General features: G+C 52.6%; 51 protein-coding genes and 1 riboswitch (2 of these 52 cut by a window edge). Of the genes, 16 read left to right on the top strand and 35 right to left on the bottom strand.

The genetic code is table 11. The features are described 5' to 3' along the window. Positions 1 to 10, bottom strand: a riboswitch (TPP riboswitch); it reaches 94 nt to the left of the window's first position. Between the two features lie 222 nt (positions 11 to 232). Continuing rightward, positions 233 to 1,420 (top strand): multidrug effflux MFS transporter, encoded by a 1,188-nt coding sequence (locus J2Z18_RS22540; RefSeq protein ID WP_210095376.1) that lies wholly within the window; start codon positions 233 to 235, stop codon positions 1,418 to 1,420. A 253-nt stretch (positions 1,421 to 1,673) separates the two neighbouring features. On the opposite strand, the gene J2Z18_RS22535 is transcribed toward J2Z18_RS22540, so the two are convergent. Beyond that, complete coding sequence (locus J2Z18_RS22535; RefSeq protein WP_007131217.1) at positions 1,674 to 2,702, bottom strand: ABC transporter substrate-binding protein; 1,029 nt, start codon at positions 2,700 to 2,702, stop codon at positions 1,674 to 1,676. Positions 2,703 to 2,901: 199 nt separating this feature from the next. On the opposite strand from J2Z18_RS22535, the gene J2Z18_RS22530 reads away from it, so the two are divergent. The 4 genes from J2Z18_RS22530 to J2Z18_RS22515 all read left to right on the top strand — a co-directional run bounded on the left by J2Z18_RS22530 (position 2,902) and on the right by J2Z18_RS22515 (position 6,391). Further along, positions 2,902 to 3,885, top strand: a complete 984-nt coding sequence (locus tag J2Z18_RS22530; RefSeq protein WP_210095375.1) for a FecCD family ABC transporter permease — start codon at positions 2,902 to 2,904, stop codon at positions 3,883 to 3,885. Further along, positions 3,882 to 4,928 (top strand): FecCD family ABC transporter permease, encoded by a 1,047-nt coding sequence (locus J2Z18_RS22525; protein ID WP_210095374.1) that lies wholly within the window; start codon positions 3,882 to 3,884, stop codon positions 4,926 to 4,928. Before J2Z18_RS22530 ends, J2Z18_RS22525 begins: the two co-directional genes overlap by 4 nt. Positions 4,929 to 4,951: 23 nt before the next feature. After that, positions 4,952 to 5,803 (top strand): ABC transporter ATP-binding protein, encoded by an 852-nt coding sequence (locus J2Z18_RS22520; protein ID WP_050954056.1) that lies wholly within the window; start codon positions 4,952 to 4,954, stop codon positions 5,801 to 5,803. A 129-nt stretch (positions 5,804 to 5,932) separates the two neighbouring features. Continuing rightward, complete coding sequence (locus J2Z18_RS22515; protein WP_210095373.1) at positions 5,933 to 6,391, top strand: hypothetical protein; 459 nt, start codon at positions 5,933 to 5,935, stop codon at positions 6,389 to 6,391. Between the two features lie 58 nt (positions 6,392 to 6,449). Here J2Z18_RS22515 and J2Z18_RS22510 read toward each other — a convergent pair whose 3' ends face one another. From J2Z18_RS22510 to J2Z18_RS22440, 15 genes are all read right to left on the bottom strand, one after another. Continuing rightward, the gene (locus J2Z18_RS22510) at positions 6,450 to 7,028 is read right to left on the bottom strand and encodes an SEC-C metal-binding domain-containing protein (RefSeq protein WP_007131211.1); all 579 of its coding nucleotides are present in this window, start codon (positions 7,026 to 7,028) and stop codon (positions 6,450 to 6,452) included. A 368-nt stretch (positions 7,029 to 7,396) separates the two neighbouring features. Further along, a complete protein-coding gene (locus J2Z18_RS22505) occupies positions 7,397 to 8,707 on the bottom strand; it encodes an ABC transporter substrate-binding protein (RefSeq protein ID WP_210095372.1) in 1,311 nt (436 codons plus the stop codon). Positions 8,708 to 9,006: 299 nt separating this feature from the next. Next, positions 9,007 to 9,993, bottom strand: a complete 987-nt coding sequence (locus tag J2Z18_RS22500; RefSeq protein WP_210095371.1) for a glycoside hydrolase family 113 — start codon at positions 9,991 to 9,993, stop codon at positions 9,007 to 9,009. A gap of 357 nt (positions 9,994 to 10,350) precedes the next feature. Then, positions 10,351 to 11,181 (bottom strand): carbohydrate ABC transporter permease, encoded by an 831-nt coding sequence (locus J2Z18_RS22495; protein ID WP_007131208.1) that lies wholly within the window; start codon positions 11,179 to 11,181, stop codon positions 10,351 to 10,353. Next, entirely contained in the window at positions 11,178 to 12,062 is an 885-nt protein-coding gene (locus J2Z18_RS22490; protein WP_028405439.1) for a carbohydrate ABC transporter permease, read from the bottom strand. The genes J2Z18_RS22495 and J2Z18_RS22490 overlap by 4 nt, the downstream gene beginning before the upstream one ends. A 113-nt stretch (positions 12,063 to 12,175) precedes the next feature. Continuing rightward, on the bottom strand, positions 12,176 to 13,690 hold the full coding sequence (locus J2Z18_RS22485; RefSeq protein ID WP_210095370.1) for a response regulator: 1,515 nt from the start codon (positions 13,688 to 13,690) through the stop codon (positions 12,176 to 12,178). 2 nt (positions 13,691 to 13,692) lie between these two features. Further along, entirely contained in the window at positions 13,693 to 15,564 is a 1,872-nt protein-coding gene (locus J2Z18_RS22480) for a sensor histidine kinase (protein ID WP_244869172.1), read from the bottom strand. 1 nt (position 15,565) lies between these two features. Continuing rightward, a complete protein-coding gene (locus J2Z18_RS22475; RefSeq protein ID WP_028405442.1) occupies positions 15,566 to 16,621 on the bottom strand; it encodes a LacI family DNA-binding transcriptional regulator in 1,056 nt (351 codons plus the stop codon). A gap of 528 nt (positions 16,622 to 17,149) precedes the next feature. Beyond that, a complete protein-coding gene (locus J2Z18_RS22470) occupies positions 17,150 to 18,262 on the bottom strand; it encodes an SGNH/GDSL hydrolase family protein (protein WP_144868957.1) in 1,113 nt (370 codons plus the stop codon). A gap of 5 nt (positions 18,263 to 18,267) precedes the next feature. Then, complete coding sequence (locus tag J2Z18_RS22465; RefSeq protein ID WP_007131202.1) at positions 18,268 to 19,683, bottom strand: radical SAM protein; 1,416 nt, start codon at positions 19,681 to 19,683, stop codon at positions 18,268 to 18,270. Between the two features lie 23 nt (positions 19,684 to 19,706). Next, on the bottom strand, positions 19,707 to 20,495 hold the full coding sequence (locus J2Z18_RS22460; RefSeq protein ID WP_007131201.1) for a prolipoprotein diacylglyceryl transferase: 789 nt from the start codon (positions 20,493 to 20,495) through the stop codon (positions 19,707 to 19,709). Positions 20,496 to 20,540: 45 nt separating this feature from the next. Continuing rightward, a complete protein-coding gene (locus J2Z18_RS22455; RefSeq protein WP_028405444.1) occupies positions 20,541 to 20,804 on the bottom strand; it encodes a B-box zinc finger protein in 264 nt (87 codons plus the stop codon). Between the two features lie 241 nt (positions 20,805 to 21,045). Further along, positions 21,046 to 21,651 carry a DUF2087 domain-containing protein gene (locus J2Z18_RS22450; RefSeq protein WP_144868960.1) on the bottom strand — a complete coding sequence of 202 codons (606 nt, stop codon included), beginning with the start codon at positions 21,649 to 21,651 and terminating at the stop codon, positions 21,046 to 21,048. Positions 21,652 to 21,932: 281 nt separating this feature from the next. Then, positions 21,933 to 22,121, bottom strand: coding sequence for a hypothetical protein (locus tag J2Z18_RS22445; RefSeq protein ID WP_144868963.1), 189 nt, complete (start codon positions 22,119 to 22,121; stop codon positions 21,933 to 21,935). A gap of 410 nt (positions 22,122 to 22,531) precedes the next feature. Then, positions 22,532 to 22,777 carry a PepSY domain-containing protein gene (locus tag J2Z18_RS22440; RefSeq protein ID WP_144868966.1) on the bottom strand — a complete coding sequence of 82 codons (246 nt, stop codon included), beginning with the start codon at positions 22,775 to 22,777 and terminating at the stop codon, positions 22,532 to 22,534. 243 nt (positions 22,778 to 23,020) lie between these two features. Between J2Z18_RS22440 and J2Z18_RS22435 the strand changes: the two genes are divergently transcribed. After that, positions 23,021 to 23,752 carry a class I SAM-dependent DNA methyltransferase gene (locus J2Z18_RS22435; protein ID WP_210095369.1) on the top strand — a complete coding sequence of 244 codons (732 nt, stop codon included), beginning with the start codon at positions 23,021 to 23,023 and terminating at the stop codon, positions 23,750 to 23,752. Between the two features lie 389 nt (positions 23,753 to 24,141). Here the strand turns inward: J2Z18_RS22435 and J2Z18_RS22430 are convergent, their stop codons facing one another. From J2Z18_RS22430 to J2Z18_RS22420, 3 genes are all read right to left on the bottom strand, one after another. Next, positions 24,142 to 25,368 (bottom strand): RtcB family protein, encoded by a 1,227-nt coding sequence (locus tag J2Z18_RS22430; RefSeq protein WP_210095368.1) that lies wholly within the window; start codon positions 25,366 to 25,368, stop codon positions 24,142 to 24,144. A gap of 315 nt (positions 25,369 to 25,683) precedes the next feature. Further along, positions 25,684 to 27,288, bottom strand: coding sequence for a limonene hydroxylase (locus J2Z18_RS22425; protein ID WP_245256135.1), 1,605 nt, complete (start codon positions 27,286 to 27,288; stop codon positions 25,684 to 25,686). Then, entirely contained in the window at positions 27,263 to 28,081 is an 819-nt protein-coding gene (locus J2Z18_RS22420; protein ID WP_007131193.1) for a nucleotidyltransferase domain-containing protein, read from the bottom strand. Before J2Z18_RS22420 ends, J2Z18_RS22425 begins: the two co-directional genes overlap by 26 nt. 886 nt (positions 28,082 to 28,967) lie before the next feature. Here J2Z18_RS22420 and J2Z18_RS22415 point away from each other — a divergent pair. Both J2Z18_RS22415 and J2Z18_RS22410 read left to right on the top strand, forming a co-directional pair. Beyond that, positions 28,968 to 30,275: a WYL domain-containing protein gene (locus tag J2Z18_RS22415; RefSeq protein ID WP_007131192.1), complete on the top strand. Its 1,308-nt coding sequence runs from the start codon at positions 28,968 to 28,970 to the stop codon at positions 30,273 to 30,275. After that, complete coding sequence (locus tag J2Z18_RS22410; protein ID WP_007131191.1) at positions 30,262 to 31,092, top strand: WYL domain-containing protein; 831 nt, start codon at positions 30,262 to 30,264, stop codon at positions 31,090 to 31,092. Before J2Z18_RS22415 ends, J2Z18_RS22410 begins: the two co-directional genes overlap by 14 nt. Positions 31,093 to 31,525: 433 nt before the next feature. On the opposite strand, the gene J2Z18_RS22405 is transcribed toward J2Z18_RS22410, so the two are convergent. The 5 genes from J2Z18_RS22405 to J2Z18_RS22385 form a co-directional block, all read right to left on the bottom strand. Then, positions 31,526 to 32,281: a hypothetical protein gene (locus J2Z18_RS22405; protein ID WP_138919345.1), complete on the bottom strand. Its 756-nt coding sequence runs from the start codon at positions 32,279 to 32,281 to the stop codon at positions 31,526 to 31,528. A gap of 197 nt (positions 32,282 to 32,478) precedes the next feature. Continuing rightward, a complete protein-coding gene (locus J2Z18_RS22400) occupies positions 32,479 to 33,039 on the bottom strand; it encodes a sugar O-acetyltransferase (RefSeq protein ID WP_007131188.1) in 561 nt (186 codons plus the stop codon). 392 nt (positions 33,040 to 33,431) lie between these two features. Then, positions 33,432 to 33,980, bottom strand: coding sequence for a hypothetical protein (locus J2Z18_RS22395; RefSeq protein ID WP_007131186.1), 549 nt, complete (start codon positions 33,978 to 33,980; stop codon positions 33,432 to 33,434). A 49-nt stretch (positions 33,981 to 34,029) separates the two neighbouring features. After that, positions 34,030 to 34,704, bottom strand: a complete 675-nt coding sequence (locus J2Z18_RS22390; protein ID WP_007131185.1) for a uracil-DNA glycosylase — start codon at positions 34,702 to 34,704, stop codon at positions 34,030 to 34,032. Between the two features lie 549 nt (positions 34,705 to 35,253). Further along, on the bottom strand, positions 35,254 to 35,691 hold the full coding sequence (locus J2Z18_RS22385) for an NUDIX hydrolase (protein WP_007131183.1): 438 nt from the start codon (positions 35,689 to 35,691) through the stop codon (positions 35,254 to 35,256). 385 nt (positions 35,692 to 36,076) lie between these two features. Between J2Z18_RS22385 and J2Z18_RS22380 the strand changes: the two genes are divergently transcribed. Continuing rightward, positions 36,077 to 36,805, top strand: coding sequence for a hypothetical protein (locus J2Z18_RS22380; protein WP_007131182.1), 729 nt, complete (start codon positions 36,077 to 36,079; stop codon positions 36,803 to 36,805). A 464-nt stretch (positions 36,806 to 37,269) separates the two neighbouring features. On the opposite strand, the gene J2Z18_RS22375 is transcribed toward J2Z18_RS22380, so the two are convergent. Both J2Z18_RS22375 and J2Z18_RS22370 read right to left on the bottom strand, forming a co-directional pair. Further along, positions 37,270 to 38,742 (bottom strand): DEAD/DEAH box helicase, encoded by a 1,473-nt coding sequence (locus J2Z18_RS22375; RefSeq protein ID WP_007131180.1) that lies wholly within the window; start codon positions 38,740 to 38,742, stop codon positions 37,270 to 37,272. A gap of 156 nt (positions 38,743 to 38,898) precedes the next feature. Further along, a complete protein-coding gene (locus tag J2Z18_RS22370; RefSeq protein WP_007131179.1) occupies positions 38,899 to 39,654 on the bottom strand; it encodes a sugar phosphate isomerase/epimerase family protein in 756 nt (251 codons plus the stop codon). Between the two features lie 14 nt (positions 39,655 to 39,668). Between J2Z18_RS22370 and J2Z18_RS22365 the strand changes: the two genes are divergently transcribed. Then, the gene (locus tag J2Z18_RS22365) at positions 39,669 to 39,950 is read left to right on the top strand and encodes a hypothetical protein (protein ID WP_007131178.1); all 282 of its coding nucleotides are present in this window, start codon (positions 39,669 to 39,671) and stop codon (positions 39,948 to 39,950) included. Positions 39,951 to 39,988: 38 nt separating this feature from the next. On the opposite strand, the gene J2Z18_RS22360 is transcribed toward J2Z18_RS22365, so the two are convergent. From J2Z18_RS22360 to J2Z18_RS22345, 4 genes are all read right to left on the bottom strand, one after another. Beyond that, on the bottom strand, positions 39,989 to 40,864 hold the full coding sequence (locus J2Z18_RS22360; RefSeq protein ID WP_144870950.1) for a radical SAM/SPASM domain-containing protein: 876 nt from the start codon (positions 40,862 to 40,864) through the stop codon (positions 39,989 to 39,991). A 275-nt stretch (positions 40,865 to 41,139) separates the two neighbouring features. Then, the gene (locus J2Z18_RS22355) at positions 41,140 to 42,666 is read right to left on the bottom strand and encodes a M56 family metallopeptidase (RefSeq protein WP_312889669.1); all 1,527 of its coding nucleotides are present in this window, start codon (positions 42,664 to 42,666) and stop codon (positions 41,140 to 41,142) included. Between the two features lie 5 nt (positions 42,667 to 42,671). Beyond that, positions 42,672 to 43,046, bottom strand: coding sequence for a BlaI/MecI/CopY family transcriptional regulator (locus J2Z18_RS22350; protein ID WP_028406413.1), 375 nt, complete (start codon positions 43,044 to 43,046; stop codon positions 42,672 to 42,674). 301 nt (positions 43,047 to 43,347) lie between these two features. Then, positions 43,348 to 43,587: a hypothetical protein gene (locus J2Z18_RS22345; RefSeq protein ID WP_210095403.1), complete on the bottom strand. Its 240-nt coding sequence runs from the start codon at positions 43,585 to 43,587 to the stop codon at positions 43,348 to 43,350. A 246-nt stretch (positions 43,588 to 43,833) separates the two neighbouring features. Between J2Z18_RS22345 and J2Z18_RS22340 the strand changes: the two genes are divergently transcribed. The 5 genes from J2Z18_RS22340 to J2Z18_RS22320 all read left to right on the top strand — a co-directional run bounded on the left by J2Z18_RS22340 (position 43,834) and on the right by J2Z18_RS22320 (position 50,259). After that, entirely contained in the window at positions 43,834 to 44,856 is a 1,023-nt protein-coding gene (locus J2Z18_RS22340) for an ABC transporter substrate-binding protein (protein ID WP_077569570.1), read from the top strand. 22 nt (positions 44,857 to 44,878) lie between these two features. Then, a complete protein-coding gene (locus J2Z18_RS22335; protein WP_210095367.1) occupies positions 44,879 to 45,991 on the top strand; it encodes an ABC transporter ATP-binding protein in 1,113 nt (370 codons plus the stop codon). Then, entirely contained in the window at positions 45,988 to 47,643 is a 1,656-nt protein-coding gene (locus J2Z18_RS22330; protein WP_210095366.1) for an ABC transporter permease, read from the top strand. The genes J2Z18_RS22335 and J2Z18_RS22330 overlap by 4 nt, the downstream gene beginning before the upstream one ends. 134 nt (positions 47,644 to 47,777) lie before the next feature. Further along, positions 47,778 to 49,478, top strand: a complete 1,701-nt coding sequence (locus tag J2Z18_RS22325) for a sensor histidine kinase (RefSeq protein WP_210095365.1) — start codon at positions 47,778 to 47,780, stop codon at positions 49,476 to 49,478. Beyond that, positions 49,471 to 50,259 carry a response regulator transcription factor gene (locus J2Z18_RS22320; RefSeq protein ID WP_210095364.1) on the top strand — a complete coding sequence of 263 codons (789 nt, stop codon included), beginning with the start codon at positions 49,471 to 49,473 and terminating at the stop codon, positions 50,257 to 50,259. Before J2Z18_RS22325 ends, J2Z18_RS22320 begins: the two co-directional genes overlap by 8 nt. Before the next feature lie 51 nt (positions 50,260 to 50,310). Here J2Z18_RS22320 and J2Z18_RS22315 read toward each other — a convergent pair whose 3' ends face one another. The 3 genes from J2Z18_RS22315 to J2Z18_RS22305 form a co-directional block, all read right to left on the bottom strand. After that, on the bottom strand, positions 50,311 to 51,168 hold the full coding sequence (locus J2Z18_RS22315; protein ID WP_210095363.1) for a hypothetical protein: 858 nt from the start codon (positions 51,166 to 51,168) through the stop codon (positions 50,311 to 50,313). Between the two features lie 158 nt (positions 51,169 to 51,326). Then, positions 51,327 to 52,448, bottom strand: coding sequence for a beta-ketoacyl-ACP synthase III (locus tag J2Z18_RS22310; protein WP_007131167.1), 1,122 nt, complete (start codon positions 52,446 to 52,448; stop codon positions 51,327 to 51,329). 262 nt (positions 52,449 to 52,710) lie between these two features. Next, positions 52,711 to 53,304 (bottom strand): TetR/AcrR family transcriptional regulator, encoded by a 594-nt coding sequence (locus J2Z18_RS22305; protein ID WP_210095362.1) that lies wholly within the window; start codon positions 53,302 to 53,304, stop codon positions 52,711 to 52,713. A gap of 182 nt (positions 53,305 to 53,486) precedes the next feature. On the opposite strand from J2Z18_RS22305, the gene J2Z18_RS22300 reads away from it, so the two are divergent. After that, a complete protein-coding gene (locus tag J2Z18_RS22300; RefSeq protein WP_210095361.1) occupies positions 53,487 to 54,044 on the top strand; it encodes a hypothetical protein in 558 nt (185 codons plus the stop codon). A 264-nt stretch (positions 54,045 to 54,308) separates the two neighbouring features. Here J2Z18_RS22300 and J2Z18_RS22295 read toward each other — a convergent pair whose 3' ends face one another. Next, positions 54,309 to 56,399: a bacterio-opsin activator gene (locus J2Z18_RS22295; protein WP_210095360.1), complete on the bottom strand. Its 2,091-nt coding sequence runs from the start codon at positions 56,397 to 56,399 to the stop codon at positions 54,309 to 54,311. Positions 56,400 to 56,570: 171 nt separating this feature from the next. Continuing rightward, positions 56,571 to 57,671, bottom strand: partial view of an S-layer homology domain-containing protein gene (locus J2Z18_RS22290; RefSeq protein ID WP_210095359.1) — the 3' end only. Its footprint extends 2,253 nt past the window's final position; 1,101 of the gene's 3,354 nt are visible here — the last part of the coding sequence; its start codon lies off the right edge, out of view — the gene reads right to left on this strand; it ends in the stop codon at positions 56,571 to 56,573.

Below are 57,671 nucleotides of genomic sequence, written 5' to 3'. Positions count from 1 at the left end.
AGTGGACTTCCTATTCTATTGACTATTACTGTACATAGGTTTGGCGGTGGTGTCAAACGTTTCCGTGTTTGCTGCAATACTCGGTAGATATAACCCCCTAACCCCCTTATTCCAGAAAAAAAGGTGACCGTTCATGCTTTCATTCGCAAGACTAACGAAGTGCAAACCCCCGATCCCGTAATTTCTTTGCCAGCGAACTTGAGATTTTTGAATGATAAGGGGGATATTAGCTGTGCAAAGAAAAATCTCAACTCCTTCCATATGGTTGTTCATGATCCTGGTGGGTTTTCCACAGATCAGTGAAACGATATATACACCTTCATTACCGGACATTGCCCATCAATTGGGCGCTAGCAATAATGCGGTCCAGCTAACGCTCAGCATTTACTTTCTGGGTTTTGCGCTCGGCGTTTTTTGCTGGGGAAGGCTTTCCGACTCCATCGGACGGCGGCCGGCCATGCTGTGGGGCATCCTGGTTTATGGGATCGGCAGCTTGGGCTGTTATCTGTCAGGCTCAGTCGAATGGCTATTCGCGAGTCGATTCGTTCAGGCATTCGGTGCCAGCACCGGTTCTGTCGTCACGCAGACCATTTTGCGCGAGAGTATCGATGGAGCCAAGCGTCATGCGGTATTTGCCCAAATATCAGCAGTGCTTGCGTTTACGCCTGCCCTAGGGCCTCTTATTGGCGGATGGGTAGATCAATTGTTAGGTTTCAGAGGGGTATTCTTGACGCTCGTTCTGATGAGCGCAGCCATTTGGGCCTATACATGGACTTCTCTGCCTGAGACCAGAGTGACGGCTGCTTCCAAGATAAACACCCTATCCGTTGCCAAGCGTCTGCTCTTCGACCGTAACGTATGGGGATTCGGGTTTCTCATTGGAGCAACGAACGGCATATTATTCAGTTATTATGCGGAGGCCCCGTTTATTTTTATTGAGTTTTTTCAGATGAGTCCCGGCAGGTTTGGTTTCTTCGGCATCTTTGTTGCGCTCTCATCTATAATGGGTGCCATGCTGTCGAAAAGACTGCTGAAAAGGCTCCAGGCTGAGCAAATTATCGTGATTGGCACGCTCTTTACGATGGTGGGAGCTCTTGGTCTTACAGCACTTGCGGCTACCGGCATCAAGGTCTCCTTCTTTGATCTTGTGCTTATGGTAGCATGTATTTTCGTTCTTCTGCTCGGGATCGGAATGGCGATACCCAATTGCCTAAGTCTGGCGCTTACGTCTTATCCAGATGTGCTCGGCACTGCAGGAGCGATCTTCGGATTGGGTTATTACGTTGTCGTCAGCCTGATCACCACGGGCATGAGCGTTCTTCACAATGGTTCGTTAATGATGATGCCTTTGTATTTTCTAGGCCTGTCCATTGCCATGATCTTTGTGAGCAAAAGGCTTGCCGGAAATGAGCCGAGGTAGTAATCGGCATATACTGTAGTAATCTTTAAGAAAGTTATTAATAGAAGCTGTCCCTTTCGTTATCTAAGATGGGGCAGCTTCTTCTTTTTATTGAAATTGTACAGGCACAGAAATAAAATGTTATGCTGGATTCTGTCAAACACAGATAAACGGACATATGGACAAACGAAAGCAGCCTGTTGAGCGGACTCAACAGGCTGCTTTTACTAGTATCCCATCATACTCTCTATATAAAATGGGGGCAGGACACGATTTATTTCTCCAAGCCGTAAAATTCATACAGCTGATCAATCATCAGGTTTGCCGCCAGAATGCCACCTGCGGTGTTCCAAATCGCGTCATCGACCTTATGGGCTTGACCGTTCTTAACGACGTTCAGGTTTTTCCACAACGGATCGTTGACCCATTCCTGCTCGGTCTGGTTGGCGCCGCCGTCGCCGGTTTCGTACGTGAAGTAGAACAGTCTGTCGGCATCCACCTCAGGAAGCCGTTCCTTCGTAATCTCGTCCACGAAATTGTCCTTCGCGTTCTTCGTCATCTCATTACGTGCGATGCCGATCTGATCGAAAATAACCCCCGAGAAGGTGTTCGTATGGTAAACGCGCGTCTTTCCGGCCATGAAGCGCACCACAGAAACGGTCTCATCCAGCTTGCTTCCGGCTTTCTCCTTGAAATCCTGAATACGCTGGTCGTACGCCGCGAGAAGCTCTTCCCCTTCGCTTACCTTATTCACTGCCTGTGCGTAGAGCTTGAAGTTGTTCTGCCATTCTCCGCGAAGATCCTCCGCAAATACCGTCGGCGCGATCGCCTTCAGCTGCTCATACACTTTCTCCTGACGCATTTTGTTGCCGATGATCAGGTCAGGCTGCAGTCCGGCAATCAGTTCAATGTTAGGCTGGCTCTCCTCGCCGACCACGGTAACGCCTTCCATCTGGTCTTTAATATGCGGGTACCACGGATCGCCTGTCCAGGATTTAACGGCGCCCACCGGCTTCACGCCCAGTGCGAGCAAGGCTTCCGTTCCTTCGTTCGTAAGGACGACCACTTTTTGCGGCGTGCCCTTGATCGTTTCGGTTCCCATCGCATGCACCACTTCGTACGAATCGCCGGATGCACCGGAGCCGTTATTCGCAGGAGCCGTTCCGCTTTCTCCGTTCGATGGCTGGCTTGCATTATTCTGCGTCCCATTCGATCCGCAGCCTGCGAGTATGACAACCATAATAAGCGCCAGCAAGCTCCATTTCAGGCTTCGGCCCGGTTTCTTAGCTGTTCCTTGTCCCATTCCTATCGTAATCCCCCTCATATCATTTCCGCTTTATTGAAAATCATTATCACTTACCGATTCAAAACTATAACGGTTTCCAGCAAAAATATCAATATATTTTTTGAGAATGATTATCAAGTTCATTGACAGATCGGCTCCCTTTCACCTAAAATTCATATGAACTTAATAATCCATGAACTTAAGAAAGTGAGTATATATGCGCTTACTCGGACTATTGATATCGCTGCTGGCGCTTGCCGCCGCGATGATGGGCAGCATCGCGTTCGGCGTAACGAACATTCCGCTAACGGAAGTATGGAACTCGTTCGCTCACTATAATGGCGGCAACGAGCATCTCATCATCCTGACCGCAAGGGTTCCCCGGGCACTCATCGCAGCAGCCGTAGGGGCGAGCCTCGCAATCGCAGGCGCGTTGATGCAGGTCATCACCCGCAACCCTATTGCATCGCCCAGCACGCTAGGCGTGAATGCCGGTGCAGCCTTCTTCATTATTATGGCCGCAGGCTGGCTCGGGGTTGACGGGCTGCAAGCATTTACCTTGGTGGCCCTGATCGGCGCCGCTGTCAGCGGAGGCATCGTATTTATGCTCGGCAGCATCGGCCGTGACGGCATGACCCCGGTCAAGATTACGCTGGCAGGCGCCTCCATGGCCGCATTCTTCCACTCCTTGACCCAAGGACTGATGCTCTCCGACGGTAAAATGTTCGACCAGGTGCTGATCTGGCTCGTTGGATCAGTTGCCGGTCGGGACTTGAACCAATTGAACGCCGTCTGGCCTTACATGGCGGCAGGTATGCTGATCGCCCTCCTGCTCGGGCGGCATCTAAACGCGCTCTCCATGGGCGATGACATCGCGCAAAGCCTTGGACAGAAGACCGCGCTTATCAAGCTGCTTGCTGCGGCCGCCGTCATTCTGCTGGCTGGCGGATCCGTTGCCGCCGCCGGACCGATTGCATTCATTGGCATTATTATTCCGCATATCGTGCGCTATTTTATAGGAAATGATTACAGATGGATATTGCCCTACAGCGCGGTGCTCGGCGCCATCCTGCTGGTAACGGCCGATCTGGGCTCCAGGTACATCGCGATGCCGAAGGAAGTTCCTGTCGGCGTTATGACGGCAATCATCGGTGTGCCGTTCTTCGTGTACATTGCCAGGAAAGGAAGGCGAACATCATGAGCAAGCACCGCATCCTCCGTGGAGGAAAGGCCGGCATCTCATTCATGCTGGAGCGAAGAACCGTCTGGGTATCCCTCATCCTGCTTGCCGTATGCTTCATCGTCATTGTGGTTAGCACGGGCATGGGAAGCCAGCCCATATCGCCGCTGAACGTCATCAAAGCGCTGGCGGGCAAAGCCCCGCCGATGGAGCAGGTCATCGTCATGAAGCTCCGGCTGCCGCGGGTGATCATCGCCGTGCTGATCGGGGCGGCGCTGGCTGTAGCCGGCGCCATCCTGCAGGGCGTAATCCGCAATCCGCTCGCCTCTCCTGACGTGATCGGCATGACGGAAGGCGCATCGCTCGGCGCGGTGCTGTTCATCTTCCTGTTCACCGGAACCGTATCGATTCACTGGTTGCCGCTGTTCGCAATCCTCGGCGCCTTCCTCATTACCGGGCTGCTGTACGTGCTGGCCTGGAAAGGGGGCGTATCGCCGCTTCGTCTCGTGCTGATCGGCATCGGGGTGTCTGCGGCGGTCAAATCGATCTCGTATATGCTGATCATCTCCGGCCCGCTCCAGCTGGCCGATCGCTCTCTTACTTTTATGGCAGGCAGCATATATGGAATGTCCTGGGATAAGGACGTTATGACGCTGCTGCCATGGGTAGCGGTCCTTCTGCCGGTGACCTGGCTGCAGGCCCGCAATGTGAACATCCAGGCACTCGGGGACGATGTTGCCAGCAGCGCGGGCGCCCATGTGCAGAAGCAGCGCCTGCTGCTGATCGGCTTAAGCGTGGCGCTTGCCGGGGCGGCTGTCTCCATCGGAGGCGCGATCGCCTTCATCGGCTTGATGGCCCCGCATATGGCCCGCAGGCTGGTCGGACCTTCCTTCGGCAGCCTGCTGCCGGTAAGCGCCCTGATCGGCGCGATCGTGCTGCTTGCCGCCGATCTGGTGGCGCGGACGGCGTTTCTGCCGCGCGACGTTCCGGCCGGCGTATTCACCGCCGCCATCGGGGCGCCGTTCTTCCTCTATTTGCTGTACCGCAATCGGAATCGGTTTTAATATGAAAAAAAGGAGCTGACATGATGAGTGCACTCGAAGCGAAAGGATTGAGCCTCTCCTATGGGGGAGACTACATCTTTGAAAATTTGGATTTGACCGTGCCCGTAGGTAAAATCACCGTGTTCATCGGCAGCAACGGATGCGGCAAATCGACGCTGCTGCGCTCCATGGCCCGGCTGCTGAAGCCGCAGCGCGGCGCGGTCGTGCTCGACGGCGCCGACATTGCCGGCATGTCGACCAAGGATGTGGCCCGCAAGCTGGCCATCTTGCCCCAGGGTCCGACGGCACCGGAAGGGCTGACCGTCCTGCAGCTCGTCAAGCAGGGACGCTACCCTTACCAGAGCTGGCTTCGCCAATGGTCGCCTGAAGACGAGAAGGCCGTCATGGCAGCTCTTGAGTCGACCGGACTTACGGGCCTTGCCGATCGAACGGTGGATTCGCTATCCGGCGGGCAGCGTCAGCGGGCCTGGATCGCGATGACGCTTGCGCAGGAGACGCCGCTGATTCTGCTGGATGAGCCTACGACGTATTTGGACCTGACGCACCAGATCGAGGTGCTTGATCTGTTGTACGAACTGAACGTGCAGGAACAACGAACCATTGTCATGGTGCTGCATGACATCAATCTGGCCTGCCGTTACGCCGATCATATTGTCGCCATCCGGGACGGCAGCATCAAGGCGATGGGAAGACCGGAGGATATTATCTGCTCCGAGCTGATGCAGACGGTGTTCCAGCTGCCGTGCGAGATTATTCCCGACCCGCTGTACGGGACGCCGATGTGCGTTCCGCATGGAAAGGGCCTTCGCCGGACGCAAACCGCCTCGTCTGCTCCAGAGGAGACGGAACGGCTCCGAGAGCTGACAACCGCATAGCAACCGAAATGCACGGGGCTGTATTCCTCACCGAAGTCGTGAAGGTGAAGGGAAACAGCCCTTCTGTATGGAATTATCTGTATGGAATATCCGACACAAACCAGTTCAACAAACAGCAAGGTGGCGTATATGTTGAAAGAACCTATAATTACGCCGGCTCGAATGCTCGGCTCTGGCTTAGCTGCAGGCAGCCTTCTGGGGATATACCTTAAATTTATCGAGCATTTCACTTCATTCAACGTGTATACGCTGCTTCTGAACGTCGATTATATCCCCGGCCTAAATCGTCTGGAGCTGCCGGAATGGGTGGAGTTTCTGCTCCATCTTGCGATTTCCGTCCTGCTTAGCGCTGTGCTGGCTCAGATTCTGCGCATGCAGCTTTTGCCGCCTGCACGAGCCTTCACCTTTGTCGCAGCCGCCTGCACCGGTGTGGGCGTTCTGCTCTACCCGACAACGGCATTATCCGATCGGACGCCGGAGCTTACCGATCCGGTCTCTTTCCTGCTGTGGCTGTCCGGCCACTTGCTGTATGGGGTTGTATTGGGGAGGCTATTGGCGGGTGCACGGGCACGCACGCGCTTGGAGTAAACAACGCGAATAAGCCGCCCCGAAACGGGACGGCTTCTCTATATTTCCGTAAGACTGCTTAACGCCCTACAGACAAATCCTGATCCTCATGGCTTTCTTCTGCATCCTCGGAATCCAACTGGTCACCGGAGGCCGCTATGCCATCCATAAAATCTTGAATCTGTCCGCTATTGCGGGTCAGGGTTGCTACGGCAACCTCATGCTTCTTCGCAATGTCGGACTTCGTCACGGAGATGTTAAGCAGTGAAGTCGCAATATATTCTAATGCACTGGCGTATCCGCCTGGCTTGCGGTACTTCGGATTGGCTTCCCTGGAGAAGTTATTCCAGACGATCAGCAGGCTGAACACTTGAAACAGCTGCTCCTCGCTCTTAAGCTCGTAATCCCGGCAAATCTGCGGAAATAACGACTCGGCGAGCTCACGGTGCTCGTCCGCATTCCAGTCCATCCAATCCAGCTTATCGTGAATCATCTGGCGCAGCTGGTCAGCCTTTTGCTGTGGTACGGATGCAGCTCTGGTACCAGGGAACGGAATGACCTTACCTTGGATCGTGCGTTGATCCTTCTCAAGACAACATCTTTTGTACTTATTCCCGCTTCCGCAGTGACATAGATCGTTTCTTCCTAGCTTTTTCATTTCCTAGCTCCTATTTAGATGATTTCTTCTATTATACATGGAAAAGCTCGAAAAGCGCACCTCTACCTGTAAAATGCTCATGCATGCTTCCCGTTCCTCCCCTGATTCATCTCCTAAAGGGATAGTCCTTTACGCTCAGAGACGAATGGCCGGGGCGAATAGCAAAAAAAACGCGGGTTGCTTCGTGGAAAGCCGCGCTCTATTTTATTATTCTATAATATTTCATTTTATGCAAGTAAGAAGTAACAAATTTGTAAAAACTTATCCCTTCCCATGATTTACATACTTCATTTCGGAGCAAGCAGCCTTGGTTATGTAAGAAAACCGAAGCCAGCCCCCGTGATGGAGACAGCTTCGGCTTGATCTAATTAATAACCGAGCGCGGTTTTCGCTTCCTTCCACTTCGCGTTCAGCTTGTCGAACGCTGCCTGCAGATCCTCGGCCACGACATATTCCTGTACATAGTCGCCGGTTCCGATGCCGATCTGGGCTTTATTCGCAATCTCGTTAAACTTCGGATCGGTCGCCTCACTCTCGATGAGGGTCGGATTGAACGACTGGAATTCAGCCAGCTGCGGAATGGTGGACTCGGCCGTCTTGATAATCGGCATAAAGCCCGAATCTTCCACGTAGCCGGATTCTTTCACGAAAAATTCCACCCACGCGGTTGCCAGCTCCTTGTTCTCGCTGTCCTTGCTGACTGCAACGAAGTAGTCCGAGCCAAGCGGTGCGTTATACTTGCCGCTGTTGTCGTAAGGGAGCGGGAAGAACCCGATGTCCTCTGAAGCGGCGCCTGCGCCGATCACCTGGGGAATGACCCAGTTGCCAAGGAAATACATCCCGGCTTTGCCGGCAGCCATTTCCCCTTTCGAAATCTCCCAGTTATTCGTGTACAGATCCTTCTCTACCCACTCCTTCTGCACGAAGGTACGTGCAATCTGGGCCAGCGTGCCCCATGCATTATCAACCTGGAACGGAGCCTCTTCCGATACCAGCTTCGAGTGATATTGCGGATCGCCTGCCACATACCATGCCGAGTTATCGGCCCAGTTGCCCATCGTCCACTGAGCGCCGAAGTTCATGTAGAGCGGAATGATATCGGCTGCCTTCAGCTTCTCGGCCGCGGCATAGAGCTCATCCAGCGTCCCCGGAACCTTGTCGATCCCGGCAGCCTCGAACGCTTTTTTGTTATACACGATCCCTTGCGTATTCACGCCGGTCGAAATCCCGTAACGCTTGCCTTCGAACAGCGTGTTGTCCGCGAAATACACGTTCTCGAACATCGCATCCGGCAGCGGCTCAAAATATTTCGGATACTCCGAGGTTGCAAGGCCGGTCGGAATCATGAGCACGTCACCGGCTTCTCCGGTCGTCAAACGTACCTGGATATCCTGGGCGTAGTTCGTCAAGCCTTCGAATTCGATTTCGGCCTTCGGATACTTGGCTTTAAAAGCCTCCTCATACTTATCGAGCGTTCCGTCATTCACAAGATCCGTACGGTGCGTCAGCACCTTTAGCTTGCCGCCAAGCTCGGTCGCTCCCTCCGTGCCGGCCGTTTCGCTGCCCGTGCTCGCACCAGGCGTCGTGCCCGCATCATTCGCTTTGTTGCCTCCGCAGGCGGCCAATATGGATGATACGGTAAATAACAGAAGCAGCAGCATTGTCAGTCTGTTCTTCATTTGTCTCTTCCCCCTGTACTTTGTAATGATCCGGCGTCTCCCAAAAAGGGAATGCCGATATTGTTATCGCTTACAACTCAAATATTAATAGCTAACAAGAACAAAACAAATGAAGTACATTTGTTTTTATTGTCATAAATTATGCTAACCTATGATTATTTTGTTAGGCGGGGATTCTATCGATCATACCGACTCCCGACAGCGTGCCTCTTCCCAAGCAAATACCGCACCGCATGCGCCAGAAGCTGCATGCGATGCGGTTCACTTCACAAAGCAATAAACCTATTTAAACTTGCGTGTTATCGAGCATCGGAACTCTCACCGGCTTCCAATGCCAGGGAGCCGCTTGCGTAGAAGCGCCGCACCGTTCCGGCCGCGCGTTTGCCGTACATGCAATAATCGTCGTTCTCCGAAGCCTCCTGCGCGTCGTACAGCCGGGCCGGCCAGTCCCACAGCATATATCCCTGCATCCAGTCCCGCTGTGCGCATGCAGCGAACATCGCTTCATAGTACCGCTCCTGCTCCGCTTCGGACGGCCCGCCCGGCAGCGACCAGTCATTCGGCCGGGCCGCGGAGCCTTCGCGGCTCGGGCATCCGGCTTCCATGAAGAAGAAAGGCTTGTTCCACTTTTTGACCGTGTCTTCGATTCGGTCCAGCTGCGCTTCCCATTGATCGATCGGATAATAGCCGCTCGACGAGATGATATCGACCGCGTCCCACCAGGTCAGGCGATCCTCCTGGTACTTATCGCAATTATAGGTAATCAAGCCTCCATATACCGACCGGACATCCGCAATCAGGCACCGCCATTCGGCCTCGCGCTTATCGGCCTGTACCATCTCGCAGCCGATGCACAGCATTTCGCAGCCCTCTTCTTCGGCGATCACAGCATAGTGGCGGATGAACTCCCCGTAGGAACGGAACCATTCCGCCCAGCTTGGCTCGCCAGGCACCTCTTCATCGAAGAAGCTGATATGCGCCCGCCATGTGCCGTTGCCAACGTTGACGACCGGCTTCAGGCACACCTTCAGGCCAAGCTGCTTCGCCTTGCGGATCGCCCATCGGACCTCGTCATCCGTTACCGTCGGCTCCTCGCGAAACGGAATCTCCGTCGATTGCGGCGTTGCTTGCACGGCGGAAAGCGCGAGTGCTGTCCAGTTCACGTTCATCTCCGCCATTCGCTCCATGGAGAACTCCGCTTCAGGCCCGCTCCAGGTGCCCCGGATGCCGGTCCACCCCCATGTCATGCCGTTGACATACTCCGGCCATATCTTGTTTGTATTCATATTGGCACTCTCCCTCTCCGTTATGTCGTTTTTATCTCTTTTTTAGGCTCCGGCAAACCGGGTCTACGCTGTTCACAGCGGTATACAATTCATCATTTGGTTGGGTCCGGGAGGTTGGGGACTCGGCGTTAGCCTACGTCGAACTCTAGTGCGTCCATCCGTCACATCGAGCCCGTCGAACCCTAGTGCGTCCATATGTCACATCGCCCCGCCGAGCCCTATGCACCTATCCGCACCCCGGCTCGTCGAACCCTATGCAATCCATCCGTCACATTGGCTCGTCGAACCCTATGCACCTATCCGTCACATCGCTCCCACCGAGCCCTTTTTGATCCGTCACCGTCAGCCTTCCCCTAATTACTTGACCGCTCCGTTCGTCACGCCTGCAAAAATATACCGCTGCATGAACAAGAAAAGCACCACCGTCGGAATAAAGATAATCAGAATACCCGCTGAAATGACGTTCAGCTGCGCCGCGTTCGGACCGATGAAGGAATAAATCGCGGTGGATACCACCTTCAGATCCTGCTTCGGCATGTACAGATACGGCGTGTAGAAATCGTTATATATCGAAATGCTCTTCAGAATGATCAGCGTTGCCGTAGCCGGCGCAAGCAGCGGGAAGATGATGGAGCGATAGATTTTGAACAGGGATGCTCCCTCGATCATGGCACTCTCGTCAAGATCTTTAGGAATGCTGTTGACGAATTGGAGATAAATGACGATCTGGAGCACGTCCGCGCCCAAATAGAGCAGAATCGGCGCAAGCATCGTATTGTAGGCGCCCAGGCTTTGGATCACGCTGAACGTTGCGACCTGAGTCGTGACCATCGGGATAACCTGGGCTACAAGGTACATGCCCATGATCGCCTTTTTCAGCTTGAAATCAAAGCGTCCTACCGCATAGGCAACCATTGTTCCGAGCACGATGTTTCCCGCCACGGAAATGGCCAGAATGATCAGGATATTGCGGAAGCCGAGGCCCAGATCGCCAATGTCGATCACCCGCTTGAAGTTTTCCAGGTTGAAGAAATTGTCCGGCAGCGCAAGACCCGATTGATAATACTCCACCTGGGTCTTGAAGGCTCCCACCGCGATCGAGTAGATCGGGAAGAAGACAACGAACAGCGCAACCGCCAGCGTAAAATAATTAAAAATCGTCATTGCGATGGATCGTTCCCGCTTCATTCGCTTCTCCCCTCCCTAAACAACAGCTTCCGCTGAATGACGATAAACAGCAGCACCATGATGAGCAGCACGACCGCCATGGCCGAAGCCAGACCAAAGTTTTGATACTTAAACGCCGTATTCACCGTATGGATGACAAAGGTTGACGTATCGTTTGCGCCCAGCATCATGACAAACGGAATATCGAATGCCTCAAGCGCGCCCGTCAGGGTCAGGATGAGCATCAGCTCCAGTACGCCGCGGATGCTTGGCAGCGTAATATAGCGGAACTTCTGCCAGCCCGACGCGCCATCGATGGAAGCGGCCTCATAAAGATCGCCGGGGATGGACTGGAGCGCACCGATGAAGATCACCATGTTCAGCCCCATGTATTTCCACATGGAGATGAATGCCAGCGCGAAATTCACGATCCGCTTGTCGCCGAGCCAGCTCTGCTGCCAAGAATCCAGCCCGAGCGCGCCAAGGAGCGTGTTCAGCGAGCCGTATTCCATGTGGTACACGTTCTTGAACATGATCACCGTCGCGACGCTGTGCAGAACATACGGCAGAAACAGAGCTACGCGAAAGCCGTTTCTCCCCTTCAGCTTCCCGGTCAGAATGACCGCGAAATACAGGGCAAAGACGACCTGCACCAGACCGCCGCCCAAATAGTACAGATTGTTCTTCAATGTGCTGAACACTTCAGGCTTCGTAAATATTTCCACATAATTATCCAGTCCGATGAAATTCATATCCCAGCCGAGGCCGGTCCAATCCGTCAAGCTGTAATACAGCAGGGAAATCGCCGGATAATACGAGAAGGTCAGAGACAGGACAACAGGAATGGTGAGGAACCCGAACAGAATAAGATAGCGCTGTGTTTTATAACTGAAATTGAACAAGCTCCCTTCCTCGCTTTCTGCTTGAAGTGGTACCGATTTCATAATTATAAAAGACAGCATGCTGAAAAATAATAGATTCGGTTTCGTTTTATTGTCCTCATTTTAGATAACAATCACCTAACAAAGTCCCGGTATTCCTTCGGCGTTTTTCCCGTCATCTTCTTGAACACCTTCGTAAAATAAGCCGGGTCGGGGTACCCTACCCGTTCGCCGACCTTATACGTCTTCAGGCCGCGATCCTCTTTCAGCAGCCGCTTCGCCAGCGCGATCCGCTCGCTGATGATATAGTCCGTAATCGTCTCTCCCGTCTCGGTCTTGAACAGCTTGCTTAAATAGCTCGGCGTTAAGTAAACGAGATCGGCCAAATGCTGAAGCTCGAGCTCCTCGGTAAAATGCTGCTGGATATAAGCTTTGACCGTTTCAACGGCCCGGTGCTCAGTCTTTACCTGCTCCAGCAGACCTGCAAGCTTCTCTACCGCGCCCTTCAGCGCTGCGGCAAATGCACGCCAATCCTCGAACCGCCCCGGATCATGGGGCCATTCAACCTCATCCTTGGGAATCCCGCGGTGCACCAGCTCCTCCGAGCCATGGGCCGCAATCGCTGCGCACGCTTCTTTAAGCTCCGCCCACCCGGGTGCCAACGGTGCAACCTCATCCAGCCAGGCGCCGGCCAAATCCGGCAGTCGGGCATAATCGCCCCCGTGCAGAGCCGGAAACAGCTGCTTGTCCAGCAGCCGCACCAGGCGGTAGCGCTCCTCCGGCTGCCTCCGCGCCCCTTGCCCGTCCCCCTGGGCTCCGCATACCCGCCGTTCTCGGCTGTACCACGCCTGCTCCAACGAGCGCAGCGCTTCCTCGTAGGCCTGCGGTAGCCACTGGCTGCCGGAGAACACGCCGCTGATGCCCGCTTTGACTGCGGTTCCGGCAGGCAGCTGCTGCAGCAGCATCACCGAGCGTTCCCTGGCTATGCCGGCATGCTCGATGGGCCTCACCGGCAGGATCACGGCCCTTCGGCCGTCGATGCAGCCCACGATTCTGCGCTCCTCCCCCCACTCGGCGGTGAGATGCTCCAGTCCGGCCGGCGTCACCTCTGAGGAAGTCTGAAGCAGCAGGATGGCATAATAGCCCCGGAACAAGGGCTGGCGGTCCAGTCTTGCGCACACCTCTTCGAAGAGATGCTCCGGCACCCTGTTCTCACCCGGACCCAGCAGGAAGCTCACCAGATCATCCGATTCGAGTCTTCGTTCGCTTCGCTCCTTCTGCACCATCTCAAGCACGTTTGCAAGCAGCTGATGCAGCTCCTTGATGTTGACCGGCTTCAACAAATATTCCACGGCGCCCTGGCGCATGGCCGTCCGGGCGTACTCAAAATCGTTGTAGCCGCTCAGCACGGCGATTTTCGCGCCGCTCGCGAGCTCCCGCACGCGGGCCATCAGCTGTAGGCCGTCCATCTGCGGCATTTTGACATCGGTAATGACAAGGTCCGGCTGCAGCTCATGCATTCGGTCGAGCAGCTCCTGGCCGCTTGCGAACGTCCCGACGACACGGTAAGGCTCGCCCGCGTCCCGAATCAGCTTGCCCAGCCCCAGCCGAATTCGCTCCTCGTCATCCACCACAGCAATCGTAAGCATCCTCAACCAACTCCTGTTCTTAAATGCTGCTCTGTATCGTCACTTGGAATCGTAATCCGGACCGTCGTTCCGAGCCCCTCCTCGCTCTGAACGGCAAGCCCGTAAGCTCTGCCATATCGCAGCTGTAAGCGTTCATGAACGTTGCGCAGACCGATTCCCCGCCCTTCCGCTGCCTGCGGCTGCTCCTCCTCCAACGCTCGGCGCAGCCGCACTAGCGCTGCCGGCGGCATGCCCAGGCCGTCATCCGCTACGGTGAAGATATGATGATCCCCCTCGCGTTCATGGGTAATCGTCAGATGCAGGACGGCTTTCGTTTCATCGAAGCCATGATTCACGGCATTCTCAATGATGGGCTGGAACAGCAGCTTCATGACCCGGATGGAATGAACGGCTTCCTCTTCCGGCAGCGAGAGCACGAAACGATCTCCATATCGGTAATTCAGCAGCTCAATATAGGCTTTAATATGTGCCCACTCCTGCCTCGCTTCGACGATTTCGCTGCCGGCGTGAATGCTGTACCGCAGCTGCTGTCCCAGCAGCTGAACCATTTCTCCTACCTCGGCATCATCATGAAGCACGGCCGTCATCCGGATCGTCTCGAGCGTATTGTAAATAAAATGCGGGTTGATCTGGTGCTGCAGGCTCTCCAGCTGAGCTTCCTTCTTCCTCGCTTCCATCGCGTAGATATCGTCGATCAGCTGCTTGATCCGGGCCATCATGCGGTTGAAGGAAATCCCGATCAAACCCGCTTCATCCCGCCTGCGGACCGGAAATACGACATCCAGGTTGCCGGTCTGCACCTGCTTCATATGCTGGACAATGGATCTCAGCGGCCGCATCAGCGCATAGATAAGGACGAGCGAGATCATGAGCGCAAATCCGGTGACGCCTACGGCGGCGGCAATGGTGATCCGGCGGGTATCGAAGGCCTCCTTCATCAGCGGCTGCTCCGGTACCGTTATCAGGATCAGCCATCCCGTCTTCTCGGATTTCTTGTACACGACGAGCTGAGGCTCGCCCTCAATCGTCATGCGGAAGCTCCCCTCCCTTCCGGTAACCTGGGCCAGGGCCGCATGCTCGTTCATGCTGCGCGCCAAGTATTTTTTCTCGCTGTCGTAAATGACGGTTCCGTTATCATCCAAAATAAAGGTCTTTCCGCGGGTCGTATCCTCGAGGTCGGTCACGATATTCTCGATCACGCCGATGTTTGCATCGACCGCAATCGTCCCGATGGAGTGATATGACTTGTCGATGATGTCGCGGACGACCGTGAACATATACTGCTTGCTTCCGGCAGGAACCGCAATCTCCTGCGTGCTGACCAGCACGGGCCGGCCGTTCGCCGCGGTGGCGAGCTTTCTCCAGCCCTCGTAATACTGCTGCAGATTCGAGCGGCTGCCGCCGCTTTTGACCACGAAATACGGGTTGCCGTAAAGATCGAACAGATATACGTTGCTGGTACCTTCCTTGATATTGTTCATAAAATAAATGCTGCGCTCGACCTTCCGCGTAATCTGCAGCTTGACCTCGCTCTCGTTCGGGCGGTCCGCTGCCTTAGACGGGCCTCCCTCTTCGTAATACCGGTTCGACATGTCCAGCCCTGATTGAATTTCATTCAAATACGAAGGGATAATGGAAATCTTCATCATGTCATTCACGTAATCGTCCAGCTTGCCCATCATCTTGCTCGACAGCTGGGAGACATAGGCCACGGTATTCTTTTCGATCGAAGCCGTATAACGCTCCGCCGCAAAATACGTGATGAGCCCCATCGGCAGCATGATCAGAAATAAAAATACGACAGACAGCTTGCGGTCCAGCCGGCCGGCCGGCCGCTCTCTCCATAGCTGCGCAATACGGCGGAAGCCTGTCACATCAGTCAACCTTCCTTGCATAAGCTGTTGAATTCCGGATGACGAAGTCCCCGGCCAGCAGTATTTTCTCCAGCGGGCTGTCCGGCTGCTCCACGCGTCTTAGCAAGCTCTCCACCGCCCGCTGGCCGAGCGCCTCCTTATGCACATGGATCGTGCTTAACGACGGGGACGAGCTCGCCGCATCCTCGATGTTATCGAAGCCGGTAACCGAGCATTGCTCCGGTACCGCTACATCCATTCTTCCGAGTACGGTCATGACGCAAATGGCAATGGAGTCGTTCGCGCATACGAAGGCCGTCGGCAGCTCATCCATCCTCCCCAAAATTCCTTCCAGCGCCTCGGTCAACTCGGATCGGTTCTCGCCCTCAAGACGAAGCAGCTCCTCGTTCTGGCCGAGCGGTATCCCCTGCTCTTCCAGAATGGCCCGATATCCCTGATAGCGGTCCGCGAAGCTCCTCGAGAAGTGGATGTTGCCGACGAACTGCAGCTTCCGGTGGCCGCAGCCGATCAGGTAGCTGGCTGTCCTGCGGATACATTCCACATTATTCATGAACAGCGCATCCGACGGGATCAGCGGGTCTTCATGGTCAATGAGCACGAACGGAATGCCGAGGCTGCGGATCTCAAGCAGCAGCTGCGACGAGATGAAGCCCACGCCGATGATGCCCTTGACGCCGGCGGGATTGATGAGATTGGCGAAGCTGTCCTTGAACTGGTCGGTCACGATCACCATCCCCATATCTCTGCGCTCAAGCTCGCTCGTTATTCCGTCGATGATGCGCCCCCAATACATCGAGTCGCGGGTCTGATAGCGGACGTTCGGGACGAGCACGATGACGGTTTCGCGCGCAGCCGTCTGCCCGCCCGCCGCCTCGCTCTTCCGGCTTCCGTTTTTTGGCGCTTTATTCGCGAAATACCCGAGCTGCGTCGCCACGCTCACAATTCGCTCCCGCGTTTCCAGACTAACGCCGGGCTTTCCTGAAAGCGCTTTAGAAACCGCGAACTTCGAAAGGCCGAGATGATCGGCAATTTGCTGCATCGTTACTTTGCCTGCCATGTGAACAGCACATCCTTTTTCTATCATCATTATGTTAGTTTGTTGTTATCATAACATCATAATAATTAGGAAAACAATCGTGATTTTTATCTTTTGCCTTGCGGTAGAGAACTTGCGGTAGTGAATGTGAGGTCGAGCTTGACGCCAGTGGACATGCGGTGGGGCTACGGTGGAAGGACCTGTGGTTAAGCTGTGGAGGAGATGTGTAGGACTCGAGGCTGAGCCTATAGTTGAGGAGTTTCAATGGTGCTCACAGTGAAGGACTTGCGATGAAGCTTAAAGCGGAGAATCTGCGGTGGGGCTTACAATGGAGGGTCTGCAGTGAACATGAGTGTGGAGCTCACAATGGAGGTATTGCGATCGAGCTTACTGCTGAGGACTTGCGATTGAGCCTACAGTGAAGTTTTTGTAGCGGAGCTAAGCAAAATAAAAACGGCGCAGGAATGACTCCCGTGCCGTCTTGTTTCCCGCCGCTATTCGGCGGTAAATGATTGAACGAATCGGCCATTACCAGCCGGATGCTTGGTATTACCGGCTCGTCGCTTGCCGAATAACCGGCAGCAGACCGTCTGCGATCCGCTGAAAGCCCAGATCCGTCGGATGAACGCCGTCCACCATCGCCTCGCCCGGATCGTCGCCGAGCAGATCCGACCCGTCCACGAACACAATATGCCGGTCCCCGGCCTTATTCCGCTCCGCGACAAGCTCCGACTGGAACTTCAGCCTGGCGAGCCGCCCTTCCCGGATCTCCGGCTTGAAGGACTCCGCTCCATGCGGAATCCGCGATACGAGAATGATCGGCACATCCGGATGGGCTTCCCGGTACGTCTTGATGAAGCCCGGCAAGGTATGCCGGTATTCCTCGGTTCCTCCACAGTTCGCTTCATAATCGATAACGAAGCATGCCGGATCCGAAATCTGCGAGGCGAGCATTGCCAGCTCCGGCTCGCCTTTTCCGTTGCCGGAAAAGCCGAGGTTTATAAACTCCAGATGGATATGCCTGCTAAGGATATTCGGATAGGACATGCCGGGCCGTGACGCACACCCGCCCTGGGTGATGGAAGTGCCGTACAGGATCACCTTTTTGCTTGAATCATACGGTTCTGGTGCCCACACCTTCGCACCTGGTTCCAATCCGATCCATAGCTCTCGTACGCCCTGATATAGCGGCATGTTCAACATGAAGGAGCGCTCCTCGGCGTCCTCGCAGGTGAACAGGCTGCTCTCGTATTCTTCCTGACCGGGCTTGAAGCTTGCCGTTCCCGCGTGAATCCAATGCCCGGGGCCTCCGATATAGGCATCCATGCCGCACTCCCCGGTCGGCGGCATATGGTACATGCCGGAGCCTGACGTTAAGCGGACGCGAACCGATACGGTGCGCGAATCGGTTCGGAACCGGATCTGGCCTCCCGAGGTGCAGTTCGACAAAGCATCCACTTCCGGGCGGACCGGTACATCCGGCACCGCCGGCAATCTCCGGTACAGGCGCTCGGCCTGAAACCAGCCGAATCCGGCTACGAGAAACGGGGCCTCCAGCGGGGAATGCCACTGCAGGCGGTCCGAGAGCGGGCTGCCGATGCTCATATTGCGGTCCAATTGATACAGAGGGCTGGATGTTAGCTTCTCGCTATCACTTCCCATGTTGTTTACCCCCTGTCCCAGGCGGTGACCAGCTCTTCTTTGCGTTCCTTCAGCAGCTCTTCCTTATCGTCCCGATAGAACAGATTATAGGTATCGAACGGGATCATCCGCCCGTCAGGATGGACGATGTGAACGCATGATTTTTTGACCGAGCGGACATCGAAGTTATGGGCATCGAGGAACTGCATGATAATGACGCGGAACACATTATCATAGGTAATTTGCTCCGGCACAGCCGCCAAAGGAAGGCAGCAAAGCAGGCTCTTCAAGGACAGCGCCGAGGACTGCGGGGAATGTCCGGTAGAGAGCAGCTCGAACATTTTGCCGCGAATGACCGGATCCTGCTCAAATACGATCGTATTGCTGTCGCCCTCAAGCAGAATGTTCGGATCGATCATGCCTGTCAGAGGCAGCACCTCCCCGCCCAGCTTGAGCGCATAGCCCATCGCCAGGCAATCCGGGTGGCAAGGCACCGGCAGAATGTCGGCCTCCTGGAACACTCCGGACTGATCGATGATCATCCTGCGCACTTCGCTAACCGTAAGCCGATCCGTCGACGGGTCATAGCCTTCCAGACGACCTGCCGCCTGAATCGGCTGAATCGTCACGCCTCGCACCGCCCGCTGCTTCATCCCATACTGGATAATGTCGCCGATCTCGCCGTCATTGAGCCCTTTCTTCAGCGTAACCACGAGCGTAGTGGAGATATTAAATTCATTTAAGCGATCGATGGCCTGCTGGCGGATACGTCTCAGATCGGCCCCTCTCAGCTCCTTCAATACATGGGCTTCAAAGCTGTCGAACTGCAAATAGATCTCGAATCCGGGCATATATTCCGACAACCGCCGGGCAAAATCGGCATCTTGAGCAATACGGATGCCGTTGGTGTTCACCATGATGTGTTTGATAGGACGGCTCTTGCACATATCCAGGATTTCGAAGAAATTCGGGTGCGTCGTCGGTTCCCCGCCGCTGATCTGCACGATATCCGGCTCGCCTTCGTTCTCGACGATCCGGTCGAGCATGAACTCGATCTGTTCAAGCGACCGGTAAGAGGTACGGTGCGGCGATGATTCCGCGAAGCAGATCGGACACTGCAGATTGCAGTGGTCCGTAATCTCGAGGAGGGTCAAGCAGCTGTGCTGCTCATGATCGGGGCATAGACCGCAGTCGTAGGGACAGCCGTAACGTATCGGCGTGTTCCACTTAAGCGGCATTTCGGAGGGCTTAATAAACTTCCGGGTCTGGTGATAGTAATCGACCTCCGTTGAGATCAGCACTTTCTCCGGGCCGTGAACAAGGCAGCGCTTGACCATATAGATCTTGCCGTTCTCCTCAATGATTTTGGCTTCGACTTTACGGTAACAGGTCGTGCAAATGCTATTCGTCAGTTCATGATACAGATAAGGCCGGTTCGGCATAATGTAACGCTCCTTTATCTTGATCAGCTTGGAAGATGGGACTCCGGGATCGATCGGCGAAGCTTGCTCTTGCCGCCGATGAGCCAGGCGTAGTAGATCAGGCCGGCAATGCAGGCCAGCTGGATATTGTTCAGCCCCAGGTAGGGGTGAGGCGTCGGCTTGATCCATTCGACCCCTAAACGGAACAGCAGGTACCCGGCCATGAACCATTGGAACATCCGGCCCGATACATAACCTTCACCGGGGGATTGGCTGCGGCTCTGACGGTACAGCGGGATAAGCAGCAGTGCCAGGACGATCAGAAAAACAATCTCATACAGCTGAGTCGGATGGCGAAGGACTCCATCGCCGAAATCCACGCCCGTCACCCAGGACGTCGCCGTGCCGTACGTATGGTCGTCCAGACCGGTCAGAAAGCAGCCGATCCGTCCCAGCCCCATGCCCAGGATAAGCGGGTATACGAAATCATCGCCGGTAGAATGCTTCCAGCCCACCCAGCGTTTCGTCAGCTCCACCCCGATTAGGCCCCCTAGGAGACCCCCAACAATCGTTTTCCCGCCCCACAGCAAATGGAGCTGGCTCAGCTGCTCCCACGTGGCGGCCGGATCCTCCAGCCAAAACAGCAGCTTGGACCCTATGGCCGCGCCCGCGATCGTCCCTGCCAAAATTTGCAGGCTCATCAGCTTGGACATGCCGCTGGGCCGCCGGGTCCACAAATAGACGCGAAAGCCGATAAAGTAGGCCAGTGCTTCAAACAGCACATGCGGATGAATCCGCCAGGAACCTAGGTATATATAAACGGGAAATTCCATCTGCCCACTCCTTGATTTACAAACTTAACGCATAAGATTCATTGCCTAATAGGAAAACAGCATGGCGCCGCAAATCGCAAGCAGCAGCACCGCCAATCCGCCGAGAATGGCAAGCAGGGACACAATGACGCTCCAAAACGCGCTCTTGGGCCGGGGCGGCGTATGCGGAGCATAGCCGATCTCGCCGCAGCGGTAGCGGCAGCAGCCGGTGTCCAGGTTATAGCAGTCCTTGCAGATCGGTTTCCCGCAGCGCCTGCATTGACCGATGGCCGGCGCTTCAGGATGGTTCATGCAGCGGTAAACGTCCATCCTTTCACCTCACTTGGAATTTCTATCCTTGTATTTTCTTATTGTAACCGCTGCCGGGTCGGTTGGCTACGGTTCGGTATCGGGAGCGTCTGCGAATGCGGACCGGACATAAGGAAAGCAAGCCCTTGGACCAGCATTCTAAAAAGGTCCGAGGGCTTGCCATCCGCTCTTTTCATTGTTATATATCAAAACGGATTCCATGCATGGAATGGAGTGCTAAGGTGCAAGCTGCGCGCTGTTTTTACTTTAAATCCTCCCACCGGGCCCACATCTCCTGCGGGTTCAGCTCGTACACGCCATTGTCCCGGTACATGAAGTGGTGCATGATGAATTCCCGGCGAATCGTCGCAAAGTCCTCATGGAATCCGGCGATGAACTCGTTGATCTCCTTCTCGCTGTACTTTCGTCCATTTTCCAGCATGGATACGATATGCGTCAGCACGATGAGCTTCTTCTTCAGCTGTGCCGGAATGCTCTTCAGCTTCCCGTCTTGTGTGAAGAAGTTCTTGATCACCGATTCCCGCAGCTGCTGATCCGCATCCGGAATGCGCTCGGCTGTATGCTCCGGGTTCACGCGCTGGTAGATTAAATTCTCCGTTGCCGACGCGCTGTTCTTAATGAAATAATGATTGAGCGAAAAATAAATCGTGTTCTTGTCCCGGCGCTCTTTAATGAGGCTCGCTTCCCGCAGCTTGGCGGCATGATGCGTAATCGTTGCCGGCGTAACGCCGAGCTTCTCCGCAAGGACCTGCCCGTTCAATTCCCCTTCGGCGAGCAGGATGAGGATTTTAATCCGCGTTGGATCCGCAAGTGCTTTGTGATAGTTGACCACTTTATCCAGTTGCATTGTCCGGGTCCCTCCAATCCGTTAGTTTAATCATCGTCTAATTTAATATTCATCTAATTAAATATTAAACCAACGGCAGGGAAAAGTAAACCAGCATGGGCACGACGTACGTACACCTCAGCTCGCTTACCATTGGTCTGCTGGAGGTCTACACCATCGGCAGCGTTATCCTGTCAAAATGAAAAGACCATCCCCTTGAATAAGGAATGGACTTTTTGATGGATGCCTCTTATTAGAAAGGCGGCTCACTCCCGCCATCCGGCGCCTTGCACCGACCCCCTCTAGATTACGGGAGCGTCCACCCTGGCCGGGTCGGCGTTCTGGCATCGCTTGCATACCTTCAGCGCCGTGCCGTCCGATTTGTTCGCGGTATAGAGCAGCTTGATGCGCTTCGTGCTGCATACCGGACATGTGCCGCGGCCCCGGGAAGGCGTGTTCCACAGGGCTCGGCCCCGTTTCGTTTTAGCCATGTTTCATATCTCCTTTAGTTTGATATCTCTCTCTTGTTTCAGCGAACCTGTACACGAGCAGCTCCCTTGATGCGTTTATCCCATGTTATGAGAATCCACATCCTTAGGGACACAAGCCGCTATGCATGTTCAACTCCATTATAGAGGCCAGCTTGATGCAAAATATAGGGAATAAACGCCTCTAAACCTTTTTTACATATATCGCTTCGAGGTTCGAGCTTCACCTAATCTTGATATCGAATGTATGCGGCAAGCTTCGGGGATATGGATATCCGGAATTTTGCTGTCCCGCTGTAAATCATGAACATGACAGGCGGGGATGCCTTTGCATCTCCATGATAAAAAACCGAGCGAAACGATGGTTTTCCCACGTCTCACTCGGTTCGTTGTTTCTATAAACCCGACCCGCCTTAATCTTCGTCGTCTTCTTCCTCGATCTTCAAGATTCTTCCTGACTTCGCGAGTACCTCGACTTCGAATAGCCTGTTCTCGGATGTCAGGATAAATACTTCGTATACCAACACGCCGTGCTCCAGCTCCATATCGACATGCACAATTCGCCCCGGAACGCGGGCCAGTGCTATTTCTTGGGCTTGCTGCATTGAAACTCTCTGCCTAGTCATGGGTCCCGGGACATGATAGTAATTTCCGTACATCGATCAATAACTCCCCTCATCATAAGATCCGCTCCTGTACCATATGAAAAAGGCCGGTTGTTGGTGCGTCTTCATCTACCGGATGTCATTTCATTTTCCCTCTACCTTGAGGACTCCTTGCAGCACGGCACGGTGAATTAGCGCCATGATCATGCCTTTCTCTGTACCCATAGCTTCCAGCTCCGCTTATGTGGTAAAGTACACGATGGTAGGATTTAGGACATTATCCGAGGGAGGGACCTAATGCGCAATCACGGAACTGATTTTTATGACAACGACGCTAACTTTGAGAAGTATATGCAGCGCCGGCAATGGCAGGAGAACGCTAACGATACCTTAGAGAAGCCCGTCATTATGGAGCTGCTCGGGGATATTTCGGATCGTCATATACTGGATCTGGGGTGCGGGGATGCGGGATTTGGCGTGGAATTGTTGAAAAAAGGTTGTGCAGCCTACGTGGGAATCGAGGGTTCCCGCAAAATGACGGATGCCTCTACGAGCAACCTAACGGCATACAACAACGGGACCGTTCTGCACATGAGGATGGAGGAATATACGTATCCGCGGGATACCTATAATGTGGTAATCTCCAGACTCGCCATTCATTATCTGCAACATATCGAGAGCGTCTTTCGAGGCATTCATCAGACCCTTAAGCCCGGCGGAAAATTCATCTTCTCCATTGAGCATCCGGTCATTACCTCTACCCTTCAGCCGTCCGGGATCAGAACGAATTGGGTCGTGGACAACTACTTCATCGAGGGGTACCGGGAGCAGCAGTGGCTTGGGGGAACGGTCCATAAATATCATCGCACGGTGGAGGATTATTTTATGGCACTTACGGGAGCAGGCTTTCGCGTAGCGTCTCTTCGCGAGTCGAGGCCGGTTCGGGAGCATTTCCTAACCGAGGAGACGTATGAACGCCGGCGGCGGATTCCGCTGTTTTTGTTCTTGGAGGGGGTTAAGAACGGGTAGGGCTTCATTGCGTTGATGACCACGAAAAGTCTGGCATTAGATGTTCAATCATGTGTTCCAATGAACGACTCAGGACTTCATTCGTCCTATGATAATCCGTGAAATAATAACGGCCGTTTCCTTGGTGATATTCCAGGAAACGGCCGCAATTCAATGCTGTTCAATTCATTCATTTCATATTTATTCATTTCAATGCAATACAATAAAATAAAATGCAATGCGATATAATACATTGCGATACATGTAGTACGATACATGCAATACGATACATAATACGGATACATGCAGCACGGTACATGCAATACGGCACAATGCAATGCAATGCAAAGCAACGTAATCCAATGTAATCCAATGTAATCCATGTAAGTCCGATGATACCAGTATACGCGTTAATCCTTGTACGGATCGAATTCATCTGCACCCGCCATGCAGACGCCGATCGGCTTCAGCACATGCAGTACCTCAATCGTCCCGGCGTGCGCATCCAGAACGTCCTGGAGCTTGCGGTACACAAACGGGCTTTCGTCCGTACCGGCGCCGCGCAGCTCCACGCCAAATTCCTTAACTGCCGACAGCATCTGTGCTGTCGAGATTTGTCCGCCGCTGCGGGTCCGGGTCTTCCAGTTCATTCGGCCGGCCGCCTGCGTCCGGCTCATGATGCGTCCTGCCCCATGTACGGTGCTGTAGCAAGCGTCCCGGTTTTCCTCCGAATCCTTGCCCCGAACGATCACGGATATATCACCCATGCTGCCGCCGATAAACCCGGTCTGCCCCGGTGCCGACGGCGTGGCTCCCTTCCGCACGACAATGGCTTCTCTCCCGTCATGCGTCTCCTTCCAAGCATAATTGTGATGATTATGCACCTCGAAGTCGGCTTCGGCCCCGAGCATCGACAGCACCTGCCCGATGACGTAATCCCGTCCGGCATAGGCGTAACGGCCCACAAGCTTCATCGCCCGATAATACATATCGCCAAGCTCGCTGTCCAGGTCGAACAGCACCGGCGGTTGGTCCATCGATTCCCCCGGGGCATTTGCCAGAAAATCGCGTCCGGCACTCAGATTGAGGAAGCCGCTCGCCGTTTTATGTCCAAAGCCCCGGCTGCCGAAGTGATTGGCGACCCACAGCCGTCCCGTCTCCTGCTCCTCAAACAGATCGACGAAATGGTTGCCGCTGCCGACCGTGCCAAGCTGGCTCCGGGCCAGCGCCAGCAGCTTGTCGTGCTCCTTCTTCCCGATCGAGCGGTACACGTCCCAGTCCGGATCATCAAACAGCTCATGATCGACCCGTGTGTTGTTGACGCGCCCGATCCCGAAGGAAATGCTGCGCGCGATGTCGTCCATTATGCGTCCCAGCACTGGCTTGATGTCCTTCGCATGCAGGTTCGTCCGTACCGCCTTGTTCCCGCAGGCAATATCGTAGCCTACGCCGGAGGGTGAGATCTGGCCGTCGTATACAACGACGCCTCCGATCGGCTGACTGTACCCTTTATGATGGTCGGCCATGAGCAAGGTCCGGATGACATTGCCGGTTTCGGCGCATCTGCGCGCTTGGGCCACCGCGCTTTCATCCGGCTTTCCCCACACCCGTACACCGTCGATGTTTTGATATCCCATTTTCCGTTCACTCCAGTTTCTTAAAAAATGAAAGCCTTCTGTACTAATGCTTCTCCCCAAGGTTACACGTATGATTGCTCGTTAAGCGTATTTTTCTAAGCGTTTTTTAGGGGCCGTCTCCTAAGAGTGACCTGAGGAGTTCTCTTCAAAAGTTCTCCTCATTCTCAAGAGTCCTCCTTAGGAGTTTTTTCCTTGGGAGTTCCTTGGGAGTTCCTTGGGAGGTTCCTTAGGAGTTCTTCCAAGGCGTTTTTCTTGGAGCCAGCCTCAAGCGTTCTTTTCATGACCCCACCTTAAGAGCTCCCATAAACAACTTACTTATGCTTCTCCCTGCGTTGCCTGTTTGTTTGAAATTCCAATCTCCTCCAAAAGGGAGCGAATGCGTTCCCGGACCGATTCATCCGGGTCAACCGCCAACACCTGAACCAGCACTTCGGACAGCCGTGCTTTCCAAGAAGCTACCGTCCATGCCTCCAGCGCGGTAAGCGCCATATGCCGGTTATTCACCACCGGGCTGTTTAGGCCGGCTGCGATCAGCTCAAGGCCGATCCCTTCATGACGGTCCAGGTTCTGAAGGATGCTGCTAAGGCACCGGTGTGCCGCAAATTCCTCGCCGAACCCCATCTCCTCGCCCGGGCCCGAGGCAATCTCCGCGAGCGGCAGCCGCTGCCCGGCGAAGTCGACAAGCTCCCGGATTCGCATGGAATCGTTGGATTTCATCAGCTCCAAATAGTGCGAATCTAGCAGCGGGTTCACCGTAAGCTGAGCAAATAGCTCCTGCCAGATATCAACGCCCAGCCTGCGGGCAGCGGACACCCCGTACCATTGCTCCGTGGGACTTCCGCTCTTGACCGCTCCCATGACGACTTCTTGCCACATCGGCTTCGATAGGATGCGTTCGCAAGTGCCGGCAGCGGCTTGTCTCCGCTCCTCGGTCCATCCCGCGGTTAACCGCTGCACCCAGCCTTCATCCGAAGCGTCCAGATATTCACGGAGCTTCAGAATGACCGTCAGATGCTTCGCCGTCCGCCCCTGCTCCTCCGCGAGCCGCACGTAGTCCGTTACAACCTGCGGGGCGAACTCGTAATCGTCGATATCCTCGGCGGGTCCGCCATGGAGCAGCGCCTGAATGATATCAGTCGCGCCTTCAAACAGCTCGTCATCGACGCGGCTTGCCGAGAGCGCTTCATGAAGCTCGCCGTTCCGTGCGCAAATGCAAGCCAGGTATTCATCCATGATGCTGTTTGGGCAGCCGTAACGAAGCAGCCACGCCCGAATTTCCGGTGTATCGGGCTGCAGCCGTTCGACTGTATGGATTTTTCCCCAGCCATGGACCGTCTGGGCCAATTCAAACAACACGTCATTGCTGTTTTCCATCCCGTTCGTGATCGCTACGGCGGCATACAGTGTAAATTCTTCATGCCTTCCCAGCGTCAGGAGCAGGTCCTTCGCCGCTTCGTTTCGGAACAACCCGAGCACGGCCATGCCGAATTTGACGACATTGCGGTGTGCCCCGCATTCCGCAAACCATTTAGCTTCGTAAAACAGCGGCTCCGGCTCGATGCCGGGAGCTTGCCGAATCTCCTCCAGCACGGCATCGATGCTGCCGCCGATATCCAGCTTCATCAGCTGTTCGTATACGGCCTTACGCTTCAACGCCCCAGGCTTTCTCGTCAGCTTTACCAGCAGGCGGATCAGCTCCCGGACATCCTCCGAAGCGCCGGCTGGTGCCGCATGGTGCCCAAGCGCGCCATCCAATCCTCCGGCCACCCAACGCATTCGGCTTCCCGCCCAGAATTCCTCATCATCCGGCAGGGAGCCGTCCACCGTGCCGCCCTGCTGCCGAATATGATCGTATATAGAGGTCCTCCCCTCCCAAGGCATCCGTTTCGCTTGATTAAACAAAATGACCATCGCACTCATCCTTCTCCCATCCTTCATATACTACCGACCGGAACAGATCGTCAAGCTTCGCATCGATGCCGACTTCGTCCCTTTCGGCCGTCCGCATGTCCTTCGCGATCCGCTCGTATTCGGCTAATTTGGTCTCAATATATTCATTGATCACGGCGATTTTAGGCTCATCTTTCATTTCATCCCCGGCGATTTTGCGGGCGAGCAGCTCCTGAACGGCCGTCTTCAGCCCGCTCCCTTCGGGAATCAATGCATCCGCCAACCGCTGGAACTCCATAGGCGGCATCGCGCCATGCTTCTCGATCCACTCGCAAGCCAGGATCGGACGAAGCACGTAGAAATATTTTTTGATCTTGACGGTATCGCCTTGGAGGTAGGTCCGGTAGTTCCCTCTGGCCATATGCAAGTAATGATGCATGCACGCTCTAGGCGAAAACATCTGCGACGCGTGCTCCCGGATTCGCGAAGCGGCCGAGTAGCATTCCAAATACCGGATTGGCGACTGCAGCCATTCGAGCAGCGGCGGGTTTGATTTGCGGAAGAGACGGAGCGCTTTTTTCAAATCCCACCCGTTGATGTCCAGCCTATCGCTGATCGGTCGTTCAATCACGTCCCGCTTGTCGAATATGGATAAGTACCACTCAACCGGCCGGATATATAGAAAACGCACGTCATAATCGCTGTCCCGGGAAGGAAAGCCCCACGCCCGGCTGCCCGACTCGCACGCATATAGAATCCGGACGCCCTCCTCCCGTTCAATGCGCTTCAGTTCTTCGAGGATCGTTTGCTTGATCTGCGACATGTTGAATTCCTCCTTTGGGGGTCTATTGGTGCGGTCGCATCACTTCGGATGCCGGAAGCGTCATCGTCCACTAAACGTGGGGCCGAAAACCAAAATTGGTGTCTGTCAGCACCCCGCATGCGGATCAATCCTTTGTTCGTCGCCTATCAGCACTCCGCATGCGGATCATGTCTCCAATCTCTGTTGTCCTCTAATTTTTGGAATGATCTTCACAGTTGTTAAAATTAGAGGACAAAGGAGAACGCTAGCGCTTTTCCGACCTGATTCCGCCTGCTCCGTTGAAGCAGGTTTTTGAGAGCTAACTCACGTAGTACAACTCACTCGTGCGCTGGCAGCGCTCGCTCGCGCTCCGAAGGCCCCTTTTAGGGACTTGCTCGCCACTGCCCGGCTCGTTCACGCTCCACAAGTCCCTTTTGAGGACTTGCTCGCCACTGCCCGGCTCGTTCACGCTCCACAAGTCCTTTTTAGGGACTTGCTCGCCACTGCCCGTCTCGTTTGCGCTCCGCAAGTCCCTTTACGGGACTTGTTTGCCTCGGCCGGGCTCGTTCGCGCTACACAAGTCCCTCTTTGGGACTTGTTTGCTCCGGCAGCGCTCGTTCGCGCTCCGCAAGTCCCTTTTCGGGACTTGTTTGCTCCTGGCGCGCTCGTTTGCGCTCCACAAGTCCCTTTTGGGGACTTGCTCGCCACTGTCCGGCTCGTTCACGCTCCACAAGTCCTTTTTAGGGACTCGGTTATCTTTGTTGCCTCTATCTTCGCGCATTCCGGGGGTATTGAACATGGCAAAAGTATTACGAAGCGGCAAATCCGGGTTAAAGTTTTCCGTTTCACCGCTTTTCAACCCCTGATACAATAGAGAGATAGCCTGCTTAACGAACGGAGGTTGACCATGGCCAAGGAAAGCTTTGACAAGGAGATCCAGTTTCTGCGCATGCTTGCACTGACGAGCGGCGCCTACAGCCGGCAGCAGTTCGCCGACCGGCTCGGCATTTCCGTACATACCTTTGATAAAACCATCCGGAAGCTGAAGGACATCGTCAGCACCGTGCACCAGCAGCTGCCCATGGAGCAGGGCGCCGAGCTGGCTGATGCCCTCCGGTTCAGCTACTATGAGTCGGCCGATCCGGTACTGCTGTTCCTGTTCCGCGCCAAGTCGGTCAAGGAATCCGAGGGACTCCGGATTTCTTTGCTCCTCAGCGCCATGCGTGATGAGACCTTAACGGTCTCGGAGCTGCTGGACGCCTGCTGCGGCGGAACCCCGGACGGCGTTCCCTACCCGGATGAAAAAACCGTCCGCTCCGATCTGAAATATCTCGAGGAGGTCGGCGTCATTTGCAGGGAGCCCGGTCCCCGGCCTTACCGGTACCGGATCCGCGGCGAGCTGGTCCATGAGCTGTCCGAAGAGGAGCTCCTGGACCTCTATGACTTCGTTGATATCATGGCAAATACGCAGGTGCCATCCGTGCCGGGATACCTGCTCCGCGACGGGCTTAAAAAGCAGCTTCAGCGAAGCGAAGCCATGCCGTTTACCGAAACCTTTTTATACAAGTATCACTATCATTCCCGCATCTTAGACGAAGCGCATCTGTTCACCCTCCTTAAGGCCATCCGTAATCGGCACAAGGTACGCTTTCTGTACTTTTCGCCGAAAACGGAGCTCAGCTATGCGTCTAAAAATACAAACCCGCTGTTCGAGCGGGAATCCAAGGGCAGATGGGAAAAGGTGCTTCCGTTGAAGGTCGTCTACGACCACCAGTACGGCAGATGGTATCTGCTCGCTAATGGCCGGGAAGGCATTCGCAAATATCGAATGGAGGGCATGACTCAAATTGAGGAAGACGCGGCGGTTGACGAGGCATGGTTCGAGGCGAAAATGCAGGAGCTGGAGGAGCGTATCCGGCACAGCTGGCTGATCGATACCGGCCGTCCGGTGACGGTTCGGGCCCGATTTTTCCACCCCGGGGTCTCCGGGCCGAGCTTCGTGAAGGAACGCGTACTGCTGCAAGGACAATGGGGAGAGATCATCGAAGAAGACGAGGTCTCCTTCATATACGAAATTACCGTGAACGGCACAACCGAGATCAAGCCTTGGCTGCGGAGCTTCGGCTCTGCCTGCGAAATTCTGGAGCCGCTGACGCTCCGCCAGGAAATGATCGACGAATGGAAGGAGATCCAGGCTGCCTATGAATCCGTTTGAAAAAATTTTTAACTACCAGATCCTATCCCGTCTCGAGGACTCGGGCACGTTCATGGTGACCTCGCAGGAGCGCAGCTGGCTGAAAACGATGCTGGACCATCCGGCTGCAGCGGATGCCTTCTCCCCTGCCACGCTGGAGAAGCTGCGGGCGATCCTGGAACCCGATGCGGGAATGGAAACCCCGGAGCATCTGCTGGAAAAAGCGAAGGCCGCTGGCAAACCGGTCGTCCACCCGCTGCTGCGGCCATTGCGCCGAGCGATCATGCGCAAGCGCGCGATCAACATCTCCTACGCGATCAAGGGCGGGCGTACCCATAAGGACCAGCCTGGGCTGCCTTATAAGCTGGAGTTCTCCATGGTCAAGCAGGAGTGGTACCTGCTCTGGTATCACCGGAAGAACCGCTCGCTGCTCCGCACCCGGCTGTACAGCATCCTGTCGGTGTCCGAGGAACCGATCGCCGAATCCGATGCGGACCGCATCCTGGAGAGGATTCCGCAACTGCTCGATGCAAGGCGGACGGAAGCCGTCATTGACGTCGTCCCCCGGTATAACGGGGAGCTGTCCCGAATTCTGTACGCTCTCTCCTGCTTCGATAAGGAAGTAACGTATGACGAAGGGCAGGATACCTACAGTGTCCGGCTCTTGGTGCCCGGTGACGAGCAGGAGTATCTGCTATCCAAGCTCCGCTTTCTCGGCCGGCGGGTGCGCATCCGGGAGGGTGCCTATTTACGGCGGCGGATGCTGGAGTCATCCACGAAGGCGCTGGAACGGTACGGCATCGTCTCGGCCTGTAAGGAAGAAGTGCCAAAGGGATAGGAAATTATGTTAGTGAGGTGAATACATGAGGAGCAAACGGTATTTCGTTAATGTATTTGGTAAGATTTTCGCGATGCTGTTGTTGGTTATGGCCCTTGGCTGCTCGGGAACCAGCAAGCAGGATGTGCTAGATTTTCTATCATCCGATTCGAAAGATCAATATAAAATCCATTTATTCTATGAAACTTACTCGGGTCTCGACATGCAGCTTCTTGAATTCATGAACTCCAGCGATGTTCTCTTGAAAGTGATTCAAGGCATTCAGGTATATGATCTCGAGACCCCGACAAACCGAGACATCGCCGACAAAATCGGCCTCGATCGATTTCCTGCGATCATGGTAACGAACGATAAGGAAGTGGTGCTGAAAACTCAGGAGCTGGAGGACATACGAAGCTTTTATTGTTCAGTAACACCAATCCATTGCTCCTATTTAAAGCTTGGATCTTCTTTTCCTAAACAGCATGACTGCGGCTCCGATGATGGCGAATCCGGCAAAAATAACAGCTCCCACAGTATAATATTTCCCATGTGCATGTGTAGAATCAGACGGAAACAGCCTTCCCCCCGCTGAACCAGGAGGGAGCTTCCGGCTTGCTTGATATTGCTGAATCAGTTGATTTCCAAGCGAACGGATATCGATTTCCTGTGCAGTACTCAGTTGGTGTTCACCTGCTTTTTGTATATATTTCTCATTTTGACTAATCCCCAACAGACCAAAGGCTTGATCGTAGATCAGCTTGGTATCCGGAACGGCTGCTGATTGTTGACGGGTATCGACTATCGCCTGAACCGGGCTGATTCCACTCGAAAGCTTGAAGATGCTCCAAGCCCCATTTTCTTTGGTAACGTCTACGTTCCCAACAGGTTTTCCGTTCTCCTCCATAACAAATAAATACCCGCCGTGTTCAAAAATATCATCGTCTGTGTGCTCCCCGTCTGCACTCGAAGACTTCAGAAATTCGGATGAGACGATGTAGTAAGGCTGCCCTTCACCAAGCTGTACATCCTCCGTGTCGGTGATCCCATAATCATCCTTAACCGGACGTAAAGAGCCTGATGTGTAAGTCATAAACTCAGGGTTTACCAGTTCCCGGATTTGCTCAACGGGAGCTACGGATGCCTCAGCCGGACTGATCATAAACAGCGAAAAGATCATCAATAGGACGAAACCAAGCTTCTTTTTCACAGGCAACATCATCCCTCCCCACTTATTCACCGAGAAGCGTCAACATAGAGGCAAATCTGATCGGCTGCTGATTCTATATTAGTACCTCAAGTATATAAAAAGAAACGATATCGCCAATAATATCGCTTCTTTATTTCATCCAGGAGATCCGTCGAAAGCGAAATGTTCCTTATACAATGCGAGGCAGCGACATCTTTTTAAATGTGAATTTCTTTAATCACCTTCGCAGGATTGCCGCCGACAATCATGTTGTCCGGAACATCTTTGGTCACCACGGCTCCTGATGCGATAACCACATTATTGCCAATCGTAACACCCGGATTAATGACGGCGCGTCCGCCAACCCATACATTGTTGCCGATCATAACCGGCTTCCCGTATTCCGGTCCCTTTATCCGTTCATACGGATCCACCGGATGCGTAGCCGTGTAGATGTGAACGCCAGGTCCGAACATACAGTTATCGCCAATCCGTACCTCGCATACATCCAGAATAGTGCAGTCAAAGTTGGCGAAGAAATTTTCACCGACATGAATGTTGTAGCCATAATCGAATCGGATGTTCGGCTCCATCTTCAGGTTATTCCCGGTCGATCCCAGCAGCTCTTTAAGAATCCGCACCCGCAGATTCTCGTCGGCTTCAGTGGTTTGGTTATACATGCGCGTCATCCGTCTGGCATAGGCCTGCTCACGCACCAATTCAGGGTCCCAAGCCTTGTATAGCTCTCCATCGAGCATTTTTTGCTTTTCTGTTTTCATGTGGTACTCCCAATCCTCTCTCATATCAGGTATTTGTTCCGAAATGGTTAGCGTCCGGCGAATATGGCCGAAGAACCCGGGATATCAGCGGTTAATTGCCTACAATCGTTTCTCCACCAGCTGAAGCGAATAGGCCAGGCTTTCGAGGGTCATTGTGATCAGTCCGTACATATAATCCTCCTCCGGATGCTCGAGCAGGGTCAGCTGCGGCATATGCATCTCCGGAATCGATTTCAGGCATTCCTGTTCGTGAAAACAAAAGCCGCCCCATCACCGGCGACTTTCTTATGTATCCATTACCCGGCAGATCTCCAAGGACTTTCCTGCGGAACAGCTAGGAGATGGCAAAATAGCATTTTCAATAGTCTATCTGTCTTTCTACATTCATCATTTCATTCATACAAACGGTACATGGACAGCTCGCTGCTCATAGGTACGGTCATCGCGAAAGCTTCCTTCACATCCCGGCCCTGCTGAATGATCTCATAGAACAGCCGGAGCACGAACATTAGCGCATCGTTGCCGTCCGGATAGTCATCCGGTCCGATGAACATGTTACAGCCACTGGCAAGAAAGGCTTCGGCCAGCGCCGGATCTCCCAGCGTGCAGCCATTCGCGATCACCGTCTTTCCGTCCAGCCTCGCAAATCGCCGGATCTCGTCCGGCCCGAAATCTCCTCTCGGTTCGTTCGGCTCATATACGTCATCGCCGAGCTCCGGCATGATTAGACGGCCTTCATCCCCGTGAAAGCTCAGCAGAATCATATCGGTGCCTTCATATAAATCATCGCCGGACAAGACGTCGATCAGGTCATTCGGCCTGCCGATCCAGTAGGTAAAGACGCGTACCCCAAAATACTCCAATGCCGCTCGCACGGCCTGGGCCTCCATATCACTATCCGGTCCGCATACCAGCGCGACCTGCATGACAGGCTTACTCATTTTCTACATTCCCCCTGTTAACCTAACGATATTTTTGAGCGCAGTGCCCTTATATATTTGGAATCTGCCAATCGATCTCCGGCAGACCCGCCTCACGCAAGAAGCGGTTGGTCCGGGAGAACGGACGGCTTCCGAAAAAACCGCGCATTGCCGAATACGGACTCGGATGCGGTGACCGGATCAGATGATGTTTCGGGTTCGTAATCAGCTCCGCCTTCCGTTGGGCATGGCTCCCCCACAGCAGGAAGACGACCGGCTCCTCCTTCCGATTCAGCGTCTGGATCACCTGATCCGTGAAGGTTTCCCATCCCATCTCCTTGTGCGAATTGGGCGTGCGCGCTCGAACCGTCAGCACCGTGTTCAGCAGGAGCACTCCCTGCTTGGCCCAAGGAACAAGATAACCGTTGTTCGGAATTTCGCAGTTCAGATCATCGTGCAGCTCCTGAAAAATGTTCTGCAGCGACGGCGGCGGCGTCACCCCCGGTTTGACCGAGAAGCTAAGCCCATGGGCCTGCCCGGGTCCGTGATATGGGTCCTGCCCCAGAATGACCACCTTCGTATCGGCAAACGACGTATAATGCAACGCGTTAAAAATATCGTACATATCCGGATAAATCCGTCTCGTCTTATACTCTTCCGCAAGAAATTTGCGCAGCTTCAAATAATAGGGCTTCTCAAACTCCGGCGCCAAATAGTCGGCCCAGTCATTTTTCAATATCGCCACTGTGTATCACCTCGGTTAAACAATGGATGTTGAGTAAGGGGCTTGTCCTAAATTATCCATTTCATGAATATGTCGTATGCGCTTTATAGAACAGTTGAAGGTGCATGCTCCCATTCCTTACTGAATTCCATGCCAAAGTTTCTTACGGACTCCTCATGGACGGTCAGCGTAAAATCCTGATCCGATCCAAAAAATCTTAACCTGTAGCAACCTTCTGGTCCTGTCTCCTCCCAGTCCAGCTGATATAGATGTTTTTCGAACGACATGAACAATCCTTTCGAAGGCATGCTGTGCGGGGGTTCAACGGGAAAGCGTGAAGTGACCTTGATATAGTTCCTGATCGTAATATTGGTCCAGCCAAACTCCAGGTCATATACAAGCTGCCCCGCCTTGCAAAACTTGAACTGAAGCCTACATCCCTCATCCTCACCAGGTATCCGGGATATGAACCTAAATTCAACCCATGTCCCCGGCTCGCGCATATCCTGAAGCACCGCCAAAGGATGACCCCCTTTTGCCAGGCATACTCTATCATTCGTTAACGATCTATCACGATGAGCAGCTGTTCTCCTTCATCAACGCCGCCCTTCTAATGCTCTCTTTCGTCCAAGGCGGCGCCTGCGGGTGATTCATAATAGCCTCGTAATCCAGCCAATGCACCGCTTCGACCTCGTCCGGACTTTTGCAATAGGCCGTTCCCTCTTCGTATTCACACAGGAAAACCACGTTAATGACATGACTTCCATCGTCGGTTACAAAGGAAGAGCTGTATACGAATGCAGCCTCATCTTTAACCCGGATTCCGACCTCTTCGAACAATTCGCGCCTTACCGTTCGCTCAAGAATCTCCTGCGAATGCCCTTCCGCATCGACTTTGCCTCCTACAAGCGAGAGAGTCCCCCCGGCATGCTCCTCCTTCATGCTGCGAGTAATCAGGAGCCATTGCTTGTCCCTATATACAGCGCCTTCCACGTTGACGATGAACATCGAATCGCCCTCCTCTTCTCCATAACTTTAACATGATTTTCCTGTTGGTGGAACGGAAGCAGACATTGGAGAATTCACGTCTGCACGGCAGCTATAAATTTGCGTTTAGACTTGCTGGTCCATGTTCCAAATCGGTTTGCAGGGGGCCAGCCCAGGCCGACTTTTATTATTCGCAATATGCAAAAAGCTTTCGAGGCATTTTTTCAAGCAAGCTTCCCGGTCAAGGACCTTATGTAAGTTCGTCAGCTAATCAAAAGATTACTAATCTTTCATAAAAGAAATACATTGTATCAACTTTCCAGTCCAGAGAATCTACTATAATAAGTCCGGAATTGGATTTCTACTTATTCCAAATATAACAAATCGGAGCAGAAGGGATGAAATAATGAAGAAACTAAGATTTACAATCTTAACCGCACTATGTCTTCTCGCAGGTTGCAATCAAGCATCTGACGTCCCCGCAATGAATTCAACACTTTATGAATCCGATATCCATGGGTTGAACACAGACACCAATGAAGCTCAGCAATATACCTTAAGTTTTGAAATTGCTGACATAGAGAAGCCGCTAATGGAACTAACTGCAAAGCAACTAACCAATAGCATACTTACACAAAAGATCGGTGACTACACCGTGTATTTTTATCATAAAAATCGAGATCATGGAGAGGTTAACGCAGCTATACAGCTGGGAACAAATCGATTCGAGATCGGTCAGGTTGGCTACTCTGCACAAAATACTGAACTGTTTACAGTTAGACAAGTAGATGCGTTCGGCAAAAACTATATAAAAGTCAATGGCGTATGCGGAGCAAACTGTCCGATTAGCGACTACATTGATGTAAATACGAATTCTCCAAAAGTCATGCGAATTGAAGCACATACCGTGGAAGCTGACGTTGACAAGGATGGCATCAAGGAAATTGTCGCTACCGTTGGTACGATTGCTCAAACTTCAATTTACAAACTAGAGCCTTCTCATACTGTTGTAACAAACCTAAATGAAACGCTGGGAGTTCAGGAAGTAACTTATGACAATGAAGCCAATACATTTGTAGTGGGTACTACGAATTGGATTGTAAAAGGTGGGAAACTACATGAAATTGTTCGATAATGATATCCGAACACGATCCCAATCGAAATGCCAGAAATAAAATTATCCATAATCCAACCCAAGATGACGCCTATGAAAAGCCCATAGCTAGTCCCCAGTACGACCGTTTGTCCTTGCTCATTGCCTTTCCCACTACATCCCGCATCATTTCCTGTATATACGCTGGAATATTGCTATTGTTCCAAAATTGTTAGGATGCATCATCGTTAGTCTCCCATTCAAACGAAACTAAATAACCAGTCACCGAATAATTTACGGCGACTGGCTGCTTAAACTTGCAAGGCGTTTTGATCCCTGTCTCACAAACGGGGGTCATTCTCAACAAAGTGAGACAGGGTGCTTTCTATTAGGGGGATTGTCAGAAATGCCGGGAATGCCCGTATACATCGTTCGCACGATGCGTGGTTTGGAGTATGCCCGGATGGCTGTCGCCTATGAAATCATCCCCCATACGTTATTTCTGCTTACGAGGATCTGCCCGTCTTGCTTCCCTTTTTGAATCCATCGGACTTGCGCTTACGGGCTTGGCCATCCTTAGGGTTCAGAGCAGCTTCCGACTTCAGCTTACGTGCCATCTCTAAATACGGATTATTAACTGCCTCCGCTTTCGGCTTACGTGGCGAATTCGTGCTCGAATCGCGAGCCGCGTCTGATTTCGGTTTACGAGCCTTGTCGGTCTTTGGCTTGCGAGTGGTATCAGCTTTCGGTTTAGCAGGTCTGACTGCTGCCGACTTAGCTTGGCCGGGCTTGGCCGAGCCCGATTTCGGGGATTGGTCTACCTTGGCGGCTCTTAATGAGCCGGACATCGGATAGGCATGATCCTTCACTTCCGGAATGGACTTTCCGATTAACTTCTCTATATCCCGGAGCAAAGGCACCTCGTCCACTTCACAGAACGAAATTGCCGTTCCACTCAGCCCCGCGCGCCCTGTTCGGCCAATCCGGTGAACATACGTTTCGGGGATATTCGGGAGGTTGAAGTTAATGACATGTGACAGCTCGTCGATATCAATGCCTCGCGCGGCGATATCCGTTGCCACCAATACCCGCGTCTCGCCGCTTTTGAAATTATTAAGTGCGTTCTGACGGCTGGTTTGCGATTTGTCGCCGTGAATGGCCTGAGCCGTAATATTCACCTTGTTCAGACCGCGCGCAACCCGGTCAGCTCCGCGTTTCGTACGGGTAAAGACCAATGCGGATGCAATCGATGGATCCTTCAGCAGCTCGTTCAATTGCTTCTGCTTACTCCCCGTTTCCAGCAGGTACACGGATTGCACGATACGCTCGGCCGTAGAGGAAACCGGGGTAATCTCTACTTTCACGGGATTATGCAGTAGTGTTTTGACCAGCTGGGTGATTTCTGAAGGCATCGTTGCCGAGAAGAAGAGCGTTTGTTTTTTGCTCGGCATTTTGGCGATGATCCGCTTCACGTCATGAATAAAGCCCATATCCAGCATACGGTCAGCTTCATCCAGCACCAAAATCTCCACATGCTGCAGATCGACGTGCTTCTGATTTATGAGATCGATAAGTCTGCCCGGGGTGGCGATGAGAATGTCCGCTCCTTGCTGAAGGGCCCGCTCCTGCGTTTTTTGCGAAACGCCACCGACAATTGCGGTCGAACGCAGCTTCGTAAACTGGCTATAAGCTTTGACGTTATCCGAAATTTGCAGGGCAAGCTCGCGAGTCGGCGACAACACCAGCGCGCGAATGCGGCGTCCCATACCTGGTTTAGGAGGCTGTTCGTTTAACAGCTGGATCATCGGTACCGAAAAAGCAGCGGTCTTCCCTGTCCCGGTTTGGGCACAGCCAAGCAAATCTCTGCCGGCTAACACAGCCGGGATGGCCTGAGCCTGAATAGGCGTCGGCGTCTTGTAATTCTCCTTGGCCAGCGCCTTGAGAATGATCGGGGATATATTTAAATCTTGAAATGTCATGGGGTCTCCTTTATGGTGAATACCTGAAATTTAAGTCATAACACATAACGATACCACAGATCGGCATGAAAAAAGAAGCGGAATTTATCTCCGCCTCTTGAAGTCCGGCTATGCTGTTGGCGATCCCCGAACTGTTGATATAGCTTTTACCTAACCTTAATGATCCTCCAGCATTGCTTTCACATGATCAAGCGAAATCTTGACACTCTCATAGCCATCGATCTTGATGCGATCCTGCTCAACAACGACCCACTTGTAACCCAAGGACTTGGCCTTTTCGATAATGCCTTTCAGATCAAGGATGCCCGTTCCTACCTCGGTCATCTCTTTACCTTCTTTATTTACCATGTCCTTCACGTGAACGGTCTTGCAGCGGGAACCGAAGTGTTCCATAACCCCCACCGGCTCACGGTCAGCATGCGTCGTCCAGAACATATCGATTTCAAAGCCCAGCTCTGCTTCCGTTGTTGCTTCTCGCAGCATCTCCAATATCGGCTTGTCTCCGAACTCATTCGTAAACTCATGGTAATGGTTATGATATAGAAGATCCATGCCGGCAGCCTTGATTTTCGGACCCATCTCTTTCACAATATCGACCAGGCTATGTACGTCTTCCATCGATTCAATCTTATAGTACGGGATCACGATATAGGACGAGCCGATCACTTGATTGTAAGCAATAACCTCGTCCAGATGATCCATCAGCTCCTCCACTCGGGTATGGCTGCCCATGGCTTCCAGTCCTGACTTCTCGAGCATCGCCTTCATCGCTTCTGCCGAAATATCGGCAAATCCTACGAATTCAACGCCGTCATAGCCGGCCTCCCTTACCTTTCCAAGCTTCGCAGCGAAATCCTCCTGATCGTAATCCCTCAAAGTATACAACTGTAACGCAACCTTCAGATTTGTCATGCGGGCTCGTCATCATGTTAGCGCTTTCGATGATCCTTGCCGCTTGCGGAGGCAAAGATTCCGGTTCCGGCGCCAAGAACGATTCTGGACCTGTCGCTGAAGGAGATTTGAAAGAAAAGGAGCTCGTAAAGCTTAACGTTGTCATAATGGGCAATAACAAGAAAGATACCGCCGAGGTCGTGGAGGCAGTTAACCAAATCACAAGAGAAAAGCTAAACGTCGAGATGGACCTCACGTATATACAAAACGATCCTGTTATGGATCGTTTTTTTAATTACAATATGCTGATGCCTTAGCGCGCAGCCCCGATCAATCGCTTTTATATGCAGTCAGATTACGCCCCAAATCTCTGCCGATACCCGCATTTTCGGCATAGCTCCTCGACGGCTTCCCGGCGCGAAAATCCATCCACAAGGTTGTTGGCCCGCTCCCCGTCAACGATATCCGAGAACGACGTTCGGTGGATATTACCCAAATTAATGACGCCTTCCCCGTCCAGACAGCACGGCACGACCGTCCCGTCCACGAGAATGGCGGCCTGGCTGCGAAGCGCATGACAGAAGCCTTTGCCGTCATCCTCAGGTGCCGACAGGCTTGGCCATTGGAATTCGTAGTCCTGGTTCAGGTAGACGTTCTCGGCCACCTTCACGCCACCGCCGGGCTCCACCTTTTCCTCGATGCGGTAGTCGAGATTAAATTCCTTCTCCAAAATTTCAAGCGTCTGGCGGTTTCGCTGCTTCTCCAGGTTCGTTTGGTTGTCCTGCGTCAAATTCCACAAGCGGAAGGAGAAGATCACATTATGCTCCTTGGCATCCCGTACGAAAGAGAGAATGTCCCGCAAATATCCCTCACGGTCCGTGGAGCCGACATGGCCGTCAAAGCTGTGGAGCGAGAAGTTCATCTGCCTTAAGGCCGGCTTGCCCAGCAGCTTATGCCGGTTCTTGGCGATCAGCGTGCCGTTGGTCGTGATGTTGACCTTGAACCCTTTTTCATGGCTAACATCCAGCAGCTGATCGATCTTCGGATGAAGCAGGGGCTCCCCCTTCACATGCAGATAAATGTAACTCGTATGCGGCTTGATCTCGTCCAATCTTCTCGCGAAGTCCTCCACCTTAATAAAGTTGGCCTTACGCTCCGTAGGCGGGCAGAACGTGCAGGCCAGATTGCAAATACTCGTAATTTCTATGTAAACCTTCTTAAATTTCTTCAAGATCTTATCCCCTATCCAGATGTTTATGATCGCATGATGATGATCTGCTAGTTTGCTAGCTATCAATCATCCACATCGTACCATAGGCTGGCATTTACAGCTACAACTACAGCTACAGCTGTAAATATTAATCTGATGCCATTCTGTATAAAGTAAAAAGAAGAGGGGGCCCCCTCTTCTCTCATTTTGCTCGAATTAACGTTCACCGTATATATTGGAATGCGCCACTTATCAGTATCAAACATACTCAGCAAGCTCTTCAAGTGTCATGAATCTTAGCGTGACGGAATTTCCCGTGGGGCCTCGTTTGGCTGCAGCTTATAACCCTCCTTGGCAGGTCGAGCTTCTGTTGAAGGAGCAACAACTTGGTTCCCTTCACTTACGACCGCCTCCGAAGGAGCTGCTTCTTTAGGAGGAGCTACAACCTGGCTTCCTTCATTCTGAACGCCGGCTTCCGCCGGGGCAGCTTCTGTTGGATAGGTTACAACCTGGTTCCCTGTTTTCTCAACGACAGCTCCCCTAGGAGCAGCTTCTATTGGAGCAGCTACAACATCGCTTCCTCTATTTTCGACAATGACCGCCATAGGGGCAGCTTCTTTGGGAAGAGTTACAACATGATTTCCTTCATTCTCAACGACGACTTCTCTAGGGGCAGGGGCAGCTTCTTTGGGATAAGTTACAACTTGGTTCCCTTCATTGCCAGCTACGGCTTCAGAAGGCGCCGCTTTAGGGGCCGCTTCGCTTGGTTTAGCTTCCGGCCGGCTTTCCTCATTGCCAACGACTTTGGGCGAATTGCCAGACGCCCATGCCGCTGCGGATGTGCTAATTGCACCCACTAAAAACAACGCTGTTATGGTGAGATACACTGTTTTCTTTTTAGGCTTCTTTACATTAAGCATCATCATCAATCTCCTTTTCAATTGTTTGCCGTCACCGGATAAGGAGGCACAAAATTGCACGGGCAAATTCCTTGATCCTGCCATGACGCTTAAGATCGTCTCCCCATAGCGTTTTCGCTGGGCATGAGACATCTCTTTTACGACTTCTTCATCACAGGACAGCTCGCTCCAAAGATGAATATCCTTGCGAAGGATGTGCACCAAGGGATTAAACCAGTGCAAGGCGCTTGCTCCGAGCGTGAACGCTTTGATCCATAGATCCTTCCGTTTCAGATGGACCAACTCATGACGAATCACCATGTCCAGGTTAACGGTATTCTCTATAGGGAGATAAATGGTTGGTCTCCATAGGCCGACGAGAACGGGACTCCGAACGATGGGGCTGTAGGCAAGCCTGACGCTGCTTTTCACGCCAAGGGCTTCCCTGACGAAAGCGAGCTGTTTGGCTGCTTCGCTGCTTTCCGGAGCGATCGTACGGGTTGGTTCTAGTTTCATTAAAAATCTGCGATAACAATACATCTGCCATGCAGCAAAAGCTATAGCGCCGAATGCCCATAAGACAATAAGTACAACGGCCGCGGTTGCTGACAGGGTCAGTTCCGGGACAAGCAGCTTCGGATGAACTGCCGAATATGGACCAGGCAGCGCATGCTGCACAGTTGAAGACAGCTCGTTCGCGGTGGGAGCGGTTGCTGTTGCATTGAATGTAAACAACGGCGAGATCCACTGAATGCCAAGGGCTACGGGTACAAGATAAAAGCCTACCGCCATTTTGCTCATTCCATAGCGCCACTTTGCAGGAAAGGCATTGGCGGATACGGTCCGCAGCAATAGTATGCAGGCTACGACGGCACTTCCAGCAACGGTAAGGGTAAACAGCATTTGGAGAATCGTATTCATCATGCCCCCTACTTTTCCGAGAACCATTGCTTCAGCTCTGCGATATCTTCATCTGAAAGCTTATCGCCGTCATACAAAGCTGAAATTAGATTTTTAACCGAGCCTTGATATAATCCGTCCAGAACATGCTGCGTTTCCATGAGCTTATAATCTTCAGGCGAAATGCGAGGCGTATATTTATTCGTCCGTCCATGCCTCGTAGCCGTTAGTGCCCCTTTGTCCACCAAGCGCGATAAGAAGGTGGAAATGGTCTGCGCCTTCCATTCCTTCCCTCTCTCGGCGAACAGTGCAAGTAGTTCGGTGGATGTGACAGGCGGAGTACACTCCCAAATCACCTCCATGAGCTCCATCTCAGTATCCGATAATTTTTGAACCTGGTTCACGGTGAACACCTCTTTACGTCGTTATGCGTCCATAACGAGTTTAATCACTACACTGTGTAGTGATTATAACCTACTACATCATGTAGTGATATGTCAAGCGAAGGGAGTGAATGTACGACTTCATCGAACTTATGCGTACATCGAGCTTATACGTACATCGAGCTTATACGTACATCGAGCTTATATGTAAAATTAAAGAACCGCGCGGGAGCGCGGTTCTTTCTACAATACAGCTTAAATGATCAAGAGCGCCGACATTCCTCGGTCTCTTCTTATTTTTTCACTCGTACAGATGGCTGGTTTAACGCCGCTCTGTATCTTGATTCTTGCCGTTATCGTCTGCTGCCTCGCCTGCTTTGTTCCCCAATGCTGCACCAGCGATACCACCCGCAATGGTGCCGATTGGACCTAGAACGGAGCCTACAACAGCACCTGCAACGCCACCGCCAGCGGTGCCCAAAGCTTCTCCAGCGTTAACATCCATCTTGGTTGTGTCGCGGTTAGAATCAACCTTTGAATTACGATCGTTTTTGTTAGCCATCATAGCTCACTCCCTCGAAAAATGGTGACAGGAACAGCTTTCTTGCCAGACCCGTTCCAAAGCCTATCTTGCCCTAACCGTGGAGAAAGAATTCTTACAATTGTTCCTGCCCGGATTCCTCTCCACTCCAAAATAGGTTGCGTATTTTAGACGATGTTTGCGGATTATGGGATTATGTAAACGCTATCACCCCTGCTACAATGAACATGTAATTACGAAATGAACTATGTTCAAGGGGGATCAATCATGAAAAAGCTGTCGATTTTACTATTAACCTGCGTGCTCATTATAGGAGCGCTAAGCGGTTGCGCCAGCGGCGAGTCCGACTCCGGTTCGTCGAATAAGCTCGTCATCTACAGCCCGAATAGCGAGGAGATCATCAAAACGATCATTCCGATGTTCGAGAAGGAAACCGGGATTACGGTTGAGCTTGTCACGGCCGGTACGGGCGAAATTATTAAACGCTTACAGTCGGAAAAACAAAACCCTTACGCTGATGTGATGTTCGGCGGTTCGATGGCCGGCTTCCGTGAAAATGCCGCGCTGTGGGAGCCTTACGTCTCTCCCGAAGACAAAAATTTGATCGAAGGCCACCGCAATAAAACAGGCTTCGCCACTCCTTATATCTCGGATGGCAGCGTGCTGCTCGTCAACAAAAACCTCATCGGCGACATCAAAATCGAAGGCTATGCGGATTTGCTGAACCCGCAGCTCAAAGGGAAGATCGCTTCCGCCGACCCGGCAAGCTCCAGCTCCGCTTTCGCCCAGCTAACCAATATGCTGAAGGCGATGGGCGGCGATTATGAGAGCGAGCAAGGCTGGAGCTATGTAGCCCAGCTGATCGAGAACCTCGACGGCAAAATCGCCAGCGGCTCCGGCGCGGTGCACAAAAGCGTGGCAGACGGTGAATATGTCGTCGGCCTGACTTACGAAGACCCTTCCAGCACCTATGTGAAGAACGGGGCTCCGGTCGAAATCGTGTATCCGAAAGAAGGCGCGGTGTTCCTCGACGCGGGCTCGGCGATTGTCAAAGACGCTCCGCATATGGACAATGCCAAGAAGTTCATCGACTTCATTCTCTCTAAAGAAGCACAAGATGCATTCGGCACCCAATTAACGAACCGTCCGCTTCGCCAAGATACGAAGCTCGGCGACCATATGAAGCCTTATGAGGAGATCTACATGATTGAGGAAGACACAGACTATGTAAGTGAGCATAAATCCGAAATCGTTGAGCGCTATGTCGATTTGTTCACTAGCGTTAAATAAATTATAGAATCAGGTGACAACCATGAGCGTGACCATAACCATTCAAGATTTAGTTAAAAAATACGGCGACACGACCGTCATTCCCGAGCTGTCCCTGGAGATCAAGCAGGGTGAATTCTTCACCCTGCTCGGGCCTTCGGGATGCGGCAAGACGACGCTGCTGCGCATGATCGCCGGCTTTAACAGCATTGAAGGCGGAACCATTCACTTTAACGAGCGCGTTATTAACCAGGTGGAGCCGGGCAAGCGGAATATCGGGATGGTTTTCCAAAGCTATGCGATCTTCCCCCACCTGACCGTCAAAGGTAACATTGCGTTCGGACTGGAGAATCGGAAATTATCCAAGGCGGAGATTAACGCCAAGGTCGACGACATCTTGAAGGTCGTTCAGATCGAGCCCTATAAGGACCGCATGCCGAAGAACCTGTCGGGCGGTCAGCAGCAGCGCGTAGCGCTAGCAAGAGCGATTGTGATCCGGCCGGATGTCCTGCTGATGGACGAACCTCTCTCCAACCTCGACGCCAAGCTTCGCGTCGACATGCGTAACGCAATTAAAGACATTCAAAGAGAAGTCGGAATCACCACCGTCTACGTTACGCATGATCAGGAGGAAGCCATGGCGGTATCCGACCGCATTGCGGTCATGAAATCCGGCGTCATTCAGCATCTCGGAACGCCTCAGGAGATTTATCAGCGTCCAGCGAACGTATTCGTTGCGACCTTTATCGGCCGCACCAACATTCTGGCGGGAAGTATAACGAAAGCGGCAGGCGGCAGCTATGCCTTGCAGCTCGGCTCCGGCTATGCGGAAGAGCTGTCTAACATCGAGGTTCCGAGGGCCGATGCCGCAGCTAATACGCTAAATGTTCAAATCTCGGTTCGGCCGGAAGAGTTCATTCTGACCGAGGATCAGACCGGCATGAAAGCAACGATCGTACACAGCGTATTTCTGGGGCAGAACACCCATTATTTTGTGGACTTGGCGTCCGGTCAACGCGTGGAAATCACCCAGGAATCGAAAGCGTCACAGATCCTCGAGCCTGGTCAAGTCATCTATCTCAAGGTAAAGAAAGAGAAGATTAATGTCTATGATGCGGCAGGAGACCTGAACTATACAAGGGGCGCCCGGCTATGAGAGACACGCGCAAACGATTTGATGTCTGGACCAACATTTCGTTACTGATCTTTGTGTTCTACATCCTGTTTCTGGCCCTGCCTTTGTTTACGATGCTGTTTAAAAGTGTGTACAACGGTACGACCGGTGATTTCTCGCTGGCTTATTTCACGAAATTTTTCAGCAAGCCCTACTATTTAAATGCCCTGTTCAACAGCGTCAAAGTCACCGTCAGCGTAACCCTGCTTGCCGCGATTATCGCAACGCCGCTGGCCTACATCATGGCAACGGTGAAGATTAAAGGCAGCTCGGCCATTCGGGTGTTAATTCTGATCTCGTCAATGTCGGCCCCCTTCATCGGAGCCTACTCCTGGATCCTGCTGCTGGGAAGAAGCGGCGTCATTACCAAATTCGTGAGCAGCACATTCGGAATCCAAATGCCGGATATCTACGGGTTTACGGGAATTTTGGTGGTCTTGACCTTGCAGATGGTCCCGCTGATCTTCATGTATGTATCGGGCGCCCTGAAGAATATGGACCAATCGCTGATGGAAGCTGCGGAAAGCATGGGCTATAAGGGCTTAAGCAAAATGCGCAAAGTGCTCCTCCCGCTCATTACCCCAACCTTGCTGGCCGGGGGTCTGCTCGTCTTCATGCGCGCGCTTGCCGACTTCGGTACGCCGATGCTGATCGGCGAGGGCTACAAGACCGTGCCCGTGCTGATCTTTAACGAGTTCATCAGCGAGGTCGGCGGCGACGACGGCTTTGCGGCAGCGATCAGCGTCATCGTCGTTCTGTTCGCCACTACGATCTTCCTGCTGCAAAAATTCGTAGCCAATCGCAAGTCCTTTACGATGAGCGCACTGCATCCGATCGAAGCCAAGAAGAAGAAGGGATTCGGCAATATCGCGGCCCATGCCGTTATCTATCTGTACACGTTAATCGCACTGCTGCCGCAGCTCTATGTCATCTATACTTCGTTCCTGAAATCCAACGGCAGAGTGTTCGTTAAAGGGTTCTCGCTCCGAAGCTACCAGGATGCCTTCAGTAATATTGGCGGCGTCATTCTGAACACGTTCTTCCTGGCCATCGTGTCGCTGATCGTCATCATCCTGCTGGCGATTCTGATCGCCTACGTAACCGTTCGTAGAAAGAATGCGCTAACCAACACGCTGGACATCTTCACGATGTTCCCGTATATCGTTCCCGGCTCCATTCTCGGGATCGCGCTGCTGATCACGTTCAACAATAAGCCGCTCGCTTTGAGCGGAACGGCCGTCATTATGATCATCTCCTTTGTCATCCGGCGCCTGCCGTATACGATCCGATCCAGCGCTGCGATCCTGCATCAGATTAACGACGGGATCGAGGAAGCAGCCATCAGTCTGGGAGCTTCCCAGATGAAGACGTTCTTCAAGATTACGCTACCGATGATGCTGGCCGGCGTTGTGTCCGGCGCGATCCTGAGCTGGATTACCATCATTACGGAGTTAAGCACGTCCATCATTCTGTATACAGGCAAGACCAAGACCGTAACGGTGGCCATCTATACCGAGGTCGTCCGCGGGAACTACGGGGTGGCGGCAGCGCTGTCCACGATTCTGACCGTCATTACGGTGGTATCCCTGCTCGTCTTCCTGAAGCTCTCCGGACAGAAGGAAGTTTCCATGTAAAACCATTAGAACACAGAATACATCCAAGTCGGCACCTGCAGTCTGAAGGGAGCGGCTTGGATGTATTTGGATTATCTGCGGTTGCTCCGAGTCAGTATAATAGGTTTGACAGCTAACCGCAGGTGGAGGGCAGCATGAAGCATATCCGTTATCGTAACTTCAAGGAATCAACCCGTCATTTATTTCGCATCTATGCGATGATCCCGTTCTCCATCTTAATCGTATTGTTCCTGGCGTTTACGATCGTGAATGGCAGAATGAACCTGACCCAAAAAACGACCGAAGCCGCCCAGTCCATCAGCCAGACCATATCGGACGTATACCGGCAGTACGAGGAGGAGATTCAGCGGATGGCCGCCTCTCCTACCGTGATCAATTATGTAAGCTCCCATCTGGGCAGCGAGCAGGTATATTCCGAGTTCTATGATTTCAACAATCGGCAGAAGGTCAAGAGCATTTTTCATATCGTCAATACCAACGGGGTCTTTCTGGCAAGCTCCGCCCCGCCCGACGTGCTGTATTCCAATTTCGCCTTCGGCAACCTGATTCACCGGATCGATCAGCGCCCCGGCGACACGCTATCGGAAATGAACAGCTTCCGTTATTCGCATGACCGCGATACGAGCTATACGTTTGGCCAAGCCATCGTGAAGGACAACGAGACGATCGGCTATATCATTTATCAGCTGTACGAAGCCGATATGCAGAAGGTGATTTTCAAGCAAAATAATGAGATTGCCATGATCACCGATGAGCATAACACCATCATAGCCACGACGAGCAATGTGACCAAAGGCGGCTTGAATAAATTCAGCCCCAAGCTCGATAACAAGGGACGCGTACTGCTGAACGAAGGCAAATACTACATGTATGCCAAGCGAATCCCCGGTACGCCGATTCAAGTCGTTACGCTGAATTCCTACAAATCGGAGCAATATACCTACTTTACGGTATCGTTTTTTGTCCTTGCTGCCGGCCTGCTGTTGTGGGTGTTGATCGAGTTTCTGGCGAATAAAATGTCGGCGCGCAACTCCGAATCGATCGATAAATTAATCCATGCCTTGGAACAGCTGCGCGAAGGTAATTTCAATGGCTATGTCGACATTCAGACGAACGACGAGTTTCAAATTCTCGGTAATGAGTACAATGTAATGCTGGATCGGTTGAAAGAGTTGATCGAGAAAAATAAAGAGCTGTCGGAGCTCCGCACGATTATCGAGGTGAAGCAGCTGCAATCGCAGTTCCATCCGCATTTTATTTTCAATGTTCTGGAAACTCTGCGCTATGCCATTAAGATCGACGCGAATCAAGCCCAGGAAATCGTGCTGATTCTATCCCGGCTGCTAAGGTACAGCATCGGGCCTGACCGCAGCGTCCAGCTGAAGAATGACATGAGCTATGTGCGCGATTACCTGAAGCTGCAGCAAATCCGGTTCAACGACCGGCTGGAATATCGGGTTAACGTCGCGGAGGAAACCCTGGATGTATACGTCCCCAAGCTGCTGCTGCAGCCGATAATCGAAAACGCTATCAAATATGGCTATGAGAATCAGAGCGAGGTGCTGATCGAAATTAACATTTACACCTCCACCGGCAAGCTCATATTGGAGGTGCGCGACAACGGACAAGGCATGAGTGCGCAGAGGCTGCAGGAAGTGAACCACATTCTGCAGAGTCAGACGAATACGACGCAGCATATCGGGCTGTACAACGTTCATCGCCGTTTAGTGCTTCTTTATGGCGAGGAATCCGGCATCCATATTGACAGCGCGGAAGGAACAGGCACCTGTGTCGCACTTACGATTCCTTACGAATGGAGTGGATATCATGTTTAAAGTTCTGCTGGTCGAAGATGAGGATATGATTCGCAGGGGGATACGGTTCAGCATCGACTGGGTTCAATACGATTGCATCGTCATGGAAGAAGGATTGAACGGACAGGATGGCTACGAGAAGATCTGTGAGCTGAAGCCGGATATCGTCATCACCGACATTACCATGCCGATCATGGACGGGATCTCGATGATTCGCGAAGGCCTCAAGCGGCATACCTTCAGCAGCGTCATTATCTCCGGCTATAATGAATTCCATCTTGCGAAGCAGGCACTCCAATTAGGCGTGACCGAGTTTCTCGTGAAGCCGCTCGAGGACGAGCAGCTGGTTGAAGCCCTGGAATCGGCCAAGTCTAAAGTGGACCTGCTCCGCAAATATGAAGTGATCTCGAAGCATCCGCAGGAAAAGGAAGAGATTCTTAGCAGCAAATTTCTGGAGAAGGAAACCAAAACCTCGAAGTATGTGTCCAAGATGATCGCCTATGTCCAAGAGAACTATGCCAAGAAAATCAGCATTCACGATCTCGTGGAAGAGCTCGACTTAAGCGCCTACTACCTGAACCAGAAATTCAAGGCCGAGACAAGCTATACCTTCAATGATTTTCTCAATCGCTATCGCATTCAGAAATCGATCGATTTACTGAAGTCGGGCGATAACAAAGTATACACCATCGCGCAGGATATCGGATTTAGCGACTACAAATATTTTATCAGCATCTTCAAAAAGTACGCCCACGTCACGCCGAGCCAGTACCAGGAGTATTTCGAGAAGAAGCAATCGTAGGATGAGAGAATGCCTTGTGGCGCGGCGAGTGGTTCCCCCTGGATAATCGAATCACACTTTTCTCAATACCATCCACCATTGGTTATCATACGAATCGATTTCGATCTCTTCCAGACCTAGGTTTGCTTCGCTAATCCAGCTTCTTGCGAGCTCTATATAGCTGCTGTGAAATTCGGAGGAATAACCTACCTCATCATATCCGGCATACGTAATGTTATCGAAGATCATGTATCCTCCGCTTTTTAACTGCTTGCGGCTTGTGTCCATGATTTGTATAAACGCATCGTATGCTGCATCCTTCAACATGCCTTTTCGGTGATAATCCATGACAGCTTGCAGCATTAGAGGTTCGATGGTCCACCAATCATGATTTACCGTATCAATGCCCTCACGGTCGGCGATAATGGTCTGGATGATATCGTTAATTGCGTGATGGAAAGCGACAACGTCAAAAGAAGACGCTGGATAATATAAACCGATATTTGCGGCATCGTCCTCAATCACCTGTACGTTGATTGCCATCCCTTTCGTTTTGTCCTGAAAGCTTCGGGTCAGCTCCCTGTTGAGATTGGCAGTCACATAGGTGCCCATGTTGTTGGAATAAGCGTCTAAAGCTTTTGGAATGTAAACAATATCACCAGAACCAACCTCCAAAAGACTTAATGTACGGGGCATATTCAGCTCCATGAAGAGATTGTGCCAAGATGCTGAATAATACAATTGAAGGTATTCAAATACCCTCGGCTTGGATATGTCGATCGGTACTGCTAATGTGTCCTTCAATTTATTTTCCAATTGGACCGCGTTCATCTGTTCTAATTCAGAAATCATGTCCCGCGAAAAGTCACGTTTTAGAATATCATCAAACGCGCCGGCACTCAGTTTCTCTGCTAGTGTCTGCATGTTCATCAGAGTATCCCTCTCTTCGTTTTAGTTTCTAGAGTTATTCGATTATATGGGGGTTATTCCTCTATAAATGATTAAAGAATCTTCTTATGCGTCGCAGGATGATGGCTGTTTATATGATGGAAAGAAAAGACGCCGTCCGACGATGGCGTCTTCTATGCTTACACTACGCTAAGCAGCATAATCGAGATTTGGAATCTACCGCTTTCGGGAACGATGCAGAGCACCTGCTCTCCTTCAGTGAGATGTCCTTCATTCATCAGCTCCTCCAGCATAATATAGATCGATGCTGCGCCTGTGTTCCCTTTTGTATATAAATTCGTAAACCATTTCTCTTCCGGAATCCTCACCCCGCCAAGGTCCAGCAGCCGGAAGACTTCGTCCCTGAAAAAATGCGATGAATAGTGGCACACCATCCAGTCTATTCTCTCGGGATGAATCCTTCCTTCCTCCACGAGCTCTAGTATTCGATTGGTGCCTACCTTTGTTATTTCATTGACAAGCCTTACATCCTGCTTCAAATTCAGAGCTCCTTGATCGGCTGCTTCATGAATGGATGGATAATCCAGCCAGGAACGGATTCCACTCTCCTTACTCATGCCTGAATACATACACACCTCATACTGGTTCGCATAGGATTGGTTATCGATCCATTCAATACGCAGCGACGGTCCATTGGGGGAGGGCTCATTTTGCAATACAGCTGCTCCTGCCCCATCTGAAAGCATAAAACGTAAGAAATCCGTGTCAAAAGGCACCCGGCTATTGCTATAAATCCCCTGCGCTTCAAATTTCGTATGTTTGAATTCGCGGCTCAAAAACTCGCTGGAACAGGCGATGGCCGCCCGGTGCTCCCCAGCTTTGATATGTACATACGCATTCTTGAGTGCATGCATTCCGCTGGCGCATAATCCGGAATGAGACGCAATTTCCATAGGGGGCAAGCCCGTCTCTGCATGCACCATGCTCGCAAATCCTGGCAGGAGCAAATCTGCTCTTGTCGTGCCCGTCGCTAGAAAATCGATATCTTGGTCGGTTACGCTGCCGTTTCGCTCCAAGGCATCCCGAATAGCTAAAGAAGCCATCTCAGCGTTCGTGTATAAGCTCTTCTGCTCTTTATCTATGGCGTAATAGCGGGACCGAATTTGATTCTTCTCCAGAATGAGCCTTTTGGTTTTGGAAGATTTCCCTCCAATCTTGCCAAGATAATCTTCCATCTCTTCGTTACTAACCGGAGAACCAGGGAGAAATTTTCCCACACTTGTGATATAAACGGAATTCATAGCACACCTCGCAAATATAGAATTTGGTTAATATTGGTATATTATATTTCTATGAATGCAAGATATGACTAAATTAAAAGAATAATCTAGCGGCCTTTGGCAACCTGTGATGACCATCAATATCCATAGATAGATTCAGGTATCATCGCAAAGAGCCCGAGAGAGGCACTTTCAAAGAATCGGCTCGGTAAAGGGCAGAGGACTTTAACGTGCAAAAGGCTCATTTCTAACTCATGGTCAAGTTAGAATGAGCCCTTTTATGTTAGTTTTCCAGTCCAGCTGCCCCGTAGAAAAACAATTCCATCCATTGATCCATGCGCCAGGTCATCCGCTCTTGATTCGCTGACTCCCAGTGCCGACGCAGTTCATTCTGGAACATCGTGAAGTAACGCACCAGCATCTCTTCTGATCGATCCTCCCGAATATATCCCTCCTGCTTGCCTAGCGCGATAAACCTTTTGAAAAAGCCGACGATTTTCTCCTCGCTGTAGCGGTCCATCATGTCCATCAGCCCACTTAATTCGGAGGATGGGACTTTCGGAAATTCCTCGCCTAAAATGTTCAGATTACGCGCCTCCAGCAGCATGATTTCCTTCGTCTTCTCCGGAAAAGTCCGCGCGGAATCCAGAATAGCCTCATACTGCTCGAGCTGCTTGTCCATCCAATGGACCAGAGAATCGGCATAAAGCTGCTCTTTCGTACCGAAGTAATTATATATCGTTGCAGGAGAGACCTTTGCTTTCTGCGCGATTTCATTAACGTTGACCTTCTGAAAGCCGTGTTTGAAAAATAATTCAATCGCTGATTCGAAAATTTGCTCCATCTTCTTCTGCTTCCGTCGTTCGTAGCCGTTCATCAGCCTTCACCTCATATGTAGTTTAATCAAAGTTTTAGACTGATTCAATAAAGACACTACAAAACATATTGAACCATCGGATTCAAGTCGATATAATTGTTTTAGAGTGGAACACCAAATTTACTACATAACTTTTAAAATAAGTGTATGGGATGTTCCAATCATGATGGGAGTGAAGCGAAATGAAACAGCTGCGAATGCCTTCTTATTTGCACGATGTATTTGGAGAAAAGCAGTCCGTAGGAGCCATTCTGACAATCCTGCTGTTTGGGGGCATCCTGACGGCTGCGTTATATTACCGATTCCCGGAAATGACCGGGCATTTGCCGGCATGGCGCAGCACCCTGGCCTTATTGTTGATCTTCGACGTGTTTGCCGGCTGCATTGCGAATTTTACGGCTTCCACCAGTAACTTCTATGCAGCGCGGCCTGCCAATCGAATCGTATTTATTGCGATCCATGTCCATATCGTCCTGATCGCTTTTCTATTGAATACCGACACGGGCTATGCCCTGGGAATATGGGCTTATACGGTGATCGGAGCATTGATCGTGAATGCCTTAATCGGGAAGCACACGCAATTATTCGCAGCGAGCTTGATGATGGCCGCCGGCCTGGGCTGCATGCCCATGCTGCCGGGAATCACGCCTTATATGCTGATCATTGGTATGTTGTTCGTGATAAAGGTATTGTTCGGCTTCGCTGTCGATCATTATGGGAGGGGGAAACCCTGCCGGTGAAGGGTGGAGGATGGAATTGGAGTACTTGAGAAGGGGCAAAAAAAACGGTAGCCCCACACATCCTGCTTTATCTTGATGAAGTTTTTCAACTTAAGAAGGTGTATAACTCGGGAAATGCTATGATAAATTAGAATAAGGAGCAGTCAGCCAGGACTGCTCCCCTATACAGCATTTGCAGTGGGATTGCCCCACTCCGTGTTTCACAAGACAGTAACCCGTCTCATTCAGGCCGATCAACCTGTAGCGGGTTACTTCTTTTTTCGTTCATAACGAATCCCCTTCCGCCTGCCTCAGCCTATCGCCAAGCACATAAGCCAGATGCTGTTCGGCCAAACGCATATGTCGGTAAAAGGTCGCCCTGCTCATATGAAAGGATGCTGCGAGCTCGCTTTTATTCCGGTCCTTGCGCAGATAACCCGCGATTAAGATTTCCTTCTCCATTGCCGTCAGCGGCCCCGCCTGATGAGTGTCGGCCAGAATCTCCTGAATGGTTGCCCTCACCTGCATCCCGCTCCAACAGAAACGCCGCATGACAGGGAGTTCTTCCAGCTTGTCTAGCTCAAACAGCCGTTCCAGCATTTGCTTCATTTCATTTCTTTCAATGGATAGACGATGATCGTTCTCCCTTGGAAGCGCTGGTTGAGCTGCTGCTGTCTCTGTTTGCCGAATGATCCGCTGAATCCACTGATCAAAGGCCGATTGCCGAAAATCAAGCTCCCATGTCGTCAACTCGATGCCCGCGAATCCCGTCACTTTCCCGCACGCTTGAAAGCCTAGTACCGATAATAAGGCATTCAACTGCGGATCCGCTGCCGCCAGGATCCCCCGCAGCCCCCTAGTCATATGGACCAGCCACTGCTGCATCAGCAAGGCCCCCAGCTCTTCGGGGCGATATAAGGAATGCTCGGAATTGACTGCGGACAACAGGACGAATATCGTATCGGCCGCCTCCAGAGGAAGCTCATGCAGCGAAAAAGCTTCTTCGCCCAGCATCTGTCTGCATCCAGGCGCGTATCGTTCCAGCAAGGGCATGCTCAAGGCGTGCAGCCACAGACCTGCGCAGAACGCCAGCGGTCTCCCCTTCTCGTCCCGCACAACAAAGATCCCCTCGGGAAATCGAGCGGCAATCCCGTCCAGCAAAGCCGGGTAATCGGCGGGTTCGACCAGCTCGGACTGCCAGTCGGAACCGAGAATCGACGCCTTCATAAAGCGTTGCAAATCCGGCAGATCCTCCAGCTGGAACGGCTTCTGCTCGCCGGGCTTCAGGCTTGAAGAGAAATTGGCATAAGCATGGGCAGAGGGCAAAAATTCGCGGTACAGCTCCAAGATATGGGCGCTCAGGCGCATCTGCATCCGGTGATCGACCGAATGGAACCGCTCCGCCAGCAGGACGAACGCTCGATGGCGAACCGCTTCGAATTGCTCGGGGGTTCTGCGCGCGAAATCCTCCCGTAGGATTCGAGCGACGACCTGGTGCAGCGATATTCCATCCATCGTATCCCGAACAAATGAAAGGGCCGTCAGCTGGTAGTAGTCCGCCCCTTCCAAGGGCTTGTCCAACAAACGGTTCAGCAGCGCCTCATCGGCTGCCGGCAGGAGCGACAAGGCCGTCAGCGCGCGGTAGAGGTTGGGGGAGGCTGCTTCCCGCAAAAATTCGGCGCTCAAAACTGCCGGAACTTCCCGCCATACATCCCGCTCTTCCGCAGATTCGGAAAACAGCATATCCACGGTCAAGGCGAGCGACAACGGGTGGCCGTCCGTCTTCTGGGCAATCTCCCTTTGCAATTCCACAGGCAAGCCGCTGCTACCTAAATAATCGTAGACCTCTTCTCGCGTAAACAGCCGCAAAGGGAATCTTCGTAGTCGGGACTTCCATTCCGGATTCGTCTGCCACTGGAGCGGCAGTCCATTGCGCGAGGCACATACGAACAACACGCGGGCAGACTTCAATTCCGGAAGGAAGCTCGAAAACAGCCAGCCTTCCAGCCTTTCAATCTCCTCACAGTTGTCTATGAGCAAGACGGTAGGCACCAGCGACAACTCCGAAGCGATGTAAGACAGCAGCGCCGCATCCCGATCCCGGGTTCTACCGTATTCGGTTGCCAGACTCATCTCCAGGCTCGCCAAAAAAGAACCCAATGTCGTTAAGCCGCCTCGTCCGTCCAGCCAAAGAGAACGTACGGAAAACTGCCTTGCCGTGCGAGCCATTTGAAGCAGCAGCGTTGTTTTGCCAATGCCCCCGATCCCTGATATCGAAAAGATGGATGTCTTCGCCTGGGCGTCCGTCAGCCAATCCGTGAAGCTCATCATTTCCCGATCAAAACCGATGATGCGATGCCTTGCCATGTTCTCCATTCGTTATATCCTCACCCCATCCGCTTCCCGCAAGCCGAAATCCGCTAACCAACCAACCTTCTATTTGTATACTATACTATGTTTCGAGACTGCGGACAGGCATGATCAAGGAAGAAACGCAAAAAAACGCGCACATTCCTGGCGGAATGTACGCGTGCCATGCGGCTGCGATTAGTTGATGAAATTCAAGTAGTGGAGCATCCGGTGTAAGAGAGCGGCGCTTTGGGCCCGCGTTGCAAATGCCTGCGGAGCGAACGCTGCATTCCCGATGCCTTCGATCAAGCCCGCGGCCAGCAGCTCGGCAGCCGGTCCCTTGGCCCAGCCGGATACCTCGGCATGATCCGAGAAACGTTCTAACACGGAGGCGTCCTGCTGCGGAAGCTCTCCTGCGTACCGGACAGCTCTGCCCAGCATAACCGCCGCCTGCTCTCGCGTGACCCCAGCGTCCGGACGGAACGAACCGTCGGCATAGCCTTCAATCAGGCCGGCCGCGGAAGCCGCTCCAACCACACCCGCGTACCACGCTTCGTTCGGTGCAACATCAGAGTAAGAAGCTCGCTGCGGCTTATCGGCCAGTTCGAGCGCACGAGCGAGCATCGCTACGAACTCGGCACGGGTCACCGTACGGTTGGGGTCAAACCTGCCGTCAGCCGATCCGTTCACGATCAGCTTGTTCTCCATCCGCTCGATATCGTCTTGCGCCCAATGTCCCCGCATATCCTCGAAGGTTCGGTTAGAGCGTACCGCAGTGTATACGCCGTTATGCGCGCTGTACAAAGTCGCCGTCTCCCTTTCGAAAACGGACGGGACATAGTGCAGCTTCCCAGCATCATCCACCCGGATGACCGTGGAACGATCAGGATCAGCCACAGCGTTCATTGAGAATGTCCGCTCCATGTACGTGCCCTCGGCTTCAAGTCTCTCATCACCATCGCCGTACAAGTCAAAGCTCGTCGGTTCCGCCAGCATGACGTACCCTTGGCGGGCCAGCTCTTCCTCCAGCGCGCGGTTTGCAGACTTCGTCATTTTCGCAATGGCGATCGTTACAGCCGCTCGATTCCGAAGGTCGCTTAGAACGTGCAGCGGAACGCTGTAGCTTGCGCCGTTCACCCCAATCCGAATGGCGGCGTTCGGCCTCGCCGCAAGGAGTTCCTGCAGCGCTTCCGCCGGAAGATCCACCTTCACCACCGGCTCTTCATTGTCGATGTCGATGACGATTTCATCCCCGCCGGCAGCCCACGACCGTACCAGCTCGGCGCCCGGGATAAGCCG

The sequence above is a fragment of the Paenibacillus lactis genome (assembly GCF_017873605.1).
GTDB classification, from domain to species: domain Bacteria; phylum Bacillota; class Bacilli; order Paenibacillales; family Paenibacillaceae; genus Paenibacillus_AQ; species Paenibacillus_AQ lactis.
The sequence above is the reverse complement of the archived record's forward strand: the minus strand, read 5'-3'. Positions and strand labels throughout refer to the sequence as shown.

Bases quoted from the DNA above. Each gene is read 5' to 3' on its own strand.
- J2Z18_RS22535 (WP_007131217.1), bottom strand. From the start codon at position 2,702: ATGGGACAAGGAACAGCTAAGAAACCGGGCCGAAGCCTGAAATGGAGC.
- J2Z18_RS22530 (WP_210095375.1), top strand. From the start codon at position 2,902: ATGCGCTTACTCGGACTATTGATATCGCTGCTGGCGCTTGCCGCCGCG.
- J2Z18_RS22525 (WP_210095374.1), top strand. From the start codon at position 3,882: ATGAGCAAGCACCGCATCCTCCGTGGAGGAAAGGCCGGCATCTCATTC.
- J2Z18_RS22520 (WP_050954056.1), top strand. From the start codon at position 4,952: ATGAGTGCACTCGAAGCGAAAGGATTGAGCCTCTCCTATGGGGGAGAC.
- J2Z18_RS22515 (WP_210095373.1), top strand. From the start codon at position 5,933: ATGTTGAAAGAACCTATAATTACGCCGGCTCGAATGCTCGGCTCTGGC.
- J2Z18_RS22510 (WP_007131211.1), bottom strand. From the start codon at position 7,028: ATGAAAAAGCTAGGAAGAAACGATCTATGTCACTGCGGAAGCGGGAAT.
- J2Z18_RS22505 (WP_210095372.1), bottom strand. From the start codon at position 8,707: ATGAAGAACAGACTGACAATGCTGCTGCTTCTGTTATTTACCGTATCA.
- J2Z18_RS22500 (WP_210095371.1), bottom strand. From the start codon at position 9,993: ATGAATACAAACAAGATATGGCCGGAGTATGTCAACGGCATGACATGG.
- J2Z18_RS22495 (WP_007131208.1), bottom strand. From the start codon at position 11,181: ATGAAGCGGGAACGATCCATCGCAATGACGATTTTTAATTATTTTACG.
- J2Z18_RS22485 (WP_210095370.1), bottom strand. From the start codon at position 13,690: ATGCTTACGATTGCTGTGGTGGATGACGAGGAGCGAATTCGGCTGGGG.
- J2Z18_RS22475 (WP_028405442.1), bottom strand. From the start codon at position 16,621: ATGGCAGGCAAAGTAACGATGCAGCAAATTGCCGATCATCTCGGCCTT.
- J2Z18_RS22470 (WP_144868957.1), bottom strand. From the start codon at position 18,262: ATGGGAAGTGATAGCGAGAAGCTAACATCCAGCCCTCTGTATCAATTG.
- J2Z18_RS22465 (WP_007131202.1), bottom strand. From the start codon at position 19,683: ATGCCGAACCGGCCTTATCTGTATCATGAACTGACGAATAGCATTTGC.
- J2Z18_RS22460 (WP_007131201.1), bottom strand. From the start codon at position 20,495: ATGGAATTTCCCGTTTATATATACCTAGGTTCCTGGCGGATTCATCCG.
- J2Z18_RS22455 (WP_028405444.1), bottom strand. From the start codon at position 20,804: ATGGACGTTTACCGCTGCATGAACCATCCTGAAGCGCCGGCCATCGGT.
- J2Z18_RS22450 (WP_144868960.1), bottom strand. From the start codon at position 21,651: ATGCAACTGGATAAAGTGGTCAACTATCACAAAGCACTTGCGGATCCA.
- J2Z18_RS22445 (WP_144868963.1), bottom strand. From the start codon at position 22,121: ATGGCTAAAACGAAACGGGGCCGAGCCCTGTGGAACACGCCTTCCCGG.
- J2Z18_RS22440 (WP_144868966.1), bottom strand. From the start codon at position 22,777: ATGTACGGAAATTACTATCATGTCCCGGGACCCATGACTAGGCAGAGA.
- J2Z18_RS22435 (WP_210095369.1), top strand. From the start codon at position 23,021: ATGCGCAATCACGGAACTGATTTTTATGACAACGACGCTAACTTTGAG.
- J2Z18_RS22430 (WP_210095368.1), bottom strand. From the start codon at position 25,368: ATGGGATATCAAAACATCGACGGTGTACGGGTGTGGGGAAAGCCGGAT.
- J2Z18_RS22425 (WP_245256135.1), bottom strand. From the start codon at position 27,288: ATGAGTGCGATGGTCATTTTGTTTAATCAAGCGAAACGGATGCCTTGG.
- J2Z18_RS22420 (WP_007131193.1), bottom strand. From the start codon at position 28,081: ATGTCGCAGATCAAGCAAACGATCCTCGAAGAACTGAAGCGCATTGAA.
- J2Z18_RS22415 (WP_007131192.1), top strand. From the start codon at position 28,968: ATGGCCAAGGAAAGCTTTGACAAGGAGATCCAGTTTCTGCGCATGCTT.
- J2Z18_RS22410 (WP_007131191.1), top strand. From the start codon at position 30,262: ATGAATCCGTTTGAAAAAATTTTTAACTACCAGATCCTATCCCGTCTC.
- J2Z18_RS22400 (WP_007131188.1), bottom strand. From the start codon at position 33,039: ATGAAAACAGAAAAGCAAAAAATGCTCGATGGAGAGCTATACAAGGCT.
- J2Z18_RS22395 (WP_007131186.1), bottom strand. From the start codon at position 33,980: ATGAGTAAGCCTGTCATGCAGGTCGCGCTGGTATGCGGACCGGATAGT.
- J2Z18_RS22385 (WP_007131183.1), bottom strand. From the start codon at position 35,691: ATGTTCATCGTCAACGTGGAAGGCGCTGTATATAGGGACAAGCAATGG.
- J2Z18_RS22380 (WP_007131182.1), top strand. From the start codon at position 36,077: ATGAAGAAACTAAGATTTACAATCTTAACCGCACTATGTCTTCTCGCA.
- J2Z18_RS22375 (WP_007131180.1), bottom strand. From the start codon at position 38,742: ATGACATTTCAAGATTTAAATATATCCCCGATCATTCTCAAGGCGCTG.
- J2Z18_RS22370 (WP_007131179.1), bottom strand. From the start codon at position 39,654: ATGACAAATCTGAAGGTTGCGTTACAGTTGTATACTTTGAGGGATTAC.
- J2Z18_RS22365 (WP_007131178.1), top strand. From the start codon at position 39,669: ATGTTAGCGCTTTCGATGATCCTTGCCGCTTGCGGAGGCAAAGATTCC.
- J2Z18_RS22355 (WP_312889669.1), bottom strand. From the start codon at position 42,666: ATGATGAATACGATTCTCCAAATGCTGTTTACCCTTACCGTTGCTGGA.
- J2Z18_RS22345 (WP_210095403.1), bottom strand. From the start codon at position 43,587: ATGGCTAACAAAAACGATCGTAATTCAAAGGTTGATTCTAACCGCGAC.
- J2Z18_RS22340 (WP_077569570.1), top strand. From the start codon at position 43,834: ATGAAAAAGCTGTCGATTTTACTATTAACCTGCGTGCTCATTATAGGA.
- J2Z18_RS22335 (WP_210095367.1), top strand. From the start codon at position 44,879: ATGAGCGTGACCATAACCATTCAAGATTTAGTTAAAAAATACGGCGAC.
- J2Z18_RS22330 (WP_210095366.1), top strand. From the start codon at position 45,988: ATGAGAGACACGCGCAAACGATTTGATGTCTGGACCAACATTTCGTTA.
- J2Z18_RS22325 (WP_210095365.1), top strand. From the start codon at position 47,778: ATGAAGCATATCCGTTATCGTAACTTCAAGGAATCAACCCGTCATTTA.
- J2Z18_RS22320 (WP_210095364.1), top strand. From the start codon at position 49,471: ATGTTTAAAGTTCTGCTGGTCGAAGATGAGGATATGATTCGCAGGGGG.
- J2Z18_RS22315 (WP_210095363.1), bottom strand. From the start codon at position 51,168: ATGAACATGCAGACACTAGCAGAGAAACTGAGTGCCGGCGCGTTTGAT.
- J2Z18_RS22310 (WP_007131167.1), bottom strand. From the start codon at position 52,448: ATGAATTCCGTTTATATCACAAGTGTGGGAAAATTTCTCCCTGGTTCT.
- J2Z18_RS22305 (WP_210095362.1), bottom strand. From the start codon at position 53,304: ATGAACGGCTACGAACGACGGAAGCAGAAGAAGATGGAGCAAATTTTC.
- J2Z18_RS22300 (WP_210095361.1), top strand. From the start codon at position 53,487: ATGAAACAGCTGCGAATGCCTTCTTATTTGCACGATGTATTTGGAGAA.
- J2Z18_RS22295 (WP_210095360.1), bottom strand. From the start codon at position 56,399: ATGGAGAACATGGCAAGGCATCGCATCATCGGTTTTGATCGGGAAATG.